Below are 53,435 nucleotides of genomic sequence, written 5' to 3' on the forward strand. Positions count from 1 at the left end.
CTCATATAAACACTCTTTCCCCACCCCCCCTCTTTCCTCTCCCCCGGCCCGGGTGTTTGTGGGTCTTTTTTGTGGTTTGTTTTTTGGGGTCTAACCCGCCTTACCACTCACGACGGGTCAGCGGGCCGAGGCGGTGGCGGCGGTCTGGGGGACCAGCTTGTGGTAGGCGCGCAGCGTGTCGGCGGCGACGCGGTCCCAGGAATACCGGGCGACCGCGCGGTCGTGGCCCGCGGTGCCGTAGGCGTGGCAGAGGGCCGGGTCGTCGATCAGCCGGCGGACCCTTGACGCGAGTTCCTTCGGCTGGTGCGGGCGGACCAGCAGCCCCGTGACGCCGTCGACGACCGTGTCGGTCAAGCCGCCGACCGCGGCCGCGACCACCGGGACACCGCAGGCCATCGCCTCCAGGGGCACGATCCCGAACGGCTCGTACCACGGCGTGCACACCACCGCGTCGGCCGAGCGCAGCAGCGCCGGCATGTCCTCCCGGGACACCTGGCCGGGCCAGCGGACGCGGTCGCCGACGCCGAGCTTCTCGGCCAGCTCCCGCAGCCGCCCCGCCTCGGGGTCCTGGGACAGCCGGCCGCGCTCCGGGCCGCCCGCGATGACGAGCTCGGTGTCCGGGAGCTGGGCCAGCGCCGTGATCGCGATGTCGAACCCCTTGCGCGGGACCAGCCGGCCGACGGCGACCAGCCGGTGCGGCAGCCGGCGGCGGGCGATCGGCCCGTCGGGGGAGAACCGGCCGAGGTCGACGCCACAGGGGACGATCGAGATCCGCGGCCGCGGCACGCCGAGGCGGGAGAGCTCGAAGACCTCGTCGGAGCAGGTGGCGATCACGCGCCCGGCCTGGCGGCCGATGATCCGCTCCAGCCGGATGCGGTCGGCCGGGCTGGTGTCCTGATCGCCCTGGTAGCGCTTCTTGACCACGCCGAGGGCGTGGAACGTCTGGGTCACCGGCGTCCCGGTCGCGCTCGCCGCCAGCGACGTCGCGAGGCCGGACATCCAGAAGTGCGCGTGCGCCACGTCCGGGCGTTCGAGTGCCCACTGGTCGCGCAGGAAGCTGCCGAACTCGCCCATGTAGGGCAGGAGGTGGTCCTTCGGCTCCTTGCGCGGCGGCCCGGCCGGCACGTGCACGACGCGGTAGCCGTGCGGCGTCCGGACCTCCGGCGGCTCGTCGCGGCTCTCCCGTCGCGTGTAGACGGTGACCTCGTGCCCGGCGCGCACCAGCGCGGCCGACAGCTCGGCGACGTGCACGTTCTGGCCACCGGCGTCGGCTTCGCCCAGTGCGGCGAGGGGGTTGGCGTGCTCGGACACCATCGCGATCTTCATCGGTGAGGCGTTCCCTTCGAGGTTCAACGGGCCGTCTCGGCGAGGAGGTGGTCCCAAGCGGTCAGGAAGGCGGCCAGCCCGTAGTGCTTCAGGGCGTGTTCGCGGGCGTTCTTGCCGGCGAGCGCGGCGAAGTCGGGTTCGTTCAGGAGCTCACGGAAACCCCGGGCCAGCACGGAGACGTCGGTGGAGAGCACGCCCGCGTCGGCCGGCACCGCCTCGGCCGCCTCGGTGGCGGCGAAGACGACGACCGGCATCGCCAGGTGCATGGCCTCCAAAAGGGACAGTCCCAGCGACGTCCACCGGGCGGTGTGCAGGTAGACGCGGCGGCGGGCGATCTCGTCGTGCAGCTTCGGCGCCGCGACGTCGCCCAGCCCGCGCAGCGGTGCGCCGAGCTCTTCGGTCCCCATGCCGAACACGTCGACCGGGGCCGCCTCGGCGAGCGTGCCGAGCAGGTCGGCACCGGTGACGCGCTCCCGGCGCACCGGCTCGTTGATCATCGACACGCCGGCGGCGAGCTCGCCGGTGTAGCGCGGGCCCGGGTCGGGGATGCCGTGCGGCACGACGGTCACCGGCGCGCGGCCGCAGTCCCACATGGCCGCGTTGAAGTGGGTCACGTGCGCGACGGTGACGTCGGACCGCCCGGCCAGCAGATGTTCACTCGAAGCGGCGTACGGCCGGGGCGCGTTGTGTTCCACGTAGACGGCCGGAACGCCCAGGCGGACGGCGAATTCGAGCTCCTCCGGCCGCTGCAGCACGACGACGTCGGGCTCGGCTTCGGTCAGCCGGTCGAGCGGAACCTCGGTCACCGACGGCCAGTCCCGCCCCGCCTTGCCGAGGCCCCACGGCGCACCGTCGGGCGACACCGGCAGGAAGTAGTCGTGGCGGCCGCGGACGAAAGCGTCCGTCCACGAGCCGTGCACGTGCCAGAGCAGTACTCTCAGGCGCCGGGATCCGGGATCGGTCATGACTCCTGGTTTCCCGGAGAACGGCTGTTAAACGTACGGCCGGACGGGGTACCCGGCCCTCGACCGGCGTGCGCGACGAAGGGACTTCCATCCATGCGGTTCACCCCACGGGGCACCCGGTTCTTCGATCTGCTCGCCGACGCCGCGAAGAACCTGGTCGCCGCGACCGCACTGCTGAGTGACCTCGTCGCCGCCGACCCGGCCGAACGGGACGCGATCGCGAAGCGCCTGCACGAGGTCGAGCACCAGGGCGACGAGCTGACGCACACGATCATGGTGGAGCTCAACAGCTCGTTCGTGACGCCGTTCGACCGCGAGGACATCCAGGCCCTGGCCGCCAAGATCGACGACGTGCTGGACTTCATGGACACCGCGGCGGACCTGGCCGTGCTGTACCGCATCGGCACCTTCCCGCCGGGGATCGACGTCCTGGTCCGGGTGCTCTGCCGGGCCGCCGAGCTGACCGCGTCCTCGATGCCCGGCCTGGCCAAGGTCGGCGAGCTCGAGCCGTTCTGGATCGAGATCAACGAGCTGGAGAACGAGGCCGACCGCGTCTACCGGCGGATCCTGGCCCACCTGTTCGAGCCGGGCGGGGACGCCCTCGAGGTGCTGAAGACCAAGGAGGTCGTCGAGCAGTTCGAGCTGGCCGCCGACGCCTTCGAGCACCTCGCCGACGTGGTGCAGACCATCGCGGTCAAGGAGTCCTGAGTGACGGGCACCGCCGCCCTGGTCACGGTGATCGTCCTGACGCTCGTCTTCGACTACACCAACGGCTTCCACGACGCGGCCAACGCCATCGCCAGCGCGGTGTCGACGCGGGCGCTCACCCTGCGCGCCGCCCTCGTGCTGGCGGCGGTGATGAACCTGGCGGGCGCGCTGCTGTCCACCGGCATCGCCGCGACGGTGGCCAAGGGGATCATCGACGTCCCGATGGGGCCGGACGCGCTCACCGTGGTCTTCGCCGCGCTGGCCGGGGCCATCACCTGGAACCTGATCACCTGGTACTTCGGCCTCCCGTCGTCGTCCTCGCACTCGCTGATCGGCGGCATGGTCGGCGCGGCATTGGCCGCCGCGAGCACCGTGCACTGGGCGGGGATCGCCGAGAAGGTGCTGATCCCGATGGTGGCCTCGCCGCTGCTCGGGCTCGGCCTGGGTTACCTCGCGATGGTCGGCGCGCTGTGGCTGCTGCGGCGGGCGAACCCGCACCGCAGCGGCCGGGTGTTCCGCCGGTTCCAGATCGTCTCCGCGTCGGCGCTCGCGCTCGGCCACGGCCTGCAGGACGCCCAGAAGGGCATGGGTGTGATCGTCCTGGCGCTGGTGGCTGCGGGGCAGCAGACGTCGTTCTCGGTGCCGTTGTGGGTGACCCTGGTGTGTGCCGCGGCCTTGTCGCTGGGCACCTATTCGGGTGGCCTGCGGATCATGCGGACGCTCGGCAGGCGGGTGTTCCCGCTCGACCCGCCGCACGGGTTCGTCGCGGAATCCGTGGCGTCGTCGGTGTTGTACGTGACGGCGTTCGCGGTCAAGGCACCGATCTCGACGACCCACGTCATCACGGCGGCGATCATGGGGGTGGGTGCGACCAAGCGGCTTTCGGCGGTCCGCTGGGGCATCGCCCGCGACATCGTCATGGGCTGGGTGCTGACCTTCCCGGCCGCCGCCGCGGTGGCCGCGGCCGTCTACCTGGTGGCCGACCTGCTCACCTGAGTTTGCCCGCCGCCCTCCGCGGGAAGCCGGGGCGAAAGACCCGCCCGCGGAAAGGGAGAGCCATGAAGGCAGTGACCTGGCACGGCAAACGCGACGTCCGCGTCGACGAGGTGCCGGACCCGAAGATCGAGGAGGCCACGGACGCGGTCGTGCGGATCACCTCGACCGGGATCTGCGGCTCCGACCTGCACCTGTACGAGGTGCTGGGCGCGTTCATGACCGAAGGCGACATCCTCGGCCACGAGCCGATGGGGGTGGTCGAAGAGGTCGGGCCGGAGGTCACGAACCTCAAGCCGGGGGACCGGGTGGTCGTCCCGTTCAACATCTCCTGCGGCCACTGCTGGATGTGCGAGCGCGGCCTGCAGTCGCAGTGCGAGACGACGCAGGTCCGCGAGCAGGGCAAGGGCGCGGCGCTGCTCGGCTACACCAAGCTCTACGGCCAGGTCCCCGGCGGCCAGGCCGAGTACCTGCGCGTCCCGCAGGCGCACTACGGGCCGATCAAGGTCCCGGACGGCCCGCCGGACGAACGGTTCGTCTACCTCTCCGACGTCGTCCCGACCGCCTGGCAGGCCGTCGAGTACGCGAACGTCCCCGAAGGCGGCACCGTCGTCGTCTTCGGCCTCGGCCCGATCGGGCAGATGAGCTGCCGGATCGCCCGGCACCGCGGGGCCGGCCAGGTGATCGGCGTCGACCTGGTGCCCGAGCGCCTCGCCCGGACCCGCGAACACGGTGCCACCGCGCTGGACACCCGTGACCACAAGGAAATCGGCGACTCCATCCGCCAGCTGACCAACGGGCGCGGCGCGGACTCGGTGATCGACGCGGTCGGCATGGAGGCGCACGGCGCCCCGGTCGGCAAGCTCGCGCACACCCTGGTCGGGCTGCTGCCGCAGCCGCTCGGCGAGAAGATCACCGAGAAGGCCGGGATCGACCGGCTGAGCGTGCTCTACGCCGCCATCGACAGCGTCCGCCGCGGCGGCACGATCTCGCTGTCCGGCGTCTACGGCGGGATGGTCGACCCGATGCCGATGATGGAGCTGTTCGACAAGCAGATCCAGCTGCGGATGGGCCAGGCCAACGTCCGGCACTGGCTCGACGACGTCATGCCGGTGCTCACCGGCGACGGCGACCCGCTCGGCGTCGAAGGCTTCGCCACGCACAAGCTGCCGCTGGACGACGCGCCGCGGGCGTACGAGATCTTCCAGAAGAAGCTCGACGGCGCCCAGAAGATCCTGCTGCAGCCGTAACCCCTGGGGAGGGAACTGACTCTTGCGAGCCGTCACCTCGCTGCCGTACGAAATCACCGAGGAAGGCCACGTCGGCATCCCGATGTCCGACGGGACCGTGTTGTCCGCCCGCATCTGGCGGCCGGTCTCGTCGGACGCCGAGCCGGTGCCGGCGATCCTCGAATACATCCCCTACCGCAAGCGGGACCTCACCGCGCCCCGCGACTCGATCCACCACCCCTACCTCGCCGGCCACGGGTACGCCTGCGTGCGCGTGGACATCCGCGGCACCGGCGAGTCCGAGGGCGTCCTGGCCGACGAGTACCTCGAACGCGAGCAGCTCGACGCCGAGGAAGTCCTCGAATGGATCGCCGGACAGCCCTGGTGCACCGGCGACACCGGGATGATGGGGATCTCCTGGGGGGCGTTCGCCGCGTTGCAGGTGGCGGCCCGGAAACCGCCGAGCCTGCGCGCGATCGTCATCTCGTCGTTCACCGACGACCGCTTCGCCGACGACATGCACTACATGGGCGGCTGCCTGCTCTCGGACAACGTCGCCGAGTCCGGCACGATGTTCGCCTACGCCACGCTGCCGCCCGACCCGGCGGTCGTCGGCGATCGGTGGCGCGAAATGTGGCTGGAACGCCTCGACAACTGCAGCCTGTGGATCGAGAACTGGCTCGGCCACCAGCGCCGCGACGACTACTGGCGGCACGCGTCGGTGTCGGAGAACTACACCGACGTCCAGGTGCCGGTGCTGGCTTCCAGCGGCTGGGCCGACGGCTACTCCAACGCCGTCATCCGGCTGCTGGCCCACCTCGACGTCCCCCGCCGCGGCCTGATCGGGCCGTGGTCGCACAAGTACCCGCACCTCGGCGAGCCGGGCCCGGCGATCGGCTACCTCCAGGAGGTCGTGGGCTGGTGGGACCACTGGCTGCGTGGCGAGGAGAACGGCGCCATGGACGGGCCGATGCTGCGCACCTGGATGCAGGAGAGCGTGCCGCCGTCGACGTCCTACGAGGACCGTCCCGGCCGCTGGGTCGGCGAGGCCACCTGGCCGTCCCCGCACGTCGAGCCGCAGGAACTGCCGCTGGCCCGGCATCGCCTCGCGCGGCCGGGCGAGGACGTGGCCGACGAGGCGCTGACCGTGTCTTCGCCGCTTTCGGTCGGGCAGTTCTCCGGGAAGTGGGCGTCCTACAGCGCCCCGCCGGACCTGCCCTACGACCAGCGCGAGGAGGACGGCGGGTCGCTCGTGTTCGACACCGACGTGCTCACCGAGCGCTGCGAAATCCTCGGCTCCCCGAAGGTGCGGCTGGAAGTCTCGGCCGACCAGCCGGTGGCGATGGTCGCGGCGCGGATCTCGGACGTCGCCCCGGACGGGCGGGCCACCCGCGTCACCTACGGGCTGCTCAACCTGACCCACCGCGACGGCCACGACGAGCCGGCGCCGATGGCACCGGGGCAGCGGTGCCCGGTGGAGATCGAGCTGAACGCCGTGGCGCAGGCTTTTCCGGCCGGGCACCGGATCCGGCTTTCGCTGTCCACGTCGTACTGGCCGCTGGCCTGGCCGCCGCCGACCCCGGTGCTGCTGAGTGTCCACACCGGACACAGCGCGCTGGAGCTGCCGGTGCGCCCGGTCGCCGAGCCGGACGAGCTGCCGGCGCGGCCGTTCGGCGAACCCGAAGGCGCGCCGCCGATGTCCGTGACGGCGGTGACCCCGGGGGAGCAGCGCTGGACCGTCTCGCGGGACCTCGTCGACTACCGGTCGGCGCTGGACATCGTGAAGGACGCGGGAACGGTCCGGTTCGACGACCTCGACCTGGAGGTCACCCGGGACGTCCGCGAGCGCTACAGCTGGGTGGCCGACGACTTCTGCTCGCCGGTCGCGGAAACCGCGTGGGACGTCACCTTCGCGCGCGGCGACTGGGTGGCGCGCAGCGAGACCCGCACCCGGGTGTCGTGCACCGACACCGAGTTCGTCATCGACGCGCAGCTCGACGGCTACGACGGGGCTCGCCGGGTGGTGTCGCGGAACTGGCACCGGCGGATCCCGCGCGATCTGGTCTGAGTTTCGGCGCGGCCACACCGGGTAAGCCTTTCGGGTGCGTATCGTGATCACCGGGGCGACCGGGAACGTCGGAACGGCACTGCTGGGTGCGCTGGAGCCCGGCCACGACGTGGTCGGGCTCGCGCGGCGGCTGCCGGACACGACGGCCGAGCCGTACCGCCGGGCGGGCTGGCGGGCCGTCGACGTCGGTCTTCCCGGCGCCGAAGAGGAGCTGGCCGAGGTGTTCGCGGGGGCGGCCGCCGTCGTGCACCTGGCGTGGGCGATCTCACCGGTGCGCGGGGACCCGCCGATGTGGCGCACCAACGACCACGGCACCCGGAACGTGCTCGCCGCCGCGGCGGCCGCCGGGGTGCCGCACCTGGTCGTGGCCTCGTCCGTGGCCGCCTACGGGCCCGCGCCGCGCTGGGAGAAGGTAGCCGAGGACTTCCCGTGCGACGGCATCGCGGGCAGCGCCTACAGCCGCGGGAAGGCCGCGCTGGAAGCCCTGCTGGACCGGTTCGAAGAGAAGTACCCGCAGGTGAAGGTGGCGCGGCTCCGGCCGTGCGCGATCCTGCACCGGGAAGCGGCGGGGGAGTTCGCGCGGTGGCTGCTCGGCCCGGCGGTGCCCGCCCACCTCGTCGGCGGGCGGCGGCTGCCGGTTCCGCTGTGGACGGACCTGCGGGCGCAGATCGTGCACACCACCGACGTCGCCGAAGCGATCCGGCTCATCCTCGGCCAGGGGTTCGCGGGTGCGGTCAACCTGGCCGCGCCGGAGGTGCTCGACGCCGACGCGCTGGCCGGTGTCCTCGGGGGAGCGCGCCTCCCGGTGCCGAAGCCGGTGGTGCGGCTCGCGACCCGTGCGGCCTGGCTGGGCGGGGTGCTGCCGGTGCACCCCGGCTGGCTCGAACTGGCCGACCGGGCGGCGCTCGCGGACACGACGCTGGCGGAGACCGCGCTGGGCTGGCAACCTCGGTATGACGCCGCGGCCGCGCTCGCCGACCTGGTCACCGGGCTCCGGTCGGGCGCGGGAGCGGCGAGCCCGCCCCTGGCCCCGCCGCGCCGCGACGGGGTCCTGGCCCGGCTCCGCTCGCTCACCCGGGTCGGGCCGAGCCACCAGTCGCAAGCCTGACCAGCCGGGAGGCCGGAGTGAGTACGGAAGCCGTCGACGCGGTGGTGATCGGCGCCGGCCACAACGGCCTGGTGGCGGCGAACCTGCTGGCCGACGCGGGCTGGTCGGTGCTGGTCCTGGAGGCGACCGAGCACGCCGGCGGCGCCGTCCGCACCGCCGAAGTCACCGAGCCGGGCTTCCGCAACGACCTGTTCAGCGCGTTCTACCCGATGAGCGCGGTGTCCCCGGCCATCCGGGGCCTGCGGCTGGAGGAGCACGGCCTGCGCTGGCGGCACGCGCCCGAAGTCCTGGCGCACGTGCTGCCCGACGACCGGTGCGTCCTGCTGTCCCGCGACCTCGACCGCACGGCGGCGTCGGTCGAGGAGTTCGGCGACGGCGACGGCGACGCGTGGCGGCGGATGTTCCGGCAGTGGCGGGAGATCCGCGAGCCGCTGCTGGAGACGCTGTTCACGTCGTTCCCGCCGGTCCGCCCGGCGCTGAAGCTGCTGCGCCGCACGGGAACCGGCGACGCGCTGCGGCTGGCGCGGATGCTGACGCTGCCGGTGCGCCGGTTCGGCGACGAGCTGTTCACCGGCGAGGGCGCGAAACTGCTGCTGGCCGGGAACGCCGCGCACAGCGACCTTTCGGTGGACAACGCCGGCAGCGCGGTGTTCGGCTGGCTGATGGCGATGATCGGCCAGGACGAGGGCTTCCCGGTGCCGGTGGGCGGCGCGGGGGAGCTGGCCGCGGCGCTGGTCCGCCGCCTCGAGTCCCGGGGTGGGCGTGTCCACTGTGGACGTCCGGTGGACGAGGTGCTCGTCGCGGACGGGCGGGCGCTGGGGGTCCGCGACGCCGCCGGAGATCCGGTGCGGGCGCGCAAGGCAGTGCTCGCCGACATCCCGGCGCCGCTGCTCTACGGTTCGCTGCTCGACCCGGCCTGGCTGCCGTCCCGGTTCCTCGAGGACCTCCGGCGGTTCCAGTGGGACAGCGCGACGGTCAAGGTGGACTGGGCGCTGTCCGGCCCGATCCCGTGGACGGCCGAGGCGGCGCGCGGCGCGGGCACGATCCACCTGGGCACGGACCTGGACGGCCTGTCGGCGTTCGGCGGCGAGCTCGTCCGCGGCCGGACCCCGCGCCGCCCGTTCCTGCTGCTGGGCCAGATGACGACGAGCGACCCGTCGCGCTCCCCGGCGGGGACCGAGTCGGCGTGGGCGTACACGCACGTCCCGCGCGGCACGATGGAGAGCCGCGCGGCCCTCGACCGCCGGGCCCGGCGGATCGAGGAGACGGTCGAGGCCAACGCGCCCGGGTTCACGGGCCTGATCAAGGCCCGGTACGTCCAGGGCCCGGCCGAGCTGGCCGAGCACGACCCGGGCCTGGTCGGCGGCGCGGTCAACGGCGGCACGTCGGCGATCCACCAGCAGCTGTTCTTCCGCCCGCTGCCGGGAACGGGCCGCCCGGACACCCCGGTGGACCGCCTGTACCTGGCGGGCGCCTCGGCCCACCCGGGCGGAGCGGTCCACGGCGGCCCGGGAGCCAACGCGGCCCGCGCGGCCCTGGCCCGTGCGGGCCGCCTCGGCGGCGGCTACGCGGCGGTGATCCGGGCCGCCCACCGAGCCATCTACGGCTGACTCCCGCTTCGGTCACCAGCGCGGTGGCTCCGCCTTGTCGTCCCTCCAATCACGCGTGTGGCCCCTCAATCACGCGTGTGGCCCCTCAGTCACGCGTGTGGCCCCTTGAGACACCTGGGCCGATCCCGTAGGTACGCGAGCCGACCGTCCCGGAACGCGGGCCGACCGCGCGAGACCGTCCGGCTAGGGGTTGGGGTGGCCGTGCTGGGCGCGGGCGTGTTTGCCCGTCGCGAGGTCGGCGAGCCGGGCGAGGGACTCCGTGTTGCGGGGCTTGGCGATCAGCGCCTGTACCGCCTCGGGCAGCACCTTGCCGGGGCCGCGGACGATGTGCTCGGTCATCCGGACGAGCGTCTGCCCGTCGCCGTGGGGGACCAGCGTCAAGCCGACCGCCGCCGCACCCAGTGGCCAGCCGTGGGCCTCCAGCGACAGTGACAGGCCCGGCTCGACCGCGCGGACCACCGTCACGTCCTGGATGTGCACCGGCCACGGGCCCACGCTGTGGTGGATGCGGGAGCCGACCGCGGGCCATTCGTCGTCGACGTCGCGGATGTGGGAGCTGCCCACCACCCAGCCGGCGTACATCCAGCCGTCGGCGAGCACGGCGAACACGGCGTCGGGTGGTACGTCGATCACGCGGCTGACCTCGGGCACGGCTTCCTCCTGGTTCGAGTGACGAACCAGGCATACCCACTCCCGGACGGGGGTATGCCCGCCCCGACGAAGCAGGAGGTGGCGACGGTGGCCAGACACGGGAAAGAACCCGAAGGACCCGGGGACCTGTCGAAACGGTCGTGGGGCGGGGCGCTGAAACGGACGTTCAAGCAGTTCAACCGCGACAACCTCACCGACTGGGCGGCGGCGCTCACCTACTACGGCGTCCTGTCGCTGTTCCCGGGCATCATCGTGCTCACCGCGATCCTCGGTCTGCTCGGCCCGGACAAGATCCAGACGGTGATCGACAACATCAACCAGGTCGTGCCGGGCCAGGGCGAGGACATCCTCGTCGGCGCGATCCGGGAGCTGACCGGCTCGCGCAGCCTGGCCGGCCCGCTGGCGATCATCGGCCTGCTGGGCGCGCTGTGGTCGGCGTCGGGCTACATCGGCGCGTTCATGCGGGCGTCGAACGCGATCTACGGCATGCCGGAGGGACGGCCGGTGTGGAAGACGATCCCGCTGCGGATCGCGTTGACGGTCGGGATCGTGGTGCTGCTGGCGGCGTGCGCGCTGGGCGTGGTGGCGACGGGCACGGTCGCCCGCCGGCTCGGCGACCTGATCGGCCTCGGCTCGACGGGCGTGCTGGTGTGGGAGATCGCGAAGTGGCCGGTGATCGCGCTGCTGGTGAGTCTGGCGTTCGCGTTGCTGTACTGGGTGGGGCCGAACGTGCGGTTGCCGGGCTTCAAGTGGCTGACGCCGGGCGGGCTGCTGGCGGTGGTGCTGTGGGTGCTGGCGTCGGCCGGTTTCGCGCTGTACGTCGCGAATTTCGGTTCCTACAACAAGACCTACGGTTCGCTGGCCGGGGTGATCGTGTTCCTTGTATGGTTGTGGATCTCCAACCTCGCGATCCTGCTGGGGGCCGAGCTGGACGCGGAGCTGGCCCGCGGCCGCACGATCGAGGCGGGCCGCGCGGACGACCAGGAGGAGCCGTTCCTGCCGCCGCGGGACACGAAGGCGATGGACGACGACGAAGCCGCGGCGGTGGCGGAGTCGGAACGGAAGTGAGCGGATGGCCTGCCGGATCACCGAGCTGGTGCTGGACTGCCACGACCCGGACCGCTTGGCCGAGTTCTGGTGCGCGGTCCTCGGCTACGAGGTGATCGGCCACGAGCCGGACGGCCTGGCCCTGGGCCCCCCGGGAGCGGCGTTCGGTGAGGGGCCGGTGACGTTGATCCTCGCCCAGACGGACAACCCCCGCCGCGGCAAGCTCCCCCTGCACCTCGACGTGAGCCCGGCGGGGGTGGACCAGGAGACGGAACTGACGCGCTTGACGGCATTGGGCGCCCGGCCGGCGGACGTGGGCCAGACGGGCGAGGAGTCGTGGGTGGTCCTGCAGGACCCGGAAGGCAACGAGTTCTGCTTGCTGCGCAAGGATGTGGGCGCGGCCTGAGTTCGGCTGCGCGCTTCCGGGCAGCCTTGAGCGGTCCGGAAGCTCCGGTGGCGGTGGCCCGGGGTGACTTTTAGGTGCGCTGGGTCGGCTTGGGTTGCGGTGGATGCGCTTAGGGCCGCTTGGGGGCGCGGAGAGCTGCGTTGGGCGGCGTCGAGGCTGGATCGTGCGGGCGCGCGTGGGTTGCGGCCGCATCCAGCCTTCGGCCCGGCCCCCGCCGGGTGCCTCAGCGGTCCTCAGCCGCGCAGCGGCGCCACTGCACCGCATCTCCCGCTCGATCCGCGTGCCACACCGGCGCCTCCGGTTCCCAGGTCGGCACCAGCCGGCCCGTCACCACCCGGCCTCGGGCCACCCGGCCGAACAACTCCACCCCGTCTCCTCGCCGGGCCGCCGGGATCCACGCCGGGAATCTCGTGCGGGGCAGCTTCCGTTCCACCCACTCGCGCGCCGAGCCCTCACTTCCGTGGTCGGACTCGACGATGCTCGCCACCGTTCCCTCGCCGCCCACGGTGAGGGCGATCGAGGCGCGCCAGCGGACTGCCGATGTCGTCATCCCCTCCAGGGTCCCCGACCGGCGCAGCTCCGGGCCAGTACACGTTCGGATGGATCCCACCGTGCCTCCCACTCCACACCGTCACGACGCGTTCAGCAGCCGTGCGCACGCCCTCTCCAGCACCGCCCGCGCCTCGTCGCCGTCCAGGCGCGCCGCCCTCTTCAACGCCGGGGCGATCGTGCGCTCGGCGCGGTACGCCTCCACGAGCCGGGGGTCCACATAGGACGAGCGGCAGACCGCCGGGGTGTTGCCCAGCGCCGTGGAGACCTCCTTCATCACTTTCGCCTCCGCGCGCTTGCGGGCCGTCTCGGACGTCGGGGGGTCCGCGGCCGCGAAGGCCGCCGCGGCCAGGACCGTCGCGTTCCACGTGCGCATGTCCTTGGCCGTGCAGTCCTCGCCCGCGAGCTCCTTGAACCGCTCGTTGATGTCGGCCGCGTGGACCTCGTGCCACGTGCCGCCCTCGCGGTAGACCAGCAGCCGGTCGCTCTCCGACCGGCTGCGCAGCAACGCCTTCACCACCGACGCCAGCTCGGCGTCGCGGATGGCCACTTCGCGATCGAGACCGCCCTTCGCGACGTAGCAGAACCGGCATTCGTCACCCCGGACCGCCGCGTGCGAACGCAGCAGCGTCGCGACGCCGTGGGTGCCGTTCTCCTCCGCGTACTCCTCGCCGCCGGTGCGGAAGATCCCCCGATCGAGCATGCGCAACGCCGCCGCGAGCACTCGCTTGCGGGTCAGGCCGCGCCCGGCGAGGTCGTCCGCCACCGACGAACGCCAGGCCGGCAGCCGGCGGGCCATCTGCAGCACGCGGTCGTGCTTCTCCTCGTCGCGGTCGCGCCGCCACTGCTCGTGGTACAGGTACTGGCGCCGCCCCGCGTCGTCCGTGCCGACCGCCTGGACGTGTCCGTTCGGGTACGGGCAGATCCACACGTTCCGCCAGGCCGGCGGGATGACGAGGTCCTTGATCCGGGTCAGCAGCTCGTCGTCGGTCACCGGTGAACCGTCGGGCATGGCATAGGAGAACCCGCGGCCGCGGCGGATGCGCTTGATGCCCGGGCCGCGCAGGTCACTGCGCCGGAGTCTGGTGCGTCCCACCGCCGCGAAATACCCGCCCGGCGTACCGGGAAACCATGATTGCCGCCCTCGGCGGCGGGTAGCCGACGGGAGAAGCACCGGAAGGAGCACGGATGACCACCGCAACCAAGCCGCTCGCCGTCGTCACCGGCGCGTCGAGCGGGATCGGGCTGGAGCTGGCCAAGCAGTTCGCCCGGCACGACTTCGACCTCGTCCTGGCCGCCGAAGACGCCGAGCTCGCCGCGGCCGCCGACGCGGTCCGCGCGTGCGGGGCGCAGGTCGAGGCGGTCCGCACCGACCTCGCCGCCCCGGACGGCGTCGAGGAACTCGTGCGCCGGCTCGCGGACCGCCCGGTCGAAGCACTGGCCGTCAACGCCGGCGTCGGGATCAACGGCGAGTTCGCCGGGGACACCCTGCTGGAGGACCAGCTGACGGTCGTCGACCTCAACGTCCGCTCGGCCGTGCACCTGACCAAGCGGGTGGTGCCCGGCATGGTCGGCCGCGGCCACGGCCGGGTGCTGTTCACCTCGTCGATCGCCGGCACGTCGCCCGCGCCCTACCAGGCCGTCTACGCCGCCTCGAAGGCGTTCCTGACGTCGTTCTCCGAAGGCCTGCGCGCCGAGGTGAAGGACAAGGGCGTCACCGTCACCGCGATGCTGCCGGGCCCGGTCGACACCGAGTTCTTCGAACGCGCCGACATGGCGGACACCAAGATCGCCACCGGCGACAAGGACAGCCCGGCCGAGATCGCCGAAGCGGGCTACGAAGCGCTGATGTCCGGCAAGGACAAGATCGTCCCCGGCGCGGTGAAGAACAAGCTCCAGGCGGCCGGCTCGCGCCTTCTTCCCGACCAGGCGAAGGCGAAACAGCAGGGCAAGATGATGCAGCCCGGATCGGCGGACGCATGAGCGTCATCGAAGACGTCACCCGCAAGGCGAAGCAGGTCCAGCGCAGCTACGCCGGCGGGGAAGACCGGCCGCTGGGCGGGTACGTCGCCGCGATGGGTGCCTACAGTGGCCTCGTCGGCGGGCTGACGCTGCTCGGCCGCGCCGTCGGGGCCCGGTTGCCGCGGCGGATCGGCGCCGGCGACACGATCCTGCTGGGCGTGGCGACGTTCAAGGCCAGCCGCCTGCTGGCCAAGGACGCCGTCACCAGCCCGCTGCGCGCCCCGTTCACCCGGTACGAAGAACCGGCCGGAGACGACGAGCTGAACGAGTCCGTCCCGGCGAAGGGACACGTCGGGCACGCGGTCGGCGAGCTCGTCTCGTGCCCATTCTGCCTGAACGTCTGGATCGCCACCGGACTGGCCGGCGGCCTGGTGATGGCCCCGCGCGTGACCCGGCTGGCGGCGGCCATGCTGACGGCCGTCGGCCTGGCGGACGCCCTGCACCTGTTGTACGACGCGGGCAAGAAGCTCGCGTCCGGTTAGCCCGGGTTCGCGCCGCGGCTCAGTCCGGGCCGCGGCGCAGCGGGCGGACCGCCGGGCCCTGCACGACTTCGCCGTCGACGCCGAACCGCGAGCCGTGGCACGGGCAGTCCCAGGTCTTCTCCGCGTCGTTGAACGAAACCAGGCAGCCCAGGTGGGTGCAGTGCGCGCCGACGGTGTGCAGCTTCCCGGCGTCGTCGCGGTGGGCCGCGACGAGCTCGCCGCCCACCCGGACGATCTCGGCCTCGCCGGGTTGGAGGTCGTCGAGCTTCTCGGACCGCCACAGCGCGGCGACGTGGTCGCCGACGAGGTACTTCGCGACGGTCAGGTTGTCCTGGGCCACCTCGAGCACCGAGCGCACGTCGAAGCGGTTGGGGTCGAACAGGTCCGCGGCCGGGTGCGGCTCGCCGAGGATCCGCGCCGCCAGCACGTGCCCAGCGGCCGTGCCGCCGGTCATGCCCCACTGGCCGAACCCGGTGGCCACCCACAGGTTCTTCGTCCCCGGCAGATAGCGGCCGACGTAGGGCAGCAGGTCGGGCGTGGACATGTCGTGGGCCGACCAGCGGTGGGTGACGCGGTGCAGGCCCGCGTGCCGGTCCGCCCAGTCCGCCAGCCGCCTGTACCGGCGTTCGACGTTGACGTGCGCGCCCACCCGGTAGTGCTCGCCGCCGGCGATCACCATCGGGGTGCCCTGCTCGGTGTAGCCGCGCACGGAGTGGTGCGTGTCGGCGTCGAGGAACATGCCTTCGGGCGCGCTGTTCCCGGCCGCGGGGCCGGCGACGACGAGGTCGCGCACCGGATCGAGCCGGGCGAAGTACAGGCCGCGGTCGAGGACGGGATAGTGGGTCGCGACCACGACTTCGCCCGCCACGACGTCACCGCGCGAGGTCCGGACGGTCCGGCCGTTGAGCGCGGTGGCCCGGGCGTGCTCGACGATCGTGCCGCCCGCCCGCTCGATTTCCGCGGCCAGGCCGAGCAGCCACCGTCGCGGGTGGAAGTGCGCCTGCCCGGTGGTCCGCACGGCGCCCAGCGCGGGCACGTCGAGCGCGACCTCCTCGGTGAAGGACGCCGCCAGCCCCGCCGCGGCGGGGCTGGCGGCCTCCTGCTTGAGGGAGTCGACGGTGCTTTCCCGGGTCGTGTAGACGTAGCTGTCCGCGCGGGTGAAGCCGCAGTCGATGCCGAGGTCGGCCGCGGTGGCCGCCACCCATTCGAGGGCCGCCGACTGGGTGCCGGCGTAGGCCTTCGCCGCACCGGCGCCGTGGCGGGACGTCAGGTCCGCGTACTTGGCCCCGTGCTGGGCGCTGACCTTCGCGGTCGTGTGGCCGGACACCCCGGCCGCGACCCGCTCGGCCTCCAGCACGACGACCGACCGGCCGGCGCGCGCGAGCAGCAGCGCGGTGGTGAGCCCGGCGATGCCCGCGCCGAGCACCGCGACGTCGGCGGATTCCGGCACCGGGACGGCGGTGCGATCCGGGGCGGGAGCGGTTTCGACCCACAGCGAGAGCGGTTCGGGCAGGGCTGTCATGCCTGCGGGTGCCCGCTGAACGCCCGGCCAAACCGGCCATCCGGCCCGTTTCGCCCGCGCGAAACCAGGGGTAGCCCCAGCTCATGAGTACCGACATCTTCGTGATCGGCCTGGACGAGGAGAACCAGCGCGTACTGGATCGCCTGCCGTGGGCCGGAAGCTACCGGTTCCACGGGCTCCTGACCCCCGAAGAGCTGCAACACGGCGAAATCGACTTCGAAGCGCTGCTGAAGACAGCGCAGCACGAACTCGACGCGTTCGACGGCGAAGTCGGCGCGATCGTCAGCTATTGGGACTTCCCCGCCGCGACGCTCGTACCCATCCTCTGCGGCCGCTACGGCCTGCCCAGCGTCTCCCTCGAAGCGGTGCTGAAGTGCGAGCACAAGTACTGGAGCCGGCTGGAGCAGAGAAAGGTGATCGACGAGCTGCCGAACTTCGGCATCGTCGAGCTCGGCGACGAGCGCCCCGCTCCGCCCGAGGGTGTCGGCTACCCCATGTGGCTCAAGCCGGTGAAGTCCTTTTCCTCCGAGCTCGCCTTCAAGGCTGAGAACGACGCGGAATTCGCCGACGCGGTGGCCGAGATCCGGGCCGGCGTCGGCCGGGTGGGGGAGCCGTTCGGCTACGTCCTCGACCAGGCCGGCCTGCCGCCGGAGATCGCCCGGGTCGGCGGGGCCGCCTGCCTGGCCGAGGAGGCGCTGCACGGCGTCCAGGCGGCCGTCGAAGGGTACGTCCACCAGGGTGAGGTCACCGTCTACGGCGCCCTCGACTCGATCAACTACCCGGACAGCTCGTCCTTCCTGCGCCACCAGTACCCATCGCAATTGGGGGAAGAGCCGGTCCAGCGGATGCGCGAGGTCGCGGAGCGCGTGATGAAGCAGATCGGCTTCGACAACGGCACCTTCAGCATCGAGTTCTTCTGCGACCCCGACTCCGGCCAGGTGTGCCTGCTGGAGATCAACCCGCGGCACTCGCAGTCGCACGCCGAGCTGTTCGAGTTCGTCGACGGCGTCGCCAACCACGAGATCATGGTCCGCCTCGGCCTGGGCCAGGACCCCGGCCGCCGGCCCCGCAAGGGCACCTACCAGATCGCCGGCAAGTGGTACCTGCGCCGGTTCGAGGACGGCGTCGTGACGCGCGTGCCGACGCCCGAGGAGATCGCGACGGTGCAGAACCGCATCGACGGCACCCAGATCGAAATCGTGCCGGAGGTGGGGCAGCGGCTGTCGGACCTGCCCGAGCAGGACAGCTACAGCTTCGAGCTGGCCCACCTGTTCGTCGCGGGGCACACCGAGCACGAGATGGTGCAGAAGTACCAGGCGTGCGTGGACGCCCTGCCGTTCGCATTCGAGTGAGCACGAAAAACGGGGTCGCGTTCGGACAGTCCGAACGCGACCCCGTTTTTTCGTGCCTCAGCCCGACTGCGGGTCGCTGTCGTCGTGCTCGTCCCCGGTCGACGTGCCCTGCTCGCCGCGGAGGGTTTCGCGCTGGGCTTCCGGCGTGTCGCCGTGCGGGTCGTCGCCCCGGGCGCCTTCGGCGGGGTCGGTCGGGTGCTGCGTGCGCTCTTCGGACGTCATTTCGTCCCTCCTTCACGGTCGTTTCCGCACCGGATACCCCGCCGTGCACCGCTCAACCACCGGCGTTTGCCCCGAAGATCGCCGGGTAAGCCGGGAGCGACGCGGTTGTCGCCGGCGATCGCGCCGGGACCGCGGTGAGGTGAAGGAGACCCAGATGACCACGTCGGCGGAACCCGTCCGCCCGGGCCCCTTGGCCGCCCGGTCCGTCGTCCACTCGCCCGTACCGCCCGCCCCGCGGATGCTGCGGCTGCCCGGCGTCTACCGCCCCCAGGAAGACACCGCCCTGCTCGCGTCGGCGATCGCCGAACTGGCGATCCCGCCCGGCGCCCGCGCCCTCGACCTGTGCACCGGCACCGGCGCGCAGGCGATCACGCTGGCCCGCCGCGGCGCGGGAACCGTGCTGGCGGTGGATCTTTCGCGCCGGGCGCTGGCCTCGGCCCGGCTGAACGCGCTGGTCCGGCAGCTCGCCGTGCGCCCGTGCCGGGGCGGCCTCGCCCGAGCGCTGCGCGAGGGCCCGTTCGACGTCGTCGTCGCGAATCCGCCGTACGTGCCGTCCCCGGCGGCGACGGTCCGGGCCACCCGGGGCTGGGACGCCGGCCCGGACGGCCGCGCGCTGCTGGACCCGCTGTGCGCCGCCGCGGGCACGCTGCTGCGCCCGGGCGGGACGATGCTGCTCGTGCAGTCGGCACTGTCCGATGTGGACAAGTCACGGGAAATGCCGGCCGCGCAGGGCTTGCGGGCCACGGTGGCCCGGCGTGCGCGAATCCCGTTCGGCCCGGTCCTTTCCGGACGGACCGACTTCCTCGAGGCGGCCGGGCTGATCGAGCCCGGCCAGCGGGTGGAAGAGCTGGTGGTGCTGCGTGCCGAACGCTGAGCGCGGGCCTCGCCGGGTGACCGTCGTCCCGGGCGGCCCGGTCCTGGTGGAGGGGCCGGTCGAGCTGAGCACGCCCGACGGCGAGCTGGTGCGCTCCGACCGGTTCCTGGTCGCGGTGTGCGCGTGCCGGCGGAGCAAGCGGTTCCCGTTCTGCGACACCAGTCACCGCAAACGCGTCCGCACCCAGGCGGACGACTGACGGGCGATGGCCTCCCGGTCCGGCCGGGAGGCCATTTCCGGGTCAGCTCCGCAGGGACGACCGGCCGGCTTTCCAGCGGCTCAGCACCTGCTCGCCGAAGCGGCCCTCGAGGAACTCGGTCGCCTGGATGCCGAACACGATGTCGGCGGCCAGTTCGGGCTCCTGGTCCAGCAGGTCGCCGAGCACGTCGTGGCGCATGACCTGCTCGTGGACCGCGTCGGCTTCGATGTGCTCGGTGTAGAAGAACCGGCACGCCTCCGGGGCCTCCAGGCGTCGCAGGGCCTGGTCCATCCGCTGCGCGGACGGTGCTGTCGTGATCTCCGCCGCCGCGAAGTGCCCGCACAGCGCGCCCCGCAACGACCGGTGCAGGCCGAACAGCGACATCATGTTGACCACCGCCAGCATGGAACCGGGCACCTGGTCGATGAGCTCCAGGTAGCCGTCGGGCAGCCCGGCCGCGCGCAGCAGGTCGGCGTAGAGGCGGGCGTGCACGAGCTCCGCGCGGCCGCCGCCGAATTCGTCGAACTCGACCGCCACCAGCGCGGCCTTGGCGCGGCCGCGCAGCCGCGGGATCACCCACGCGTGCGGATCGGCCTCCTTGTGGTGGTAGATCGAGCGGTGCGTGAAGTACTCCCGCAGCTGTGTCCAATCGCCGTGGTCGCGCAGGTAGTGCGAGACGCCTTCGACGTCGATCGGCTCGACCAGCAGGCCGTCGAGTTCCGCCTGGACGTCGTCGCCGCCCGCCACGTTCTCGCGCAAAGCGGCGAGGAACCGGGCCTCCAGCGCGCCGCGCAGGCGCAGCAGCTCCGGGTCCCATTCCCAGTCGGGGGACACGCCCGGCAGGCCCTGGTAGTGCAGTTCGTAGCACAGGTGCAGGGCCAGCTGGAGGTCGTCGCCGAGCGGGTCGGCGTCGGCGAGACCGTCGAAGTCCAGGTCGGCCCGCGGCTGTTCGCGCAGGAGGATGCCCAGCACCGAAGCCGAAAGCGGGCCTCGCGCGGCCGGCCGGGTGGCCGCCGCGGTGGTGGAAGTCGTCATGGTCGCGGCTACCCGGTCAGCAGCGTTCCATGCGCGGCGGGCACGGTCGCCGCGGTGAGCCACCGCACCGCGGCCGCCGTCTCCTCGCCGGCCACCGCCCGCTGCTGCGCGGCCCCGGTACCGCCGTCGCGCACCGCGTCGACGAGCTTCCGGACCTCGGCCAGGTCACCGCTGTCTTCCAGCGGCGCCCGGACGTGTGCGAGGAGGTCGTCGACGAGCGTCCACGCCGGACGGCGGGTCTCCTCGGCGGCGTCCACCAAGTCCCCGCCGAGGCCGTGACGCGCGGCGGCCCACACGGCCGCGGCGGCCACCTGCGGGGACAGCGGCGCGGCCTCCCGGCCTTCGGCGAGCTCGGCCAGCGCCCGCTGCACCAGTGCCCGGCTGAGCAGGGCCTGCAGCACGGCGTGGTCGACGGTCAGGGCGGTGTCGGCGACCCGGAACTCGACCGTCGGGAACCGGCCGGACGGGCGGGCCAGCCAGAACGTCTGATCCGGGTCGACGAGCGCGCCGCAGTCCACCAGCGTGTCGACGGCCCGCCGGTAGTCGGCGTACCTGCGCAGGTGCGGGGCGACGCCGGAGCCGGGGAAGCGGGACTGCAGGACCATCCGCCAGCTGTCGTAGCCGGTGTCGCGCCCGTGGTCGAACGGCGAATTGGCGGACAGCGCGAGCAACGTGGGCAGCCACCGGCCGAGGTGGTTGACGACGGCCACCGCGGTGTCGGGATCGGGCACGCCGACGTGGACGTGGCACCCGCAGGCCTCGTAGTCGGCGACGACGGCGCCGTAGACGGCATCGATCTCGGCGTACCGGCCGGTGCTCGCGGGTGGCTCCGCGGCCGGCGCGGGCCCGACCGGCGTCCCGGTGGCCAGCAACGCGCAGTCTTCGGCCGCGGCGGCGCCGGCCAGCACCCGGCGCGCGGCGGTCAGCTGGTACCGGAGCTCGTCGGCGGTCGTGCAGACCCCGCTGGCGGCTTCGAGTTGCGTGAGCCGCAGTTCCCGGTGCACCCGGACGCCGTCGGGCAGCGGCCCGTGGTGGCGGTGCCGGGCCAGCACCGGCTCGGCACACGGCGAAGCGTGCCCGGTGCGGGGGTTCACGAGGAGGAACTCCTCTTCGACGCCCATCGTGGGCGGGCCGTCGGACATGGGCAGGCTCCTTCCGGACCGGCTGGGGTTACCCGCTGCGGCCGCGGAAATGCGCCTGGACCCGGCGCTTGTTTCGCGGTTCGCCGGCGGCGGGTACCTCGCACCCATGACAACTCACGAGCGGCTGCGGGTGGTGGGCGCTCCGCCGTCGCACCGCCTGCCGTCACCCCGCGCCCCGTCCGAAGGCGACCAGGGGAGCCACCTCCGCTGGAAGAGCCCGGACGCGGTGGTCGTCGAGGTCACGGGCGAGGTGGACCTGTGCACGGTGGCGGGCTTGGCGGCGGTCCTAGACGAGCACGTGCGAGCACGCCCCGGAGTGTTACGCGTGGACCTCGGCCAGGTGTGCTTCCTCGGCGCGGCGGGCATCCGTGTGCTCCTGCGCGCCCACCGCCACGCCGAGGCGGTGGGCGTTCACCTGGTGCTCGATCCCGGCCGGTCGCGTGCCGCGGTCCGGGCACTGGAATTGCTCGACCGGCTTCAGGGTTAGCGAGCCGCGCCGTTTTTTCGGCTAACCTCTGTGGATTGGAATACAGGGGAGGCGGCATGCTGGACGACGACCTGATCGGCCGATTGCGGGGCGGAGACGCGGTCGTATCGGCGGCCTTGTTCGAACTTTGCCAGAGCCGTGTCCGCAATTATCTCACTGGCCGGGTGCCGAATCCGGCGGATGTCGACGATTGCGTCAGCGAAGTGGTCTTGCGCGCCTTGGAGTCCATTCGGGCCGGGCACGATCCGCATGTTCCCGTGTCATGGCTGCTGGGGATCGCGAGAAACGTTCTCAAGGAGCGGTATCGCGAAGTTCGCAGCAGCTCGCTGGCCGAGCTGGACGATGTGGCCTACGCGCCCACCGAACCGTACCTCGAGCTGGCGCACACGAAGTTCGACCTGGAAGACCTGGTTTCGGTCCCCGTCGACCTGGAAACGATCATCAGCAAACGTGACCTCTGGTCCATGCTCCCGCTCGCCATCAAAAGCATCGGCGGCGAACTTCAGCGGGTGATGCAGGAGCACGTCCGGTTGAGCGTCGAGCGCGACCGGGTGGTCGTCGGTGCCGAGCTCGCTGCGGCATTGGACATGCCGGTCCCGATCGTGAACCGCCAGTTGGCTCGTGCACGGCTGCGTACCCACGATGCGATCGTCGCGCTCGTTCTCGTCCGTTCCGGCCGAGGCGACTGCCCATCACTGGACAACCTGCTCGACGACATCCTGTTCCCGGCTCAGCGGGATCTCCGCAACCGGCTGGTTCTCACTTCCGATCAGAGCAAGGCCATTCTCAAACACGCCTTCCACTGCCCGACGTGCGGCCGGAGGGCTCAAGAAACCGATTACTCCGGGTTCTCGATCCCCAGTTCCACCGGGCCGTCGAATGCGGACCCCACGCCGTCCGAGCTGCCGATCAGCATTTACCTGTCCGAGGAAGCCACGCACACCGAGGTCCAAAGCGCCGTCGAAGAACTCGTGGTCCGGGCCGGTGGCTGGATCGCCGACGCCGACGAGCCGATCATCGGATCGTGGTTCCGCCGGCTGCGCGGACGGGTCCGCCACGCCGCGCGCACGCCGGCCGGACGTGAACTCGCGCAGGTGGCGGCCCACGCGGCGGAAGCCCGGCTCGTCCTCAGCCAGGACGCGACGATCACCGCGACCATGCTGCAGAACCTCGGACCGGTGCTGACCGCCCTCCAACCGACGAAGGAAGCGGTCATCCGGGTCGGTGCCCTGCTGATCGTGAAGGTGGACGGGACCGTCGGCGTCCACCAGCTCACCTCGGCCCAGCAATTCCAGCTGGACCACCAGCCCGGGTTGGCGATGGCGCCGCACGAGGTCCTGGCCGCCCTGCAACTCGGCCCCGGCGAGCCGGCGCCGGGGTGCGAGGCTTCCTAGTCTCCGGTCAACAGATCGACCACGTCCTCGGCCCGCTCTCGTTCCCCGAACCGCCGCCGCTGGCGGTCGGCGCCGCCGCCCTCGGCGGCCAGGCGGGCCGTTCCTTCCCTCGCGAACTCCAAGTCCCCGGCCGCTTCCAAGGCCGGGGCCGTCAGCTCCACCAAGTCGTCCAGGACCGCCTTCGTCGGCTCCAGATCGCCGCTCTTCGGGTGGGGGCAGCAGCCGGTCACCCCTTCGCGCGAGGCCCGCCAGAGCTGCGCGCGCAGCACCTCGTTCGACAGGTGCGGCGCCGGACCGTCGTCGGCCAGGGCCGTGGCGACCAGGCCTCGCGCCAGCACGCCCAGCAACACCGCGTCCTCCGGCACCGCCGCGACGTCGGCGATGCGGAACTCCAGCGTCGGCTGCTTGTCCGAAAGCCGGACGTCCCAGTAGATCATTCCGCGGTCCAGGATCGAGCCCGCGCGCAGCCAGCCGTCGACGATGCTTTCGTACTCGTCCAGCGAGGCGAAGCGCGGTGGCGGTCCCGCGGACGGCCAGCGGCTCCACTGCTGGTAGCGCCAGCTGCAGTAACCCGTGTCGTAGCCGTCGGAAATCGCCGAGTTCGCCGTCACCGTGAGCAGGGCCGGCAGCCAGGGCCGGATCCGGTTCAGGACCTGGACGCCGCTCTCCTTGTCCGGGATCGCCACGTGCACGTGGCACCCGCAGGTCAGCGACGTCCGGGCGGTGGCGCCGAAGTGCTCGGCCATCCGCTCGTAACGCGGGTTCGGCGTGATCACCGGCGGGTTCGTTTCGAGCAGCAGCGGGGACGCCGCCGGCAGCACGCGGTACCCGCGCCGGCGGGCGGCGCCCGCGAGGTCTTCGCGCAGCCCGCGCAACTGGCGCAGGGCTTCGGTGTGGGTCCGGCAGACGTCGGTGGCGGCTTCGGCCTGAGACCGCGTCAGCTCGTGCTGAAGCTCGCCTCGGTCGTCTCCGGCGGCTTCGGCCGCGTCGACGACGTCGTCGCCGGCGTGGGACAGGTGGCCGCTGCGGTCGACGACGAAGAACTCCTCTTCGATGCCGAACGTCAGCACATCGCCCGTCGGTTGGTTCACCGGTGTTCTCCTGGGGGGGTCGGGGACCGGACGAATACCCGGCGGGCGGTTCGGGCAAACCGGGTTTTCCCGCGCGTGCAGCGGGTATTCGACCGGTCATGTCGACCGACGCCATCGTGCTGCTCAAAAACGATCACAAGACCGTGGAGAAGCTGTTCAAGCAATTCGAGAAGGCGGGGGAGGAGGCGTACGACGAGAAGCGCCGGATCGCCGACTCGATCATCGAAGAGCTGACCGTCCACGCCTACATCGAGGAGGAGATCTTCTACCCGGCCGCGCGCGAAGCCGTGCCGGAGACCAAGGACCACGTGCTGGAAAGCGTGGAGGAGCACCACGTCGTGGTGTGGATGCTGTCGGAACTGCTCGGCATGGACCCGAAGGACGAGACCTTCGACGCCAAGGTCACCGTGCTCACCGAGAACGTCCGCCACCACGTCGAAGAAGAAGAGGACGAGTGGTTCCCCGAGGTCCGCTCGGCGATGGGCCGCAAGCAGCTGCAGGAGCTCGGGCAGCGGATGATCGACGCCCGCTCCGACGCCCCCAAGAACCCCCTGGAACTCAAGAGCGCCAAGGCCTGACGGAGGAGGGCGCCGCTTCCCGGGAAGCGGCGCCCTCGCGGTCACCGCTTCGCGACGACCCGGATGGACTCGAGCTCGGAGTCGGCCGGGTCGGGCAACTGCATCCCGGCGCCGAGCCCGCTGCGCAAGTAGTCGAGCATCGGCTGGGTGATCACCTCGCCGGGCAGCACGCCGGGCGCCCCGGGCGGGTACGGCGTGATCATTTCGGCCGCGATCCGGCCGGCCGCCTCCGCCGCGGGCACCTGCTCGGTCTCGCCGAAGAACGCGTCACGCGGCAGCATCGCCGTCTCCAGCTCCATCTCCCGCGGCGACGGCAGATCCACCTTCGGCGGCTTCTCGAACGACGGCGCGGCCTTCACCAGCGCTTCGACGGCGCCGAGCAGCGTGCCCGCCGTTCCTTCGTCGTCGGAGTGGGTGAACTGGGCGACGATCCGGCGGTGGTCGGACAGGCCGACCGTGACGCGCCGGTGCTCGCGCAGCCAGTCGGCGGCCTGGTACCCGCTGATGCCGAGGGGATCGAGGTCGAGGACGATCTTGAGCGGGTCGGCCGAGTCGGCGAGGTCCGGACCGAGCAGTTCGTCGTAGAGCACGGTGACGCCCAGCTCGCCCAGCTGGCCGCGGACCGACTCCACGAGTGTCAACGCGCCTTCGAGCAGCTCCTTGCCGTGCTCGGCCATCTGCCGGCGCCAGCCGTCGAGAGCCGCGTAGACCAGCGAACTCGCGCTCGTCGTGCCCAGCAGGTCCTCGCGCGCCTTCAGCACCTTCGGGTCCACGCGGTCGCCCTGCAGGTGGAAGACCGAGCTCTGCTCGACCGCCGCGCCCATCTTGTGGACGCTCGTGACGCACACGTCGGCGCCGACGTTCATGCCCCACGGCGGGAGTCCGTCGTGGAACGGCAGGTGCGCGCCCCACGCCTCGTCGACGATCAGCGGCAGCCCGCGGTCGTGGCACCATTCGGCGATCGCACGCAGGTCGCCGCAGGTGCCGTAGTCGGTCGGGGTCACCACCAAGGCGCCCTTGACCTCGGGATCGCGCTCGTAGGCCTCCGCGAACTCCCGCACGCCCGGCGGGTGGCTCAGGTGTCGCCCGGCGTCCCAGTGCGGCCGGACCCAGACGGGCCGGACGCCGCTGACGATCAGCCCGGAGATCACCGACTTGTGGACGTGCCGCGGCACCAGCAGCTTTTCGTGCGGACCGGCGACGGCGAGCATCGCGCTCTTCACCGAAAGCGAGCTGCCGCAGGTCGAGAAGAAGGTGTGCTCGGCGCCCACCGCGTCGGCCATCAGCTCCTGCGCTTCGGCGAGCACGCCCTTGCGCATCAGGCGGTCGTCGAGGCCGTTGAGCGCGATGACGTCGGACTTGAAGACCTCGGCGCCGACGACGTCCAGGACCCGCGGGTCCACGCCGCGGCCCTGCTTGTGGCCGGGCGCGTTGAACGGGACGTAGCCGGCGCTGTGGTAGTCGCGCAGCGCCTCGAGCACCGGTGCCTTGCTGTGGTCCATGGCGCCGGAGTAGCCGGACGCGGTCCGCGTGAAACACCCCGGTGGCGTGACCGCGCGTGGTTGGGGTATCCCGGAGGGCATGGAGTGGCACGAGGAGCTGCACGAGCGGGCCGACGAGCGCATCGAGCACCTGGACGAGCGGCTGTGGGCCGTCGCCACCGCGCTGCACGAGCGGCCGGAACTGTCCTATGAGGAGCACGCCGCCGCCGAGCGGCTCACCGGCGAACTGGCCGCCGACGGCTTCGCCGTGGAAACCGGGATCGCCGGGCTCCCCACGGCGTTCGTCGCCCGCGCCGGGGAAGGGCGGCCCTGCATCGCGCTGCTGCTGGAATACGACGCCCTGCCCGGGCTCGGGCACGCCTGCGGGCACAACCTGATCGCCGCGGCCGGCCTGGGGGCCGCGCTGGCCGCCAAGGACGTCCTGGGGGACACCCCCGGCTCGGTGCTCGCCGTGGGCACCCCGGCCGAGGAACGCGGCGGCGGCAAGGTCGCGATGGCCGAGGCGGGCGTCTTCGACGACGTCGACGCGGCCCTGATGATCCACCCCGGCGTGCACTCGTGGTCGTGGGCGCCGCTGACCGCGCAGGTCGAGGTCAAGCTGACCTTCCACGGCCGGGCGGCGCACCCGACCGGCGACCCGGAGCACGGCATCGACGCCCTCGCCGCGCTGATCCAGGCGTTCGGCGCGATCTCGGCCCTGCGCCAGCGGCTGCCCGCCGGGTCGCACGTCCAGGGCATCATCACCGAGGGCGGCGAGGCGACGAACATCGTCCCCGACCGCGCCGAAGGCCGGTTCGGCCTCCGCGCGCTGACGACGGACGCGCTGGACCGCCTGGTCGAGGACGTGACGACGTGCGCGGAAGGCGCGGCGCTGGCGACCGGGGCGAAGGTCGACGTCGAACGCCTGGGGCGCGGGTACGCGCACTTCCGCGACAACCCGGTGCTGTCGGAGCGGTTCACCGAGCACCTGGCGGCCTGCGGGATCCACGCGACCCCGCCGGCGCCGGGGGTCTTCCTCGGTTCGTCGGACATCGGCGACGTCAGCGTCCGGGTCCCGGCGATCCACCCGTTCGTGGGTATTGCGGCGGAGGAGAAGTCGGACCACACACCCGAGTTCGCCGAGGCGGCGGCGAGTCCGCGCGGCCGGGCGGCGATGCTGGCTTCGGCGGCGGCGCTGGCCCGCACGGTGATCGACCTGCGGACGCACCCGGCGCTGGTCAGCCGCGCGTGGGACTGCTTCCGGGACCTGGCGCGGAACGGGCGGTGACGGCGCGCCGCCGCAGCAGGCGCTCCACGTGGTTCATCGCCTCGACCCCTTCCGGGATCGCCTGCATGAGCCAGTTGTGGAACATCCCGGGGTACTCGCGGTAGTCGAGCTCGATGCCCGCGTCTCGCGCCCGGTCGGCGAAGCGGCGGGCGTCCGGCAACAGGACGTCCCGGGTGCCGATGAACAACGTGATCGGCGCGAGCCCGGTCGGGTCGGCGTGGATCGGGCTGACCAGGGGGTCGCGCGGATCGGTGCCCTCGGCGTACATCCGGCCGGCTTCGCGCAGCCCGGCGATGCCGAGCATCGGGTCGGTCTCGTCGAGCAGTTCCGAGACCGGGTCTTCGAGCAGGACGTCCAGCCAAGGCGAGTACAGGACGAGCCGTTCGGGCTGCGGCCGTCCGTGCGCGCGCAGGTTTTGCGCGATCGCGAGGGCCAGTGCGCCGCCCGCGGAGTCACCGGAGACGACGACGCGCTCGGCGTCGATCCCGTCGTAGGCCGCCTGGACCATCGGGATGGTGGCGGTGTGGTCGTGGTGGGGGACGAGTGGGTAGACCGGCAGCGTCACCGCGCAGTCGAGCCGCGCGACCAGGCCGGCGGCGTAGCGCCAGTGGTGCTTTTCCACCTGCTCGACGTACCCGCCGCCGTGCAGGTGCAGCACGTGCAGGTCGCACGCCTGCCCGGTGCGCGGCCGGAAGGTGTAGCAGGGGAAGCCGTGCACGTCGTGCTGTTCGAGGTCGACCCGCCGCCGGACCTTGCGCGGCGGCCGGGCCATCGACGGCGTTTGGTGTCGCGGCAGCCGGTGGTGCAACGCCGAAACGTTGTCGTAGAACCGTTTCTGGCCCGACGCCCGCAGCACCGCCATCCTGACCTTCGCCTGCACACTGACCACCAGGCACTCCTTCCCGTCCGCACCCGGTTACCCGGGCACGGACGGGACCTAACTAGGCGACGGAGGTGTAGTGCGACGCGTCCCCTTCGAGCGACTCGCTGGGCCGCCCGTCGATGCCGGCCGGGACGTCGCCGGCCACCGTGACGCGGTTGAGCCGCCTCGGCAGGCCGTCGTAGTTGTCGATCGCGTAGTGCTGGGTGATCCGGTTGTCGAACAGCACCAGCTGGTCCGGCTCCCACGCCACGCGCACGACGTTCTCCGGTCGCGTCACGTAGGACTGCAGCAGCCGCAGCAGGTCCCGGGACTCGGTCACCGAGAGCCCTTCGATCCGCTGCGCGAAGCCGCCGATGAACAGGCCGCGCTCGCCGGTCACCGGGTGCACCCGCACCACCGGGTGCACGGTCCGGTACTTGCGCGAGACGAACTGCGCCCGGCGCTCGCGCTCCTGCTCGTCCACCGTCTCCGGCGGCTGGACGTAGTCGTAGTCGTTGGTGTGCACCGCCCGCAGCGTGTCGGCGAACGCCCGCAGCGGCTCCGGCAGGTCCCGGTAGGCCGCGGCGGCGTTCGCGATCAGCGTCTCCCCGCCGTAGGGCGGCACCACCAGGCTGCGCAGCGTGCTGGCCTTCGGCGGGTTGAGCACGAAGGTGACGTCGGTGTGCCAGTGGTTGGCGCGGCCCCGCTCGCTGTCGACGGGCAGGATCGTCGGCGCGCCCTCGACTGCGGGCACCGTCGGGTGCGCCTTGGTGAGCTCGCCGAAGTGCGCGGCGAACCGCTGCTGGCCCTCGTCGTCGAGCCGGACGTTCCGGAACACCAGCGCCTTGTGCTCGTGCAGGGCGTCGGTCAGGAACGCCACCTGGGCGGCGTCGAGGTCGCCGGAGGGGTCGAAGCCGACGATCTCGGCGCCGATCCTCCCGGTCAGCTTGCGGACGTCGGTGCCGATGGTGGTCATGCGGGCTCCTTCACTCGGTTGCGGTTGACGGGCCGCGCGAGGCCGTAGTGCTCGCGCAAGGTGGTGCCGGAGTACTCGGTGCGGAACAGGCCGCGCCGCTGCAGCTCCGGGACGACGAGGTCGACGAAGTCGTCGAGCCCGCCGGGCAGGGTGGGCGGCATGACGTTGAAGCCGTCGGCGGCGCCGCCGCGGAACCACGCCTCCAGCTCGTCGGCGACCTGGACCGGCGTCCCGGCGAAGACGCGGTGCCCGCGCCCGCCGGCCAGCCGTTCCAGCAGCTGCCGGATGGTGAGGTCTTCGCGCCGGGCCAGGCCGACGACCAGGTCGAACCGGCTCTGGCCGCCTTCGGTGAAGCTGCCGACGTCGGGCAGCGGCCCGTCGAGCGGGTAGCCGGTGACGTCGTGGTCGAGCATCTTCGACAGCTGCCGCAGCCCGTAGTCCGGGATGATCAGCGCGTTCAGCTCGGCTTCGCGTTCGCGCGCCTCGGCTTCGGTGCGGCCCAGAATCGGCGAGATCCCGGGGAGGATCTTGATTTCGTCCGGCGCGCGGCCGTACTTCGCGAGCCGGCCCTTGACGTCGTCGTAGAACGCCTTGCCCTCGGCGAACGTCTGCTGCGCGGTGAACACGGCTTCGGCGTGCCTCGCCGCGTACTCCTTGCCGGTCTCCGACGAACCGGCCTGCACCAGCAGCGGGTATCCCTGGGGTGGCCGTTCGATGTTGAGCGGCCCCTGCACCTGGAAATGCGGGCCGTCGTGCTCGATCGCGCGGATGCGGTCGGTGTCGGCGTGGACACCGCTCGGCCGGTCGACGACCGCGGCGCCGTCGTCCCAGCTGTCCCACAGCTTCTTGACGACCTCGACGAACTCCTCGGCCCGGTCGTACCGCGCCGCGTGCGACGGGCGCTTGGCGAGGTTGAAGTTCCGGGCCTCGTCGATCCCGGCCGAGGTGACGATGTTCCAGCCCGCGCGGCCGCCGGAGAGGTGGTCGAGCGAGGCGAACTTGCGGGCCAGGTGGTAGGGCTCGTTGTAGGTGGTCGACGCCGTCGCGATCAGTCCGATGTGGACCGTGGACGCGGCGAGCGCCGAAAGCAGCGTCAGCGGTTCGAAATGGCTGTGCGAGTTGTGCTTGACGTTGCCCCACAGCGCGACGCCGTCGGCGAGGAAGATCGAGTCGAGCCTGCCGCGCTCGGCGGTACGCGCGATGTCGGCGTAGTGGTGCAGCGTGCGGGCCCGGTGCGGGTCGGTCGACGGGTGCCGCCACGCGGCTTCGTGGTGGCCGTTCGGCATCACGAACGCGTTGAGGTGCATCATGGCTTCTCCTTGGGACGCCAGGTGGAAAACCGCCGTTCGAGGCCGACGAAGCCGGCGTTGACGACGACGCCGAGCACCGAGACCGCGATGATCCCGGCGTACATCTGCTGGATCTGGAAGTTCACCTGGCTCGTGTTGATCAGGTAGCCGAGCCCGGCCTTGGCGCCGACCATCTCCGCGGCCACCAGCACCAGGATCGAATAGGACGCCGCCATCCGGATGCCGGTGAACACCGTCGGCACCGCCGAAGGCAGGATCACCTTCCGGAACAGCCGCGGGCTGGACAGCCCCAGCGAGCGGGCCGCCTTGACCAGCAGCGGGTCGACCGTGTTGACCCCGGCGATCGTGTTGAGCAGCACCGGCCACACGCAGGCGTAGACCACCAGGCTGACCTTCGACAGCTCGCCGATGCCCAGCAGCAGCGTGAACACCGGCAGCAACGCCAGCGCGGCGGTGTTGCGGGCCAGCTCCAGCAGCGGCTGCAGGAACCGCGCCACCGGCCGGTACCAGCCGATCAGCAGGCCCAGCGGCACCGCGACCGCGACGGCCACGGCGAACCCGGCGGCGGACCGCCCGACGCTGGCCAGCAGGTGGTCGGCCAGTTCGCCGTCGAGGGCGAGGTCCCACAGCGCCTGCAGGTCCTCCGACAGCGGCGGCAGGAACGTCCGCGTGCTCTCGTCGAGGACGAACCGGGGGACCAGCTCCCAGAGCAGCACGAACAGTACGACCGCGGCGGAGGCGTGCGCCGCCCGGGTGACCTTTCTCCGGAACCGGCGCGGCTCCGGCGGCGGCTCCGCGGGTCTGGTGTGGACAGCGGGTGCTTCGAGGGTGGTGGTCATCGGGCCGCGCTCCGTTCGTGTTCGGCCGCCTTGCGGACCTCGTCGTGCAGCAGTTCCCAGAGCCGGTGGCGCTGCCGGCCGAACTCGGGCCCGGAGCGCACGTCCCCGGTGCGGTCGCCGAGGTCGACGTCGACGACGGCCTTGAGCCGCCCGGGCCGCGACGTCAGCACCGCCACCCGTTGCCCCAGGTAGACGGCCTCGTCGATGCCGTGGGTGATGAACACGATCGTCTTGCCGGTGCGGCGCCAGATCCGCAGCAGTTCCTCCTGCAGCTGCTCGCGGGTCTGGGCGTCGAGCGCGGCGAACGGCTCGTCCATCAGCAGCACGGCCGGGTCGTAGGCGAGGCTGCGGGCGATCGCGACCCGCTGCTTCATCCCGCCGGACAGTTCGTGCGGGTAGCGGTCCTCGAAGCCGGACAGACCGACCAGGGCGAGGTATTCGCGGGCCCGCTCGGCTCGCTGCCGCTTCCCGAGCGGCCCGCCTTCGAGACCGAATTCGACGTTGGCGCGGGCGGTGCGCCACGGGAACAGCGCGTATTGCTGGAAGACGACCCCGCGGTCGAGCCCCGGGCCGCGCACCGGCTCGCCGTCGATCAGCACTTCGCCGGACGTCGGGGTGGCGAGCCCGCCCAGCAGGTCGAGCAGCGTCGACTTGCCCGAGCCGCTGGGGCCGACGAGCGAGAGGAACGTGCCGTCGGCGATGTCGAGGGAGACGTCGTCGAGGGCGGTCAGGGCGCCGAACGTCTTGGTCACCGAGCGGATGCTGATCACTTGGTCACCGCCGGGGCGCCGTCGCGGTAGGGGTTGAACTCGTTGGTGTAGAGCTTCGAGGTGTCGATCCGGTCGTGCTTGAGGTAGCCCTCCTGCTTGAGCCACGGCTCCCAGCGGGTGTAGTCCGCATCGGAGATGAGGCCGGCGCGGGTGATGCCGACGCTCTTCCAGTACTTCAGCGTGTCGGTGCTTTCGTTGCGGCCGCGGGCTTTGATGATCTTCGTGAAGCGGGCGATGACCTCGCCGCGCGGGGTGGTGCGTTCCCACTCGATCGCCTTCGCCACAGCGGAGACGAAGATCTTCGCGGTCTCCGGGTACTTCTTGATGAAGTCGGTGCGCAGCACGTACGGGCCGCCGTTGTAGGGCCCGAACGCGCCGACGTCGGTGAACAGCGGGCGGACGCCGCCGGCCGCGAGGGCGTGGTCTTGCAGGATCCCCTGGAGCGCGGCGACGTCGAGCTGGCCGTTGCGCAGCGCCTGTTCGGCGTTCACCGGCGGGATGACGACGAGCTGGACCTGCTTGATCTCCTCGTCGGAGAGGCCCTGCCCCTTGAGCCAGGTGTCGAGCGCGGCCTCGAGGTTCGCGCCGGCGGTGTTGACGCCGACCTTCTTGCCGATCAGGTCGCGGGCGGACCGGATCGGGCTGTCCTCTTTGGTGTAGAAGCCGATGAAGGCCTTGTCGTCGGAGCCGTAGTAGTTGACGACCGCCTTGACCGGCGCCCCGGCTTCGACGAGCTTGACGACCGCGCCGGTGAAGGCACCGCCGAAGTCGGTCTGGTCGGTGGCCGCGGACTGGATGTCCTGCGGGCCGCTGATCGTGTTGCCGACCCACTTCAGCCTGACCGGGCCGAAGTAGCCCAGGTCTTCGGCGAGTTCGGGCAGGGTGACGGCGTTCGCGCTGCCTTGGTAGCGCAGCTCCAGCTTCTCCGGTTGCCCGGGCGCACCGGTGGCCGTCGCCGAAGCGCAGCCGGCCAGCAGCATCACGGCGGCGGCGAACAGGGGCAGGGTTTTCTTCACGGTGGTTTCGTCCGTTCCGGGAGTCGGTGGGGATAGGAGCAATTGTCAGCGGCTCCCGGCCGGACGGTCAATTTTGCGAGTTCGTGAAATAACTCGTGCGCTTCACGAAGCGCGGGACCACCGCGTCGGAAGTGGGCCGAGCGGGTCGTCGTAGAGGACGTCCAGGAGCACCGCCCCGCCGGCGGTGGCCAGCTCGGTGCCCGGGAAGCTCGTGCCCACAACGGTTTCCGCCGGATCGGGGCAGCGGGACCGCATTCCGACCTCCTCCCGGATGATGGGAAGGCAGTCCGGGACGTGGGCTACACTGCGGTCGACCACCACGAGCACGGCCGGATTCAGCACGTTGAGCAGAAGGGCCGCCGCCTGGCCGATGAGCCGCGCGCGTTCCTGGAACATCCGCACCGCCGCGGAATTGCCGTCCGCGGCGAGCGCGAGCAATTCCGGAAAGCCCGGGCGTGCGAGCAATCCGTTTTCCGCGGCTTTGCGGGCGAGGGTCGCTTCGGAAACGGCGGCTTCGAGACAGCCGGTGCGCCCGCACCGGCACGGCTCGGTGCTGTCGTCGACCCGAAGGTGCGCGACGGCTCCGGCGGCCGAGCGCGGCCCGTGGTGCACGGTCGCCCCGGTGGCGAAGGCGGCGTCGACGACGTTGCCGGTGAACAGCTGCACGACGCTGTCGCGGGCTCGTGGGTGCCCGAAGAGCCGTTCGGCGTGCACCAGGGCGCGCGCGTGCCCGTCGACCTCGACGGCCAGCCCGGTGCTGCCGGTCAGGAGGTCGCGGACCGGGACGTTCCGCCAGCCCAGCAGCGGGTGCTCGACCACGGTGCCGGATTCCCGGTCGACCCAGCCGCCGGTGGCGACGCCCAGGCCGAGTGGCTCGCGGTCCGGGGCGTGCCCGAGCAGGAGGTCGTCGAAGATCTCGGCAGCGCGGGCGAGCAGGTCTTCCGCGGCCAGGCCGTCGTGCGGTTCTTCGTGCTGTACCAGGACATTCCCACGCAGGTCGAGCAGCGCGACGGTGGCGTGGTGCACGGCCAGGTGCAAGGCCCCGGCGACGTGCCGCCCGGTGTCGAGGTCGACCGGTACGTGCGGCCGCCCGACGCTTTTGCGGGACTCGGCTTCCGGGAGTTCGCGCAGCAGCCCGCGCTGGAAAAGCTCGGCGGTGTGCCCGGTGACGGCGGCGGCGGACAACCCGGTGCTGCGCGCGATGGTGCTGCGCGCGATCGGTCCGTCGTCGAGGACGGCCCGCAGCACGGCGCTCGCGCTGGCGCTGCGCCGGGCGCCGCGCGCATCCGTCCTCTGTGGACTCTCCGCCCGGCTGGTCATCGGCCGATCGTCGCAGATGGAGCGGCGCGGGCCCAGCGTGCCCAGGATGCGGGCTTGACGCATACCCATATGGGAATATGATGAGCGGCGTGGCACGAGCAGCGACGACGGCCGACACCTTCAACGCCGTGGCCGAACCCCGGCGGCGGCAGATCCTCGACGTCCTCATGGACGGTGAGCGGTCGGTCGGCGACCTCGTCGACCTGCTCGGCCTCGCGCAGCCCCAGGTGTCGAAGCACCTGCGAGTCCTGCGCGAAGTCGGCGCAGTGGACGTGCGCGGCGACGGGCGGCAGCGGCTCTACCGGCTCAACGGCGCCGCGCTCAAGCCCATCCACGACTGGGTCAAGCGCTACGAACGGACGTGGGCGGCGCGGTTCGACCTGATGGACGACGTCCTCGAGGAACTCAAGGAACAGGAGCAGTGACGTGGAGATCACCACCCCCGCCGACGACCGGATCCTCCTCACGCGCGAGTTCGACGCGCCCAAGCACCTCGTCTACCGCGTGTGGACGACTCCGGAGCTGGTGAGCCGGTGGTGGAGCGGCCATCGCGGCACGACCACGGAGGTCGAGCTGGACCTGCGGCCCGGCGGCCGGTGGCGGTACGTGCTGAAAACGGACGACGGCACCGAGGTCGGCTTCCACGGCGAGTACCGCGAGATCGTGCCCGGGGAGCGGATCGTCTACACCGAGGTGTTCGAGATGCCCGGGGTCGACCTCGATGACGTGGACGGCCCGCTGAACACCGTCACCTTCACCGCGCTCGACGGCGACCGCACGCGCCTGGAGCTGCTGACCGAGACCGGCAGCAAGGAACTGCGGGACACCATCCTGCAGTCCGGCATGGAGGTCGGCGCGCGGGGTCAGATGGAGCTCATCCAGGAGCTGGCGGACTCCCTGCGTTAGCCGCGCGCAGGAACCGCTCGCCCGTCTTCGCCAGCGCCTCGGCCAGCTCCGGTGCGTCGAGCACCTCGAAGTCGACGTCGAGCAGGCCCAGGTAGAGCCCGAGCATCTGCGCGTGGTCGGACCCGACCTCGGCCACGCAGCGGTCCGGCCCCTCGGCCGTCACGTCGACCGCGATCGGCAGCCGGGACCGGACGTACTCCACCGAGGCGTGCAGCCGCACCCGGGCGTGGAACCGCCAGGTCGCCGCGCCCGCGCTGCGCTGGACGAACTGGGCGACATCGCCCTCCGGGGGCTCGCGCGGGGCGAAGCGCGGGCCGTTCGGCACCTTCGGCGTCATCCGGTCGACGCGGAAGGTGCGCCAGTCGTCGCGGGCGGTGTCCCAGGCGACCAGGTACCAGCGGCGCCCCCAGCTGACCAGGCGGTGCGGCTCGACGTCGCGGCGGCTCGGCGTGCGCTCGTGGCTCGTGTAGTCGAAGCGCAGCCGCTCGTTCGCCCGGATCGCCGCCGCGATCGCGGTCAGGACGTCCGCGTCGACGGACGGGCCGCCGCCGGGCACCGCGACCGTCGCGGTCTGCAGAGCCCGCACCCGGTGGCGCAGCCGCGACGGCAGCACCTGCTCCAGCTTGGCCAGCGCGCGCACCGACGTCTCGCCGATGCCGGCGACCCCGGCCGCCGTCCGCAGCCCGACCGCGACGGCCACCGCCTCGTCGTCGTCGAGCAGCAGCGGCGGGAGCTGGGCGCCCGCGCCGAGACGGTAGCCGCCCTGGACGCCCGGGGCGGCCTCGACCGGATAGCCGAGCTCCCGCAGTTTGCCGATGTCGGTGCGGACGGTGCGCGCGGAGACGCCGAGCCGGTCGGCCAGGTCGGCGCCGGTCCAGTCGCGCCGCGTTTCGAGCAGCGACAGCAGGCGCAGGAGGCGAGCGGAGGTCTGCAACATTTTTCGAGGATCGCACGGATAGCGGAAGGAAGTCTTCCGCAATGGTTCATAACGTGCTGCTCATGACGAACGAAATCCGCCCCTTCCGCATCGACGTCCCGCAGGCCGAGCTGGACGACCTCCACCGGCGCCTCGCCTCCGCCCGGTTCGCCGACGCGGTGCCCGGCGACGAGCCCGACTGGTCCCGCGGCATCCCGACGAGCGTCGTCCGGGAGCTCGCCGAGTACTGGCGCGACGGCTACGACTGGCGGGCCCAGGAAGCGGCGCTCAACGCGTTTCCGCAGTTCACGACCGAGATCGACGGCCAGACCATCCACTTCCTGCACGTCCGCTCGACCCGGGCCGACGCCGTACCGCTGCTGCTCACCCACGGCTACCCGGGCTCGGTCGCCGAGTTCCTCGACGTCATCGGCCCGCTGACCGAGCCGGGCCCGGACGCGTTCCACGTCGTCGTCCCGTCGGTGCCCGGGTTCGGGTTCTCGACGCCGTTGAGCGGCCCCGGCTGGGAGCTGGCCCGCACGACCGACGCGTTCGCCGAGCTGATGACCCGCCTCGGCTACGACCGGTTCGCCGCGCAGGGCGGCGACCTCGGCGCGGGGGTCACCGGCCGGCTCGCCGCGGTGTACCCGGATCGCGTCATCGGCACGCACGTCAACAGCGACCGCGGCACGATTGCGCTGGCGGGAGAGCAGTTGCCGATGCCGGAGGGCTTGTCGGAGGCCGAACAGTCCGAATTGGACGCCGCCCGCGCGGACTGGCAGTCCGGCCGCGGGTACCTCGACCTCCAGTCCCACAAGCCCGAGACGATCGCGGCCGCGCTCACCGACTCCCCGGTCGGGCAGCTGGCCTGGATCGCGGAGAAGTTCGAGGCGTGGACCGGCCCGGACGGCGTCGACCGCGACCGGCTGCTGACGAACATCAGCCTGTACTGGTTCACCCGCAGCGGCGCGAGCGCGGCCCGGTTCCTCTACGAGGCCGCCCACTCCGCCCACGGCTGGCTGGCGCCCTCGGACGTCCCCGCGGGCTGGGCGGTGTTCGACTCTTCCCCGGTGGTCCGGCGGATCATGGACCCCGAGGAGAAGATCGCGCACTGGTCCGACTTCGCCGAGGGCGGCCACTTCGCGGCGCTGGAGGAGCCCGAGCTGCTCGTGGCCGACATCCGCGCGTTCTTCCGCGGGCTGCGACCGTGAACGTCCGCGCGCTCAACCGGGCGCTGCTCGCGCGGCAGCATCTCCTGGAACGGACGTCGTTGCCGGCCGCGACGATGGTCGGGCACCTGGTCGGGATGCAGGCGCAGGCCCCGCTCGCACCGTACGTCGGGCTGTGGACCCGGATTTCCGGGTTCCGGCCCGGCGAGCTGGCCTCCCTGATCACCGGCCGCCAGGCCGTGCGCGGGCCGCTGATGCGGGGGACCGTCCACCTGGTCCTCGCCGAGGACGCGCGCGTGCTGCGGCCGCTGGTGCAGCGGGTGGTGGCGAACGGTTACACCGGCCACTTCGGCCGCCGCGTCGGCGACGCCGATCTCGGCGCGGTGTCCCGCTTCGGCCGTGAGCTGCTCGAAGAGCGGCCCCGGACCCGGCGGCAGCTGCAGGACGCGCTGGCCGCGCGGTGGCCGGCGCACGACGCCGAGGCGCTCTCGTACGCGGTCGGCTCCCTGGTGCCGACCGTGCAGGTGACGCCCCGCGGCGTCTGGGGTTCGACCGGCCCGGCCACGCTGACCACCCTGGAAAGCTGGCTCGGCGGTCCGCTGGACTGCCGTCCCTCCATCGAGGACGTGGTGCGGCGGTACCTGCGGGCGTTCGGCCCGGCATCGGTGGCCGACGTCCAGGCGTGGTCGGGGTTGACGAAGCTGCGCGAGATCGTCGAGCCGATGGGCCTGCGGACGTTCCACGCGGACTCCGGCGAAGTGCTCTACGACGGGGAAGACGGCGTGCTCCCGGACCCTTCGGCACCGGCGCCGGCGCGGTTCCTGCCGGAGTACGACAACGTCCTGCTGGCGCACGCCGGCCGGGCGCGGGTCCTCCCGCCCGGCCGGCGTGTCCCGCTGCCGCCGGGCAATGGCGCTTCCCGGGGAACACTGCTGGTGGACGGCTTCTACCGCGCGGACTGGCGGCTGCACGCCGACGCCCTGGAGGTCACCGCCCACGACCGGCTGACGGCGGGGGAGCGGGCGGAGATCGAAACGGAGGCCGGGCGGCTGCTGGAGTTCCTCGACGCGGGGGCGCGATCTGTGCGAATCACCGGAACTTGAGCGAGGTGGTGCGCCAGAATTGCCCGGTGCAGTTCGCGATCCTCGGGCCGGTCGAAGCCCACCGTCCCGACGGGACCCCGGTCGCCCTCGGCGGTCCGCAGCTGCGGGGACTGCTGGCCCTGCTCGCCCTCGATGCCGGGCGGGTCGTGAGCGCCGAACGGCTCATCGACGGCCTGCACGGCGAACACCCGCCCGAGGGCGCCGCCGAAGCCCTCCAGTCGCAGGTCTCGCGGCTGCGCCGGCGCCTGAAGGACGGCGGCGCGCCCGACGGCCTCGTCGAGTTCACCCCCGCCGGGTACCGCTTGGCCATCGACCCCCAGGACGTCGACGTCCACCGCTTCGAACGGCTCACCGCGCAAGCGCGGGAGACGCCCGATCCGGCCGGGAACCTCGAGCTGTTCACCGAAGCTCTCGCGCTCTGGCGGGGCCCCGCGCTCGACGGGCTCGCCGACCCGCCGCGCGCGGCCCGGCTGGCGGAACTACGGCTGGCCGCGACCGAAGACCGCGTGGAAGCCGGGCTCGCGCTCGGTCACCACGAGCGGCTCGTCGCCGAACTGCGGGAGCTCACCCGCGAACACCCCCTGCGTGAACGGCTCACCGCCCAGCTCATGCGGGCCCTCCACGGTGGCGGCCGGTCCGCCGAAGCCCTCGCCGTGTTCGCCAAGATGCGGGAACGCCTCGCCGACGAACTCGGCGCCGACCCGTCGCCGGAGCTCGCCGACGCGCACATCGCGGTGCTCCAAGCGGCTCCGGCCCGCCGCGTTCCGGTGCCGCTCACCGGGTTCGTCGGCCGCGCCGAGCTCGACCGGCTCACCGCCGCCCTGCGCGACGCCCGGCTCGTCACGCTCATCGGACCGGGCGGCGCGGGCAAGACCCGGCTCGCCGCCGAAGCCGCGGCCCGGGCGGACGGCGAGGTGTGCTTCGTCGAGCTCGCGACGACCACCGACGTCCCGCGCGCGGTCCTCGCCGCACTCGGCCTGCGGGAACAGGGCGTGCTGACGCCGGGCGCGGCTGCCGACCCGGCCGACCGCCTGGCCGCCGGGCTCGCCGACCGGCCGGTGCTGCTGGTGCTGGACAACTGCGAACACGTCGTCGCCGAGGCCGCGCGGCTGGCGCGGCGCCTGCTGGGCGAGTGCGCCGGCCTGCGCGTGCTGGCCACCAGTCGCGAAGCACTGGGCTTGACCGGCGAGACGCTGGTGCCGGTCGGCGCCCTGCCCGCCGACGCCGCGGCGCGGCTGTTCACCGAGCGGGCCGCGGCCGTGGCGCCGGGCGAAGTCCCGGAGCCGGGTGCGGTCGCCCGGATCTGTGCCGCCCTCGACGGTCTCCCGCTGGCCATCGAGCTCGCCGCCGCCCGGCTGCGGTCGCTGCCGGTGGAAGACGTCGCCGCCCGGCTCGGCGACCGGTTCCGGCTCCTCTCACGCGGCGACCGGACGGCCGAGCCGCGGCACCGGACTCTCCGCGGCGTCGTCGAGTGGAGCTGGGACCTGCTGGACGCCGACGAACAACTGCTGGCGGGCCGGTTCGCGGTGTTCGCCGGTGGCGCCCGACCGGCCGCTGTCGAGCGCGTCTGCGATGTCCCCGACTTCGTGCTCACCGGTCTGGTCGAGAAGTCCCTCGTCGAGTTCGACGGCCGCCGGTACCGGATGCTGGAGACGATCCGCGCGTTCTGCGCCGAGCAGGGCGAAGACCGGAGGGCGGCGCACGCGCAGTACTTCCTGGACTTCGCCCGCGCCCACGAGCCGAAGCTGCGCGGCGCGGACCAGCTGACCGCCCTGGCCGACCTGACCGCCGAACACGCCGACCTCCACGCGGCCCTCCGCTGGAGCGCCGCCGAAGACCCGGACACCGCGTTGAGGCTCATCGCCGCGCTCTCCTGGTACTGGTGGCTGCGCGGCCTGCGCAGCGAGGTGCCGCCGATCGCGGACACCGTCCTGGCCGCGGTCGGTCCCGAACCGCCGCCGGGGCTGGCCGAGGAATACGTCCTCTGCGTGATCCAGGCGTCGGACACCGGCGTCGCGATCGAGCCGATCCTGCGGCAGCTCGACGGGCCGCTGCGATACCCGTACCTGTTCCTGCTGTGGGCGTTTTCCCCGCGCACCAAGGCCGAAGACGGCGAACGGCTGGCCGCGCTGATCGGCCCGGACGCGTGGTCCCGGGCGTTCGCGGGGATCGGCGACGGCCTCGGCGCCCAGTACCGCGGCCGGATCGCCGAAGCCGAGGCGCACTTTTCGGCGTCCCTGGCCGCCTTCCGCACCTTGGGCGACCGCTGGGGCGAGGCCAGCGCGCTGGAGAAGCTCGCGGAGTTCGCGGACTGGCGCGGCGACCACGAGCGGTTCCGGGAGCTGATGGACGAGTCCGTCCGGCTGGCCGGCGAGCTCGGCGCGGCCGAAGACGCGGCCGACCTGCTCTGCCGCCGTGCCGACGGCGTCCTGCGGCAGGGCGACGCCGAAGCCGCGAAGGCCGACTACGAAACCGCCGCCGAGCAGGCGCGCGCCGCGGGCACACCGGTGACGCTCGCCCGGGCTCGCGGCGGCCTCGGGGAGATCGCGCGCCGTGCGGGTGACCTCGGGACGGCCCGGCGCTGGTACTCCGCGGCGCTCGCCCTGGCCGCCGACCCGGTGACCGGCGGCGAGACCCGCATCCGCGTCCACACCGGCTTCGGCTGGACGGCGGCCGCCGAGGGCCGCCTGGACGAGGCGACCGAGCTGCACCAGGAAGCGCTGGCCACGGCCCTGGAACACGCGAACCTGCCCGGCGCGGCCCAGGCGATCGAAGGGCTGGCCGGGGTGCTCGCCGGGCGGGAGGAGGACGAGCGGGCCGCGTTCCTGCTCGGCGTGGCGGTCGGGCTGCGCGGCGCGCCCGTTACCAGGGACGCCGACGTCGCCGGCGTGGCCGACCGCGTCCGGGCCCGCATCGGCGCCCCGGCCTACGCCGAGGCGTTCGACCGAGGCCGGGAAATGCCGCCCGAGCAGGCCGTCGAGGAGGCCGGTCAGCGGCGGTTCGCGCTCGGTTCGTGAGCGGTCAGCGGCCCCGCCGAAGCTTCGGGGCATGACGAAGCACATCCTGATCTCCGGCGCCAGTGTCGCCGGCCCCGCCCTCGCCTGGTGGCTGCACCACCACGGCTTCCAGACCACCGTCGTCGAGCGCGCCCCGAGCCTGCGCGAAGGCGGCTACAAGGTCGACATCCGCGGCGTCGCGGTCGACGTCGTCCGCCGGATGGGCCTGCTGGAACAGGTCCACGCGGCGAGCACCGACATGCGCGGCGCGGCGTTCGTGAACAAGCGCGGCAAGCAGATCGCCACCCTCGACGCGGACACGTTCGGCTTCCGCCACGGCGACGACACCGAAATCCTGCGCGGTGACCTGGCCCGCATCCTCTACGACGCCACCCGCACGCACACCGAGTACGTCTTCGGCGACTGGATCACCGGCCTCGACCAGGGACCCGACGGCGTCGAGGTGACGTTCGCCCACGGCGAGCCCCGCCGGTTCGACCTGGTGGTGGGGGCGGACGGCCTGCACTCCGGCGTCCGCGCGCTGGCGTTCGGCCCGGAGGAGGACTACCTGCGCCGGTTCGACGCGTACATCTCGATCTCGACGGTGCCCAACACGTTCGAGCTGGACCGCTGGGAGCTCCTGCACTCGGCGGCGCCAGGCAAGATGGTCAACGTCTACAGCACGGCACGGGCGGACGACGCGAAAGCGGCGTTCTGGTTCACCGCACCGCCGCTGCCCTACGACCGCCGGGACGTCGACGGCCAGAAGGACCTGGTCGCGGACCGCTTCGCCGGCCTCGGCTGGGAAATCCCGGAGCTGCTCTCGGCCATGCGCGAAGCGGACGACTTCTACTTCGACCCGGTGTGCCAGATCGTCATGGACCGCCTGTCCACCGGCTGCGTGACCCTCCTCGGCGACGCGGGGTACTGCCCGTCCCCGGCGTCGGGCCAGGGCACGAGCCTGGCCCTGGCGGGCGCGTACGTCCTGGCGGGCGAGCTGGCCTCGGACTTCTCCGAGGCGCTGCCCCGCTACGAAGCCTTGATGCGGCCGTTCATCGAGAAGAACCAGGCGCTGGCGAAGACGGCGTTGCGCGGGATCATCCCGCAGTCGCGGGCGTTCGCGTGGTTCAACACCCGGATGATCAAGCTGATGCCGTACCTGCCGGGCCGCAACCGCGTCCTGGAGCAGATGTCCCGCCCGATCCGGGAAGCGGCGAACGCCTTGGAACTGCCGGACTACGCGGCTAGTGCAGCGGATCGTGGCCCCAGTTCATGAGCGAGTGCCGCCAGGTGGTGTCCTTGACGTCGCCCGAGGGGCGCTGGGCCAGGTGCCGGTGGACGTAGCCGACGACCTTGCGCATGTGGGCGAGGTCGTCGCCGGTGAGGTCGTCCTTCTTCTTCCGCAGGATCTCCACGATCCGGCGGCCGGACCGGTGCCCGATCGACTCGGCGTCGTTGTGCTGCCCGGCGGCCTTCGACTCGTCGGTGCCGAGCCAGTCGTCGAGCTGCTTGGCGGTCATGTTGACGCTGTCGCCGAACTCGCGGCGGGTTTCTTCGTCGTCCATTCCCGACGGGTACCCGCTGCGGCCGCGCAGCACGCAGGTCAGCATCGGGAGGGTGAACTCGCCGTCCGCCGTTTCCGGTTCCCGCGCGAGGAAGGCCCGGATCCGGTCGAGGGTGTTCTCCCGCTCCGGTGGCGGCATGACCAGGACACCCGCCCGGGTGGCCAGCGCCGCCACCAGGGAGCCGGCGGTACGGCGCTGTCCGTGCGGGAATCCGGCGCGCTCCGGGGCACCGAACCGGGGCGGGAGGACTTCGGCCGTTTCGGCGCGCCAGCCGGTGGGCGTGTCCCGCGGGCCGATCACCGCGCTTCCGCCGGCGCGCGCCAGCCCGGCCACCCAGCCGACCCGGTCGTCCACGACGTTCCACAGCCCGGCCAGGACGCCGCCCGGCACGAGGACCCGGGCTATCTCGGGGCCCGCGACCGCCATGTCGAACCAGTGCAGGGCGTTGCCGGCCACCACCGCGTCGACGGACGCGTCCGGCAGCGGGATCGCCTCGGCGTGACCCGGCCGGGCACGGACGTCCGGCAGGGTGCGGCGCAATTCCGCCAGCATGGCCGGGTCGGGCTCGACCACGGTCACGGCGAAACCCAGGGCCACCAGCGTGGCGGTCAGCTTGCCGGTCCCGGCGCCGAGGTCGAGCACCCGGCGGCCCGGTGCCGGGTCGAGCGCCCAGCGCACCGCGGCCTCGGCGTAGTCCGGGCGGTGTTCGGCGTAGGCGGCCGCCGCCGCGCCGAACGACGTGGCGTGCCGGCGTCGCTCCACACGATCACCGTATCGGTTGGCCGGCGTCGGTGGTGAGCCGGCGAATCCGGGGTACCCCTCCCGCCATGACCAAGGAATTCAAGAAGGGCGACCGCGTCAAGTGGGACGCCGGCAACCAGAGCTCCGTCGGCACGGTCGAGGAGAAGATCACCAAGGACACCCACGCCGGCAAGCGGGACGTCAAGGCGTCCCCCGACGACCCGCAATACCTCGTCCGCAGCGAGAAATCCGGCAAGACCGCCGTCCACCACCCGGACAAGCTGCACAAGGCCTAACGCGCCGCCTTGACCTTCTCCGCGACCTCCACCAGCTCCTCCTTCGGCCGCACTCGCCAGTCGGCGCTCAGGACGAAGCCGTCGCCGGCGAACCGGGGGATCACGTGCAGGTGGACGTGGGGGATCTCCTGGCCCGCCGCCTTGCCGTCGGCCAGGAACAGGTTGATCGCCTCGCACGGCAGGTCCGTGCGCCGCAACGCCGCCGCCAGTTCCTGGGCGATGGTGAACATCCGCGCGCCCGCGGGAGCCGGGAGCGAAGCGAGGTCCGCGTGGTGGGCGCGGGGGAGGACCAGCAGGTGGCCGGTCGTGACCGGGCGCAGGTCGACGATCGCGACGAACTCGTCGTCCTCGTGCACGAACGCGGCCGGGGCCTGACCCGAGCCGATGGCGCAGAAAACGCATTCTCCGGACGCTGTGGTCGCCGGCATGCGGCGGAGTTCAGCCATGCGGGTGACTCTAACGATCACCGAGCCAGTTCTGCAGGGCCCACCACGACCGCACGGCGTCGAGGACGCGGCCGCCGCTGTTCTCGGCCAGGGCCACCGGGGTGAGCTCGGCCAGCCGGTCGAGGCGGTAGCGGACCGTGTTCGGGTGCAGGTGCAGCGCGTCGGCCGTGGTCCGCAGGCGCTGGCCGTGGTCCAGGTAGGCCAGCGCCGTCGCGGCCAGCTCTCGGTGGAACGCGTTCGCGGGGTCGAGGGCGCCGAGCAGGCCGCCCGTGAGCAGGTCCGCCAGCAGCGGCTGCGCCGCCAGGGCGACTTCGCTCGCCAGCGCGGTCAGGTCGTGGTGGCCGGGCCCGGCGATCCGCGCCGCCGCCGTGCAGAGGCGGTGCACCTCCGGCAATTCGGGCAGCGCCACCGGAGGCGCGACGACCAGCACCACGCCGTCGGCCGGCGAGACCCCAGTGGGCGGGCGCGCCGCCAGGCCGGTGAGCCGGCCCTCGACCAGCCCGTACACCCCGCCGAACTCCAGCAGCGCCTGTTCGAGCGCGCGCGCCCGCGCCGGGTCAGTGACATCGGACACCACGCAGGAGTAACGGCCTTCGGGGCGTAACCCCGCCCGCCGCAGTTCCTCCGGCGTGGGCGGGTGCCCGGCGAGGAGCAGGGTGCGCAGGAGCTGGGTCCGCGCGTCCCGCACGGTTCGTGACAGCTGCAGCTCGGCGGCGTGGTAACCCTTGACGATGTGCCGTTCCAGCGCGCCGGTGTAGCGCTCGGCGTCGAGCACGGTTTCGAGGATGACGTCGTCGGGCAGGCCCGCGGCCCGGGCGCGTTCGACGGCGAACCGCGCCGCGAGCGTCCGGCCGGCCTGGACCCCGCGCAGCAGGTCGGTGAGCGGGACACCCTGGGCGGCCCGATCGGCGCCGAGCGCCTCGGCGGTCGTGTAGTCGGCGCTGTCGGGGTTCGTGGTGGCGCGCAGCGCGGCCGAGAGCAGGAACCGGACGTGCCGCCGGTTCTCCGCCTCCGGCAGCCGCGCGACCTCGGGCGACTGGTCCCGTGCGGCCTTCACCAGCTCGTCGACGACGGCGTCATCGGCGGCCATCGCGTCGAGCACCTGCCGGAGCAGCGGCGAGGCCGGCACGGCACCCTCCCGTTGTGGCAGGGCCACAACACCGCGTCCGCGATGTTGGGCGAGCGGCCCTACCGGAGCGGCTCCGGTGGCCGGTTATCGTGACAATACCGGACAGTAACCTCGTTTCTCCGCCAAATCCACCGCACCTCTTCACTGCCGAAAGGTGTCTCCTCGTGCGCAAACCCCGTCGGAAGCGGTCTTACTTATCCCGCCTGGCCTGCCTCACCGCGTCCGTCGCCCTGCTGGCGACCGGGGCCGCCGTGCCGGCGACCGGCGCGGCGGCGCTGCGGGAGGTGATGTTCGTCGGCAACAACTGGGAAGGCACGGCGGACGTCATCCAGTCCCGTGGCTCGTTCGCCCGGATCGCGCGGGTGAACATCATCCCGGACAAGGACGCACGGCTGACGGAGATCTACCTCAACCCGATCAAGCTGGCCTTCTTCCTCGGCATCCGCAACGGGCCCGGCGAGGGGCACGACCAGTTCGTCGACGACATGTACACCACCCCGGACGGCTCGTCGGTGGTGGCGTCGCGGCCGAGCTTCGCCGACGTCGTCTCGATCAACCTGACGACCGGCCGGATCAACTGGCGCTTCCCGGTGTCGGGCTTCCGTTCCGACCACATGGCGGTGTCGCCGGACGGCCGCCGCGTCGCGGTCTCCGCGTCGACGTCGAACACCGTGCACGTGCTGGACATCGTCACCGGGCAGCAGCTCGGCTCGTTCGCCACCGGGGACAAACCGCACGAGAACGTGTTCACCGACGGCGGCCGCTCCCTCTGGAACATGTCGATCGGCGAGGTCAACACCGACCTCGACGACCCGGGCTGGGACTTCACCAAGGGGGACCGGCGGATCACCGTGGTCGACGCCGCGACCTTCCGCCAGGTCAAGGTGATCGACATGCGCCAGCGGCTCGACGCCTTCGGCCGCAGCGACCTCTCGGACGCCGTCCGGCCGGTCGCGTTCACGCCGGACGGGTCGAAGCTGTACTTCCAGGTGTCGTTCTTCAACGGTTTCGCCGAGTACGACGTGGCCACCGACAAGATCACCCGGATCAAGGAGCTGCCGAAGAACCCGGCCACCAGCGACGACCGCAAGACCTTCGTCAACGACTCCCGCCACCACGGCATGTCGATGAACCCGGCGGGCACCAAGCTCTGCATCGCCGGAACGATGGACGACTACGCGACGGTCGTCGACCGCACGACGCTGCAGCAGGGCACCCTCGTCCCCGCGGTGAAGCCGTACTGGGCCACGGTGAGCGGCGACGGCCAGGCGTGCGTGATCTCGGAAGCCGGCGCCGACCAGGTGACGGCGATCGACTTCGCGACGGGGCAGAAGCTCGTTTCGGTCCCGGTGGGCGACCACCCGCAGCGGGTCCGGATCGGGCACGTGCCGGACGGCTGGACGGGCCCCACGGGTTCCTGACCTTCAGGAGACGGCGAAGGCCGCGGTCAGCCAGCCGCGGACTTCGTCGTCCACATCGGACACCGCGCGCAGGCTCAGCCTGTGCCCGACCCGCGGCCCGCTCGCCCAGCTCGCCGGGGCGATGCGGGCCGTCTCCACCGGCCGGGGCAGCCACAGGTACACCAGCACGTCGCGGGAGCGCGGGCGCAGCTCCGCCAGCTTCCGGTCCCGCTTGAGGAACACCCCGACCTTGACGGCGTCCTCGTGGACGTCGCCGAGGGTGCGCAGGTGGCCGAGCACCGCGTCGTAGACCGCGCGCTGCCACGGTGGCCTGCCCGCGAACGTCTGCTCGACCGTGCCGCCGGGGACGCACGTGTGGCCCTGGCCCGCGCGGGCGAACTCGCGGTCGCAGCGGGGGCACGTCCAGCGGGTCGGCATGCCGTCCAGGATGGCACTCACAGCGCGGCCGGACCGAGTGCCGGGATGGTCGCCGCCGCGTGGACCAGCTGGCGGGCCGCCTTGGCCGCGGCCTTGCGCTGGGACGGTGGCAGCTTGGCCAGCAGCGCCCCCAGCGCGGCCTGCCGCCGCTCGAGCATGCGCGCCACGATCTCGTGCCCGGCCTCGGTCACCTCCAGGGTGACGACGCTGCGGTTGCCCGGGCTGCGGCCGCGGGCCACGTACCCGAGGCCTTCGAGCCGATCCGCCAGCCGCGTCACCGAGGACGCGTTGACGCCCATCGCCGCCGCCAGCTGGGAGCTCGGGACGCGGCCGAGGCGGTCGAGGACCAGCAGCAGCCGCGACTGCGGGAACGACACCTCCGGCGGGGCCGCGTGCGCGCACTCCCACGCGATCCCGACCAGGACCACGGTGAGGCCGTCGAGGGCGGCCACGTCCGGGTCGCCGCCCGGGGCCGCTTCTTCGTGGTGGGGTTGCATGCCGCAATACTTGCCAATCGCAAGAGCATCGGTCAAGATGGACATCCCCGGCGCTCGCCGGGTGTGTCCGGCCGTATCGGCCATCCTTCTGTTTCTGCTGTCTTCAGCGCGCCTGAACGATGATTCCGTTGGCTCGCAAGAAAAATTCCTCGGATTTCGCTGAACCTCCCCGCGACGGCTTCCGTGTACCCCGTACCCGCACTGTCGTCAGAAGGAGGAATCATGCCGGATCACCGTGGCATGACGGGCCGCGCCAAGGCCCGGACCGCGCTGGTCGTCGTGGCCACGCTCGCCGTGGTCGGCGTGGGCTCGGTCATGGTGCTGCAGGCCAACGCCCAGACCTCGCCCGGCTCGACGCAGGCGCAGGTCCCCGCCTATGGCCAGGACATGGCCGGCATGCAGATGGGCTCGGCGGGCGAAGCCGCCGCCACCGGTCCGGTGACCGGCGCCGGGCCGGTGACCGAGCTCGACAAGACGTTCCTGGTCAAGGTCCGCCAGGCCGGGCTGTGGGAAATCCCCGCCGGCTCCCTGGCGCAGACCCACGCCAGCAGCGAACAGGTGAAGCGCGCCGGGTTGCACCTGCTGGACGGCCACTCGCGCCTGGACCAGCTCGTGCGCGAAGACGCGAAGATGCTCGGGGTGACGCTGCCCGACCAGGCCAGCCCCGAGCAGCAGGGCTGGGTCCGCCAGCTGACCGCCGCCCAGGGGCTCGAGTTCGACAAACTGTTCGCGAACCTGCTCCGCTCGTCGCACGGCAAGATCTTCGCGACCATCGCCGAAGTCCGCGCCGGCACGCAGAACGACGTCATCCGGCGGCACGCGCGGCAGGCGAACCAGACGGTGATGGACCACATGGAGGTGCTCGAGGACACCGGGCTGGTCGACGCCAAGACGATCGAAGAGGTCGCGAAGGCGGTGACCCCGCCGTCGAAGTGACGCACCGGGAGCCGCCCGCCGGGGATCCGGGCGGCTACCGGGCCGGCGGCACGATGCCGTACTCGTGGATCTTGCGGTAGATCGTCGCCCGGGAGATGCCGAGCAGCTTCGCGGCCCGGACCTTGTTGCCGTCCGCGTCCTCCAGGCACCGCACGATGGCGTCCCGCTCGATCGACTCGAACCGGTTCAGCGGCCGCCGGGTCACCGCGTGGAACTCCGCCGGGAGGTCGCCGGGGCGGATGGTGCCGGCGCGGCGGCGCTGAGCGACCGTGCGCAGCACCTGGTGGAGCTGGCCGGTGTTGCCCGGCCACTCCGCCCGCATCAGCAGGTGCAGCGCCGCCGCCGAGCAGGTCAGCCGGCCGCCGTAGCCGAGTTTGCTCAGCACCAGCGGGACGAGCTCGGCGAGGTCTTCGACGTGGTGGCGCAGCGGCGGCACCCGCACCGTCCGGGGGAAGAACTTCAGCAGCTCGGCCAGCGCCGGTTCGGTCTCGGCCTCCGGCACGAGGGTGACGACGACCCAGGGCGGGCTCGGCTCCTCGCGCAGGGTCCGCAGGACCGCCGCCAGCGCGCCGGCCGCCGGGGCCGCCAGCCGGTCCGCGTGCCGGATCACCAGCGTGCGGATCGGGGCTTCGGCGTGCTCGCGCGGCAGTTCGGCCCAGTCCGGGGCGGCGGCTGCGTCGACGGTGAGCAGCCGGGCCGCCGGGTGGTGGCGCTGGTGCAGGCCCTTGGCCAGGGTCAGCTTGCCGGTGCCGGGCTCGCCTTCGAGCGCGACCCACTCGCCGCGCTGGTGGCCGGAGTCGAGGTCGTGCCCGCAGCGCAGCCACAGCGGTGCCGAGCCGACCACACCCGGCAGGTACATCGGCAGCATCGGCGTCGAGACGGCCAAGGTCTCCTCGGCCTCGATCAGCTTCACCGACAGCACGCCGCCCGCGGTCTCGGCTTCGCGCCGGCCCGCGACGCGGCGGCACAGCACCCGGACCCGCAACCCGCTGGACAGCGACAGGGTCGCGGGCGTCCGGCGGCCCTCGGCCAGCGCCTCGGTGGCGTGGCCCAGCAGCACCGACTGGTCGGCCGGGTCGAGCAGCTGCCGCGCCCGGTCGTTCATCATCACGATGTCTTCGTTGAACGCCAGCACGATGCCCGTCCACCGGCGGCAGGTCTGCAGGTAGGCCTGGAACAGCAGCATCTCCCGCAGGTCGCTGTGGCGCAGCAGGGCCTGGCGGATCTGCTCGGCCGTCGAGCGGGCCAGCGCGACGAGCAGGCCGCCGGCGTCCTTGTACCAGCAGGTGAGGTCGACGGCGCCGACCTTCTTGCCGGAGATCGGGTGGTGGATCGGCACCCCGGCGCAGGCCAGGTTCTCCAGGTGCTCGGCGTAGTGCTCGTGGCCGAACACCGTCGTCGGGCGGCCGTCCTCCAGCGCGGTGCCGATGCCGTTCGTGCCGACGGACTGCTCGCCGTAGCTGAACCCGGGCACCAGCTCGACGCGCTCGAGGTGCCGGGCCAGGTCGGCGTCCCCGGTCCGCTGGGTGAGCACGACCCCGCCGGGGTCGGTGAGGATGAGGCTGATCGGCTGGCCCTCGAACTGCTCGCCCAGCTTCTCCAGCACCGGTTCGGCGCCGCGCATGAGCGGGATGTCGAGGTTCTGGTCGCCGAGGTAGAGCGGGTCGATCCGGTCGGCCTCGACCTGGAACTCCCGCGACCGCCGCCACGAGGCGAGGATCGTCGGCCGCACCGTGTCCGCGGGAACCGTTTCCGCGGTCAGGAACCGCACGCGGGTGCGGGCGAGTTCGTCGTCGGCGACCAGTGTGCCGGGCGCGATCTCGTCCACGTGACCTCCCGTAGTGACGCCCGTCCAGAGTAAGCGCGCGAGGGTGGCGGCGGTGTCTCAAATTGAGACGCTCCGGGCCGCGGAGCAGCGGTGCCATGGAGTCATGGCCGCCGAAACGTACAACCCGTGGACGATCGTGAACCTGGTCTTCACCCACCTGGCCGAGCAGGGGCTGCACCCGACGCTGGGCGCCGCGGGCGACCCCGGCGAGCCCGCCGCCGCGCTGCTGCGCGCGTTCGGGATCGTCCCGGCGGCCGAAGGGGACGCCCGGGTGCGGGCCGGCGTCCACGACGAGCTGGCCGCGTTGCGCGCGCGGCTGCTCGACACGCCGCCGGGCCGCGGTTCTGTCTCAGATTGAGACCCGCGGCCACCGCGCGGGCCCGCCTAATGGTCAACGCCGGGCCGGCGAGCCGTGAATAAGGAGTGAGCCATGAGTCGCCAGAGTGTGGCGAAAGCCCACCAGAAGATCCAGGAACTGTCGTGGGAACCGGCGTACCACACCCCGGTTTCGCACTACGGCACCGACTACACCTTCCGGAAGGCCAAGAAGAAGGACCCGTTGAAGCAGGTCCTCCGCTCGTACTTCCCGATGCAGGAGGAAAAGGACCACCGGGTCTACGGCGCCGAGGACGGCGCGATCCGCGGCAACATGTTCCGCCAGGTCCAGGAACGCTGGCTGGAGTGGCAGAAACTGTTCCTGTCGATCATCCCGCTGCCGGAGATCTCCGCCGCGCGGGCGATGCCGCTGCTGTTCCGCACGGTCCCGAACCCGGAACTGCACAACGGCCAGGCGATCCAGATGATCGACGAGGTCCGCCACTCGACGATCCAGCAGAACCTCAAGCGCCTGTACATGCAGAACTACATCGACCCGGCGGGCTTCAACTCGAGCCTGCGCAACTTCCAGAACGACTACTGCGGCACCATCGGCCGCCAGTTCGCCGAAGGCTTCATCACCGGGGACGCCATCACCGCGGCGAGCATCTACCTGACCATCGTCGCCGAAACGGCGTTCACGAACACGCTGTTCGTCGCCATGCCCGCCGAAGCCGCCGCGAACGGCGACTACCTGCTGCCCACGGTGTTCCACTCCGTCCAGTCCGACGAATCGCGCCACATCAGCAACGGCTACGCGACCCTGCTGATGGCGTTGTCCGACGAAAGCAACCACCAGCTGCTCGAACGCGACCTGCGGTACGCGTGGTGGAACAACCACGCCGTCGTCGACGCCGCGATCGGCACGTTCATCGAATACGGCACCAAGGACCGCCGCAAGGACCGCGAAAGCTACGCGGAAATGTGGCGCCGCTGGATCTACGACGACTACTACCGCTCCTACCTGGTCCCGCTGGAGAAGTACGGGCTCGTCATCCCGCACGACCTGATCGAGGAAGCCTGGAACCGGATCTGGAACAAGGGCTACGTCCACGAGGTCGCGCAGTTCTTCGCCACCGGGTGGCTCGCCAACTACTGGCGCATCGACCCGATGACCGATGAGGACTTCGAGTGGTTCGAGTACAAGTACCCGGGCTGGTACGACAAGTACGGCAAGTGGTGGGAGAACTACAACCGCCTCGCGACGCCGAACGGGCACCACCCGATCGTCGCCGAGAACGTCGACTACGTGTACCCGCACCGCTGCTGGACCTGCATGGTGCCGTGCCTGATCCGCGAGGACATGGTGGTCGACCAGGTCGACGGCCAGCACCGGACGTACTGCTCGGAGACCTGCCGCTGGACCGACGCCGAGGCGTTCCGGCCCACTTACCAGGGCCGCAACACCCCGAACATGGGCCAGCTGGTCGGCGCCCGCGAGTGGGAGACGCTCTACCACGGCTGGAACTGGGCCGACGTCGTCTCCGACATGGGCTTCGTCCGCGACGACGGCAAGACCATGGTCGCCCAGCCGCACCTGGACCTCGACCCGAAGAAGATGTGGACGCTCGACCACCTGCGCCGGATGCCCGAGGTGCAGTCGCCGAACGTGCTGCTCAACCAGATGACCGACGAGCAGCGCGCCGCGTTCGTGGCCGACTACAACCGCCAGGGCCCGGCCGGGCGCCCGGCACCCCCCCCCGTCAAGAAACGAATCTCACACTACAGAAAAACAGAAACAGAAAAAACCATCTATATTTGGGGGTGTTGGG

At 72.1% G+C, this 53,435-nt stretch carries 53 protein-coding genes and 1 pseudogene; 28 read left to right on the forward strand and 26 right to left on the reverse strand.

What is annotated here, in order from left to right; genetic code table 11:
• Positions 1–117: 117 nt before the first annotated feature.
• Complete coding sequence (locus tag ACWEF6_RS30025; RefSeq protein WP_449686010.1) at positions 118–1,326, reverse strand: glycosyltransferase family 4 protein; 1,209 nt, start codon at positions 1,324–1,326, stop codon at positions 118–120.
• A gap of 23 nt (positions 1,327–1,349) precedes the next feature.
• Positions 1,350–2,291, reverse strand: coding sequence for a glycosyltransferase (locus ACWEF6_RS30030; RefSeq protein ID WP_449686011.1), 942 nt, complete (start codon positions 2,289–2,291; stop codon positions 1,350–1,352).
• A gap of 93 nt (positions 2,292–2,384) precedes the next feature.
• Here ACWEF6_RS30030 and ACWEF6_RS30035 point away from each other — a divergent pair, with 93 nt between their 5' ends.
• The 6 genes from ACWEF6_RS30035 (at position 2,385) to ACWEF6_RS30060 (ending at position 10,007) form a co-directional block, all read left to right on the forward strand.
• Positions 2,385–2,999 (forward strand): DUF47 domain-containing protein, encoded by a 615-nt coding sequence (locus tag ACWEF6_RS30035; RefSeq protein ID WP_449678403.1) that lies wholly within the window; start codon positions 2,385–2,387, stop codon positions 2,997–2,999.
• Positions 3,000–3,995: an anion permease gene (locus ACWEF6_RS30040; RefSeq protein ID WP_449686012.1), complete on the forward strand. Its 996-nt coding sequence runs from the start codon at positions 3,000–3,002 to the stop codon at positions 3,993–3,995.
• A 62-nt stretch (positions 3,996–4,057) separates the two neighbouring features.
• Positions 4,058–5,242 carry a zinc-dependent alcohol dehydrogenase gene (locus tag ACWEF6_RS30045; protein ID WP_449686013.1) on the forward strand — a complete coding sequence of 395 codons (1,185 nt, stop codon included), beginning with the start codon at positions 4,058–4,060 and terminating at the stop codon, positions 5,240–5,242.
• A gap of 22 nt (positions 5,243–5,264) precedes the next feature.
• Positions 5,265–7,289 carry a CocE/NonD family hydrolase gene (locus ACWEF6_RS30050; RefSeq protein WP_449686014.1) on the forward strand — a complete coding sequence of 675 codons (2,025 nt, stop codon included), beginning with the start codon at positions 5,265–5,267 and terminating at the stop codon, positions 7,287–7,289.
• A gap of 34 nt (positions 7,290–7,323) precedes the next feature.
• Positions 7,324–8,397: an NAD-dependent epimerase/dehydratase family protein gene (locus ACWEF6_RS30055; RefSeq protein ID WP_449686015.1), complete on the forward strand. Its 1,074-nt coding sequence runs from the start codon at positions 7,324–7,326 to the stop codon at positions 8,395–8,397.
• Between the two features lie 17 nt (positions 8,398–8,414).
• Positions 8,415–10,007 carry a phytoene desaturase family protein gene (locus ACWEF6_RS30060; RefSeq protein ID WP_449686016.1) on the forward strand — a complete coding sequence of 531 codons (1,593 nt, stop codon included), beginning with the start codon at positions 8,415–8,417 and terminating at the stop codon, positions 10,005–10,007.
• Positions 10,008–10,190: 183 nt separating this feature from the next.
• Here the strand turns inward: ACWEF6_RS30060 and ACWEF6_RS30065 are convergent, their stop codons facing one another.
• Positions 10,191–10,658: an SRPBCC family protein gene (locus tag ACWEF6_RS30065; protein ID WP_449686017.1), complete on the reverse strand. Its 468-nt coding sequence runs from the start codon at positions 10,656–10,658 to the stop codon at positions 10,191–10,193.
• A gap of 54 nt (positions 10,659–10,712) precedes the next feature.
• Here ACWEF6_RS30065 and ACWEF6_RS30070 point away from each other — a divergent pair, with 54 nt between their 5' ends.
• Positions 10,713–11,726, forward strand: coding sequence for a YihY/virulence factor BrkB family protein (locus tag ACWEF6_RS30070; RefSeq protein WP_449686018.1), 1,014 nt, complete (start codon positions 10,713–10,715; stop codon positions 11,724–11,726).
• A 4-nt stretch (positions 11,727–11,730) separates the two neighbouring features.
• Positions 11,731–12,111, forward strand: a complete 381-nt coding sequence (locus ACWEF6_RS30075; RefSeq protein ID WP_449686019.1) for a VOC family protein — start codon at positions 11,731–11,733, stop codon at positions 12,109–12,111.
• A 223-nt stretch (positions 12,112–12,334) separates the two neighbouring features.
• Here ACWEF6_RS30075 and ACWEF6_RS30080 read toward each other — a convergent pair whose 3' ends face one another.
• Both ACWEF6_RS30080 and ACWEF6_RS30085 read right to left on the reverse strand, forming a co-directional pair.
• On the reverse strand, positions 12,335–12,661 hold the full coding sequence (locus ACWEF6_RS30080; RefSeq protein WP_449686020.1) for a hypothetical protein: 327 nt from the start codon (positions 12,659–12,661) through the stop codon (positions 12,335–12,337).
• A gap of 81 nt (positions 12,662–12,742) precedes the next feature.
• Complete coding sequence (locus ACWEF6_RS30085) at positions 12,743–13,756, reverse strand: DNA topoisomerase IB (protein ID WP_449686021.1); 1,014 nt, start codon at positions 13,754–13,756, stop codon at positions 12,743–12,745.
• 92 nt (positions 13,757–13,848) lie between these two features.
• On the opposite strand from ACWEF6_RS30085, the gene ACWEF6_RS30090 reads away from it, so the two are divergent.
• Both ACWEF6_RS30090 and ACWEF6_RS30095 read left to right on the forward strand, forming a co-directional pair.
• A complete protein-coding gene (locus ACWEF6_RS30090) occupies positions 13,849–14,643 on the forward strand; it encodes an SDR family NAD(P)-dependent oxidoreductase (RefSeq protein WP_449686022.1) in 795 nt (264 codons plus the stop codon).
• Positions 14,640–15,164, forward strand: a complete 525-nt coding sequence (locus ACWEF6_RS30095; RefSeq protein ID WP_449686023.1) for a DUF1360 domain-containing protein — start codon at positions 14,640–14,642, stop codon at positions 15,162–15,164. Before ACWEF6_RS30090 ends, ACWEF6_RS30095 begins: the two co-directional genes overlap by 4 nt.
• A gap of 19 nt (positions 15,165–15,183) precedes the next feature.
• Here ACWEF6_RS30095 and ACWEF6_RS30100 read toward each other — a convergent pair whose 3' ends face one another.
• Positions 15,184–16,686: an FAD-dependent oxidoreductase gene (locus ACWEF6_RS30100; RefSeq protein ID WP_449686024.1), complete on the reverse strand. Its 1,503-nt coding sequence runs from the start codon at positions 16,684–16,686 to the stop codon at positions 15,184–15,186.
• 83 nt (positions 16,687–16,769) lie between these two features.
• Between ACWEF6_RS30100 and ACWEF6_RS30105 the strand changes: the two genes are divergently transcribed.
• Complete coding sequence (locus ACWEF6_RS30105; protein WP_449686025.1) at positions 16,770–18,038, forward strand: ATP-grasp domain-containing protein; 1,269 nt, start codon at positions 16,770–16,772, stop codon at positions 18,036–18,038.
• Positions 18,039–18,095: 57 nt separating this feature from the next.
• Here ACWEF6_RS30105 and ACWEF6_RS30110 read toward each other — a convergent pair whose 3' ends face one another.
• Positions 18,096–18,260 (reverse strand): hypothetical protein, encoded by a 165-nt coding sequence (locus tag ACWEF6_RS30110; RefSeq protein ID WP_310975710.1) that lies wholly within the window; start codon positions 18,258–18,260, stop codon positions 18,096–18,098.
• Between the two features lie 154 nt (positions 18,261–18,414).
• Here ACWEF6_RS30110 and ACWEF6_RS30115 point away from each other — a divergent pair, with 154 nt between their 5' ends.
• Both ACWEF6_RS30115 and ACWEF6_RS30120 read left to right on the forward strand, forming a co-directional pair.
• Entirely contained in the window at positions 18,415–19,134 is a 720-nt protein-coding gene (locus tag ACWEF6_RS30115; protein WP_449686026.1) for a methyltransferase, read from the forward strand.
• Positions 19,121–19,333, forward strand: a complete 213-nt coding sequence (locus tag ACWEF6_RS30120) for a CDGSH iron-sulfur domain-containing protein (protein WP_449686027.1) — start codon at positions 19,121–19,123, stop codon at positions 19,331–19,333. Before ACWEF6_RS30115 ends, ACWEF6_RS30120 begins: the two co-directional genes overlap by 14 nt.
• Positions 19,334–19,375: 42 nt before the next feature.
• On the opposite strand, the gene ACWEF6_RS30125 is transcribed toward ACWEF6_RS30120, so the two are convergent.
• Both ACWEF6_RS30125 and ACWEF6_RS30130 read right to left on the reverse strand, forming a co-directional pair.
• Positions 19,376–20,368 carry an iron-containing redox enzyme family protein gene (locus ACWEF6_RS30125; RefSeq protein WP_449686028.1) on the reverse strand — a complete coding sequence of 331 codons (993 nt, stop codon included), beginning with the start codon at positions 20,366–20,368 and terminating at the stop codon, positions 19,376–19,378.
• An 8-nt stretch (positions 20,369–20,376) separates the two neighbouring features.
• Positions 20,377–21,510, reverse strand: coding sequence for a carboxylate-amine ligase (locus ACWEF6_RS30130; RefSeq protein WP_449686029.1), 1,134 nt, complete (start codon positions 21,508–21,510; stop codon positions 20,377–20,379).
• 106 nt (positions 21,511–21,616) lie between these two features.
• On the opposite strand from ACWEF6_RS30130, the gene ACWEF6_RS30135 reads away from it, so the two are divergent.
• Positions 21,617–21,997, forward strand: a complete 381-nt coding sequence (locus tag ACWEF6_RS30135; RefSeq protein WP_449686030.1) for an STAS domain-containing protein — start codon at positions 21,617–21,619, stop codon at positions 21,995–21,997.
• A 56-nt stretch (positions 21,998–22,053) separates the two neighbouring features.
• Positions 22,054–23,391: an RNA polymerase sigma factor gene (locus ACWEF6_RS30140; RefSeq protein WP_449686031.1), complete on the forward strand. Its 1,338-nt coding sequence runs from the start codon at positions 22,054–22,056 to the stop codon at positions 23,389–23,391.
• Here ACWEF6_RS30140 and ACWEF6_RS30145 read toward each other — a convergent pair.
• Positions 23,388–24,482, reverse strand: a complete 1,095-nt coding sequence (locus tag ACWEF6_RS30145) for a carboxylate-amine ligase (RefSeq protein ID WP_449686032.1) — start codon at positions 24,480–24,482, stop codon at positions 23,388–23,390. The genes ACWEF6_RS30140 and ACWEF6_RS30145 overlap by 4 nt on opposite strands.
• 98 nt (positions 24,483–24,580) lie before the next feature.
• On the opposite strand from ACWEF6_RS30145, the gene ACWEF6_RS30150 reads away from it, so the two are divergent.
• Complete coding sequence (locus tag ACWEF6_RS30150) at positions 24,581–25,060, forward strand: hemerythrin domain-containing protein (RefSeq protein ID WP_310975717.1); 480 nt, start codon at positions 24,581–24,583, stop codon at positions 25,058–25,060.
• A gap of 41 nt (positions 25,061–25,101) precedes the next feature.
• On the opposite strand, the gene ACWEF6_RS30155 is transcribed toward ACWEF6_RS30150, so the two are convergent.
• A complete protein-coding gene (locus ACWEF6_RS30155) occupies positions 25,102–26,562 on the reverse strand; it encodes an aminotransferase class I/II-fold pyridoxal phosphate-dependent enzyme (protein WP_449686033.1) in 1,461 nt (486 codons plus the stop codon).
• 79 nt (positions 26,563–26,641) lie between these two features.
• On the opposite strand from ACWEF6_RS30155, the gene ACWEF6_RS30160 reads away from it, so the two are divergent.
• Positions 26,642–27,829: an amidohydrolase gene (locus tag ACWEF6_RS30160; RefSeq protein WP_449686034.1), complete on the forward strand. Its 1,188-nt coding sequence runs from the start codon at positions 26,642–26,644 to the stop codon at positions 27,827–27,829.
• Here ACWEF6_RS30160 and ACWEF6_RS30165 read toward each other — a convergent pair.
• From ACWEF6_RS30165 to ACWEF6_RS30195, 7 genes are all read right to left on the reverse strand, one after another.
• The gene (locus tag ACWEF6_RS30165; protein WP_449686035.1) at positions 27,780–28,718 is read right to left on the reverse strand and encodes an alpha/beta hydrolase; all 939 of its coding nucleotides are present in this window, start codon (positions 28,716–28,718) and stop codon (positions 27,780–27,782) included. The two genes, ACWEF6_RS30160 and ACWEF6_RS30165, sit on opposite strands and share 50 nt — an antisense overlap.
• Positions 28,719–28,770: 52 nt before the next feature.
• Positions 28,771–29,667, reverse strand: coding sequence for a TauD/TfdA dioxygenase family protein (locus ACWEF6_RS30170; protein ID WP_449686036.1), 897 nt, complete (start codon positions 29,665–29,667; stop codon positions 28,771–28,773).
• Positions 29,664–30,977, reverse strand: a complete 1,314-nt coding sequence (locus ACWEF6_RS30175) for an LLM class flavin-dependent oxidoreductase (RefSeq protein ID WP_449686037.1) — start codon at positions 30,975–30,977, stop codon at positions 29,664–29,666. The genes ACWEF6_RS30170 and ACWEF6_RS30175 overlap by 4 nt, the downstream gene beginning before the upstream one ends.
• A complete protein-coding gene (locus ACWEF6_RS30180) occupies positions 30,974–31,816 on the reverse strand; it encodes an ABC transporter permease (RefSeq protein ID WP_449686038.1) in 843 nt (280 codons plus the stop codon). Before ACWEF6_RS30180 ends, ACWEF6_RS30175 begins: the two co-directional genes overlap by 4 nt.
• Positions 31,813–32,586, reverse strand: a complete 774-nt coding sequence (locus tag ACWEF6_RS30185) for an ABC transporter ATP-binding protein (RefSeq protein WP_449686039.1) — start codon at positions 32,584–32,586, stop codon at positions 31,813–31,815. The genes ACWEF6_RS30180 and ACWEF6_RS30185 overlap by 4 nt, the downstream gene beginning before the upstream one ends.
• On the reverse strand, positions 32,583–33,602 hold the full coding sequence (locus ACWEF6_RS30190; RefSeq protein ID WP_449686040.1) for an ABC transporter substrate-binding protein: 1,020 nt from the start codon (positions 33,600–33,602) through the stop codon (positions 32,583–32,585). Before ACWEF6_RS30190 ends, ACWEF6_RS30185 begins: the two co-directional genes overlap by 4 nt.
• 102 nt (positions 33,603–33,704) lie before the next feature.
• On the reverse strand, positions 33,705–34,922 hold the full coding sequence (locus ACWEF6_RS30195) for an ROK family protein (protein ID WP_449686056.1): 1,218 nt from the start codon (positions 34,920–34,922) through the stop codon (positions 33,705–33,707).
• A gap of 89 nt (positions 34,923–35,011) precedes the next feature.
• Here ACWEF6_RS30195 and ACWEF6_RS30200 point away from each other — a divergent pair, with 89 nt between their 5' ends.
• Together ACWEF6_RS30200 and ACWEF6_RS30205 are read left to right on the forward strand one after the other, a co-directional pair.
• Complete coding sequence (locus ACWEF6_RS30200; protein ID WP_310975725.1) at positions 35,012–35,347, forward strand: ArsR/SmtB family transcription factor; 336 nt, start codon at positions 35,012–35,014, stop codon at positions 35,345–35,347.
• A 1-nt stretch (position 35,348) separates the two neighbouring features.
• On the forward strand, positions 35,349–35,828 hold the full coding sequence (locus tag ACWEF6_RS30205; protein ID WP_449686041.1) for an SRPBCC family protein: 480 nt from the start codon (positions 35,349–35,351) through the stop codon (positions 35,826–35,828).
• On the opposite strand, the gene ACWEF6_RS30210 is transcribed toward ACWEF6_RS30205, so the two are convergent.
• Complete coding sequence (locus ACWEF6_RS30210; RefSeq protein WP_449686042.1) at positions 35,797–36,765, reverse strand: helix-turn-helix transcriptional regulator; 969 nt, start codon at positions 36,763–36,765, stop codon at positions 35,797–35,799. The two genes, ACWEF6_RS30205 and ACWEF6_RS30210, sit on opposite strands and share 32 nt — an antisense overlap.
• Before the next feature lie 62 nt (positions 36,766–36,827).
• On the opposite strand from ACWEF6_RS30210, the gene ACWEF6_RS30215 reads away from it, so the two are divergent.
• From ACWEF6_RS30215 to ACWEF6_RS30230, 4 genes are read left to right on the forward strand one after another with little or no spacing between them, the layout of a single operon-like run.
• The gene (locus tag ACWEF6_RS30215) at positions 36,828–37,955 is read left to right on the forward strand and encodes an epoxide hydrolase family protein (protein ID WP_449686043.1); all 1,128 of its coding nucleotides are present in this window, start codon (positions 36,828–36,830) and stop codon (positions 37,953–37,955) included.
• Positions 37,952–39,016 (forward strand): winged helix DNA-binding domain-containing protein, encoded by a 1,065-nt coding sequence (locus ACWEF6_RS30220; RefSeq protein WP_449686044.1) that lies wholly within the window; start codon positions 37,952–37,954, stop codon positions 39,014–39,016. Before ACWEF6_RS30215 ends, ACWEF6_RS30220 begins: the two co-directional genes overlap by 4 nt.
• 26 nt (positions 39,017–39,042) lie before the next feature.
• On the forward strand, positions 39,043–42,033 hold the full coding sequence (locus tag ACWEF6_RS30225; RefSeq protein WP_449686045.1) for a BTAD domain-containing putative transcriptional regulator: 2,991 nt from the start codon (positions 39,043–39,045) through the stop codon (positions 42,031–42,033).
• Between the two features lie 31 nt (positions 42,034–42,064).
• Positions 42,065–43,288 carry an FAD-dependent monooxygenase gene (locus ACWEF6_RS30230; RefSeq protein ID WP_449686046.1) on the forward strand — a complete coding sequence of 408 codons (1,224 nt, stop codon included), beginning with the start codon at positions 42,065–42,067 and terminating at the stop codon, positions 43,286–43,288.
• On the opposite strand, the gene ACWEF6_RS30235 is transcribed toward ACWEF6_RS30230, so the two are convergent.
• A complete protein-coding gene (locus ACWEF6_RS30235) occupies positions 43,257–43,577 on the reverse strand; it encodes a DUF3140 domain-containing protein (RefSeq protein WP_449686057.1) in 321 nt (106 codons plus the stop codon). The two genes, ACWEF6_RS30230 and ACWEF6_RS30235, sit on opposite strands and share 32 nt — an antisense overlap.
• 381 nt (positions 43,578–43,958) lie before the next feature.
• A pseudogene (locus ACWEF6_RS30240) lies at positions 43,959–44,339 on the reverse strand (class I SAM-dependent methyltransferase); the annotation flags it as partial.
• Positions 44,340–44,404: 65 nt separating this feature from the next.
• Here ACWEF6_RS30240 and ACWEF6_RS30245 point away from each other — a divergent pair.
• Positions 44,405–44,614, forward strand: coding sequence for a DUF2945 domain-containing protein (locus tag ACWEF6_RS30245; protein ID WP_449686047.1), 210 nt, complete (start codon positions 44,405–44,407; stop codon positions 44,612–44,614).
• On the opposite strand, the gene ACWEF6_RS30250 is transcribed toward ACWEF6_RS30245, so the two are convergent.
• Together ACWEF6_RS30250 and ACWEF6_RS30255 are read right to left on the reverse strand one after the other, a co-directional pair.
• Positions 44,611–45,060 (reverse strand): HIT family protein, encoded by a 450-nt coding sequence (locus ACWEF6_RS30250; RefSeq protein ID WP_449686048.1) that lies wholly within the window; start codon positions 45,058–45,060, stop codon positions 44,611–44,613. The two genes, ACWEF6_RS30245 and ACWEF6_RS30250, sit on opposite strands and share 4 nt — an antisense overlap.
• A gap of 10 nt (positions 45,061–45,070) precedes the next feature.
• Entirely contained in the window at positions 45,071–46,189 is a 1,119-nt protein-coding gene (locus ACWEF6_RS30255) for a helix-turn-helix domain-containing protein (RefSeq protein ID WP_449686049.1), read from the reverse strand.
• Positions 46,190–46,353: 164 nt separating this feature from the next.
• Here ACWEF6_RS30255 and ACWEF6_RS30260 point away from each other — a divergent pair, with 164 nt between their 5' ends.
• Positions 46,354–47,610 (forward strand): YncE family protein, encoded by a 1,257-nt coding sequence (locus tag ACWEF6_RS30260; RefSeq protein WP_449686050.1) that lies wholly within the window; start codon positions 46,354–46,356, stop codon positions 47,608–47,610.
• Between the two features lie 3 nt (positions 47,611–47,613).
• On the opposite strand, the gene ACWEF6_RS30265 is transcribed toward ACWEF6_RS30260, so the two are convergent.
• Together ACWEF6_RS30265 and ACWEF6_RS30270 are read right to left on the reverse strand one after the other, a co-directional pair.
• Complete coding sequence (locus ACWEF6_RS30265) at positions 47,614–48,027, reverse strand: DUF5655 domain-containing protein (RefSeq protein ID WP_449686051.1); 414 nt, start codon at positions 48,025–48,027, stop codon at positions 47,614–47,616.
• Between the two features lie 17 nt (positions 48,028–48,044).
• Positions 48,045–48,524, reverse strand: coding sequence for a MarR family transcriptional regulator (locus tag ACWEF6_RS30270; protein WP_449686052.1), 480 nt, complete (start codon positions 48,522–48,524; stop codon positions 48,045–48,047).
• 222 nt (positions 48,525–48,746) lie between these two features.
• Between ACWEF6_RS30270 and ACWEF6_RS30275 the strand changes: the two genes are divergently transcribed.
• Positions 48,747–49,460, forward strand: a complete 714-nt coding sequence (locus ACWEF6_RS30275; RefSeq protein ID WP_449686053.1) for a DUF4142 domain-containing protein — start codon at positions 48,747–48,749, stop codon at positions 49,458–49,460.
• A 34-nt stretch (positions 49,461–49,494) separates the two neighbouring features.
• Here ACWEF6_RS30275 and ACWEF6_RS30280 read toward each other — a convergent pair whose 3' ends face one another.
• A complete protein-coding gene (locus ACWEF6_RS30280) occupies positions 49,495–51,288 on the reverse strand; it encodes a sigma-54-dependent Fis family transcriptional regulator (protein WP_449686054.1) in 1,794 nt (597 codons plus the stop codon).
• A gap of 103 nt (positions 51,289–51,391) precedes the next feature.
• On the opposite strand from ACWEF6_RS30280, the gene ACWEF6_RS30285 reads away from it, so the two are divergent.
• The gene (locus ACWEF6_RS30285; protein WP_310975740.1) at positions 51,392–51,646 is read left to right on the forward strand and encodes a hypothetical protein; all 255 of its coding nucleotides are present in this window, start codon (positions 51,392–51,394) and stop codon (positions 51,644–51,646) included.
• A gap of 72 nt (positions 51,647–51,718) precedes the next feature.
• On the forward strand, positions 51,719–53,435 hold a 1,717-nt coding region (locus tag ACWEF6_RS30290; RefSeq protein ID WP_449686055.1), incomplete at its 3' end, for a hypothetical protein.

Source organism: Amycolatopsis sp. NPDC004772 (assembly GCF_053601215.1).

Excerpts from the sequence above, each read along its gene's own strand:
- ACWEF6_RS30155 (WP_449686033.1), bottom strand. The coding sequence starts at position 26,562 with ATGGACCACAGCAAGGCACCGGTGCTCGAGGCGCTGCGCGACTACCAC.
- ACWEF6_RS30100 (WP_449686024.1), bottom strand. The coding sequence starts at position 16,686 with ATGACAGCCCTGCCCGAACCGCTCTCGCTGTGGGTCGAAACCGCTCCC.
- ACWEF6_RS30135 (WP_449686030.1), top strand. The coding sequence starts at position 21,617 with ATGACAACTCACGAGCGGCTGCGGGTGGTGGGCGCTCCGCCGTCGCAC.
- ACWEF6_RS30080 (WP_449686020.1), bottom strand. The coding sequence starts at position 12,661 with ATGACGACATCGGCAGTCCGCTGGCGCGCCTCGATCGCCCTCACCGTG.
- ACWEF6_RS30150 (WP_310975717.1), top strand. The coding sequence starts at position 24,581 with ATGTCGACCGACGCCATCGTGCTGCTCAAAAACGATCACAAGACCGTG.
- ACWEF6_RS30070 (WP_449686018.1), top strand. The coding sequence starts at position 10,713 with ATGCCCGCCCCGACGAAGCAGGAGGTGGCGACGGTGGCCAGACACGGG.
- ACWEF6_RS30210 (WP_449686042.1), bottom strand. The coding sequence starts at position 36,765 with ATGTTGCAGACCTCCGCTCGCCTCCTGCGCCTGCTGTCGCTGCTCGAA.
- ACWEF6_RS30265 (WP_449686051.1), bottom strand. The coding sequence starts at position 48,027 with ATGCCGACCCGCTGGACGTGCCCCCGCTGCGACCGCGAGTTCGCCCGC.
- ACWEF6_RS30115 (WP_449686026.1), top strand. The coding sequence starts at position 18,415 with ATGACCACGTCGGCGGAACCCGTCCGCCCGGGCCCCTTGGCCGCCCGG.
- ACWEF6_RS30130 (WP_449686029.1), bottom strand. The coding sequence starts at position 21,510 with ATGTCCGACGGCCCGCCCACGATGGGCGTCGAAGAGGAGTTCCTCCTC.
- ACWEF6_RS30105 (WP_449686025.1), top strand. The coding sequence starts at position 16,770 with ATGAGTACCGACATCTTCGTGATCGGCCTGGACGAGGAGAACCAGCGC.
- ACWEF6_RS30160 (WP_449686034.1), top strand. The coding sequence starts at position 26,642 with ATGGAGTGGCACGAGGAGCTGCACGAGCGGGCCGACGAGCGCATCGAG.
- ACWEF6_RS30215 (WP_449686043.1), top strand. The coding sequence starts at position 36,828 with ATGACGAACGAAATCCGCCCCTTCCGCATCGACGTCCCGCAGGCCGAG.
- ACWEF6_RS30235 (WP_449686057.1), bottom strand. The coding sequence starts at position 43,577 with ATGGACGACGAAGAAACCCGCCGCGAGTTCGGCGACAGCGTCAACATG.
- ACWEF6_RS30110 (WP_310975710.1), bottom strand. The coding sequence starts at position 18,260 with ATGACGTCCGAAGAGCGCACGCAGCACCCGACCGACCCCGCCGAAGGC.
- ACWEF6_RS30250 (WP_449686048.1), bottom strand. The coding sequence starts at position 45,060 with ATGGCTGAACTCCGCCGCATGCCGGCGACCACAGCGTCCGGAGAATGC.
- ACWEF6_RS30170 (WP_449686036.1), bottom strand. The coding sequence starts at position 29,667 with ATGACCACCATCGGCACCGACGTCCGCAAGCTGACCGGGAGGATCGGC.
- ACWEF6_RS30270 (WP_449686052.1), bottom strand. The coding sequence starts at position 48,524 with ATGCAACCCCACCACGAAGAAGCGGCCCCGGGCGGCGACCCGGACGTG.
- ACWEF6_RS30095 (WP_449686023.1), top strand. The coding sequence starts at position 14,640 with ATGAGCGTCATCGAAGACGTCACCCGCAAGGCGAAGCAGGTCCAGCGC.
- ACWEF6_RS30045 (WP_449686013.1), top strand. The coding sequence starts at position 4,058 with ATGAAGGCAGTGACCTGGCACGGCAAACGCGACGTCCGCGTCGACGAG.
- ACWEF6_RS30175 (WP_449686037.1), bottom strand. The coding sequence starts at position 30,977 with ATGATGCACCTCAACGCGTTCGTGATGCCGAACGGCCACCACGAAGCC.
- ACWEF6_RS30180 (WP_449686038.1), bottom strand. The coding sequence starts at position 31,816 with ATGACCACCACCCTCGAAGCACCCGCTGTCCACACCAGACCCGCGGAG.
- ACWEF6_RS30285 (WP_310975740.1), top strand. The coding sequence starts at position 51,392 with ATGGCCGCCGAAACGTACAACCCGTGGACGATCGTGAACCTGGTCTTC.
- ACWEF6_RS30195 (WP_449686056.1), bottom strand. The coding sequence starts at position 34,922 with ATGACCAGCCGGGCGGAGAGTCCACAGAGGACGGATGCGCGCGGCGCC.
- ACWEF6_RS30035 (WP_449678403.1), top strand. The coding sequence starts at position 2,385 with ATGCGGTTCACCCCACGGGGCACCCGGTTCTTCGATCTGCTCGCCGAC.
- ACWEF6_RS30230 (WP_449686046.1), top strand. The coding sequence starts at position 42,065 with ATGACGAAGCACATCCTGATCTCCGGCGCCAGTGTCGCCGGCCCCGCC.
- ACWEF6_RS30140 (WP_449686031.1), top strand. The coding sequence starts at position 22,054 with ATGCTGGACGACGACCTGATCGGCCGATTGCGGGGCGGAGACGCGGTC.
- ACWEF6_RS30090 (WP_449686022.1), top strand. The coding sequence starts at position 13,849 with ATGACCACCGCAACCAAGCCGCTCGCCGTCGTCACCGGCGCGTCGAGC.
- ACWEF6_RS30025 (WP_449686010.1), bottom strand. The coding sequence starts at position 1,326 with ATGAAGATCGCGATGGTGTCCGAGCACGCCAACCCCCTCGCCGCACTG.
- ACWEF6_RS30245 (WP_449686047.1), top strand. The coding sequence starts at position 44,405 with ATGACCAAGGAATTCAAGAAGGGCGACCGCGTCAAGTGGGACGCCGGC.
- ACWEF6_RS30075 (WP_449686019.1), top strand. The coding sequence starts at position 11,731 with ATGGCCTGCCGGATCACCGAGCTGGTGCTGGACTGCCACGACCCGGAC.
- ACWEF6_RS30125 (WP_449686028.1), bottom strand. The coding sequence starts at position 20,368 with ATGACGACTTCCACCACCGCGGCGGCCACCCGGCCGGCCGCGCGAGGC.
- ACWEF6_RS30275 (WP_449686053.1), top strand. The coding sequence starts at position 48,747 with ATGCCGGATCACCGTGGCATGACGGGCCGCGCCAAGGCCCGGACCGCG.
- ACWEF6_RS30030 (WP_449686011.1), bottom strand. The coding sequence starts at position 2,291 with ATGACCGATCCCGGATCCCGGCGCCTGAGAGTACTGCTCTGGCACGTG.